Origin of the sequence: Pseudomonas sp. Ps21-P2 (genome assembly GCF_039672565.1) — a bacterium.
GTDB lineage: Bacteria > Pseudomonadota > Gammaproteobacteria > Pseudomonadales > Pseudomonadaceae > Aquipseudomonas.
Window position 1 is genome coordinate 229,564 of record NZ_JBDFPL010000003.1, and the last position, 57,671, is coordinate 287,234.

General features: G+C 63.4%; 30 protein-coding genes (2 of these 30 only partly in view). 18 read left to right on the forward strand and 12 right to left on the reverse strand.

All coding sequences use genetic code 11. The features are described from left to right. Positions 1–502, forward strand: partial view of a tRNA dihydrouridine(20/20a) synthase DusA gene (gene dusA / locus ABEH28_RS08670; RefSeq protein WP_346629672.1) — the end only. Its footprint begins 509 nt before the window's first position; only the last 502 of its 1,011 coding nucleotides appear in the window; its start codon lies beyond the left edge, outside the window; the stop codon is at positions 500–502. Positions 503–1,089: 587 nt separating this feature from the next. Here the strand turns inward: dusA and ABEH28_RS08675 are convergent. The 4 genes from ABEH28_RS08675 to xylA all read right to left on the reverse strand — a co-directional run bounded on the left by ABEH28_RS08675 (position 1,090) and on the right by xylA (position 6,679). Then, positions 1,090–2,226, reverse strand: a complete 1,137-nt coding sequence (locus ABEH28_RS08675) for a sugar ABC transporter permease (RefSeq protein ID WP_192174285.1) — start codon at positions 2,224–2,226, stop codon at positions 1,090–1,092. Then, a complete protein-coding gene (gene xylG, locus ABEH28_RS08680; protein ID WP_346629673.1) occupies positions 2,223–3,809 on the reverse strand; it encodes a D-xylose ABC transporter ATP-binding protein in 1,587 nt (528 codons plus the stop codon). The genes ABEH28_RS08675 and xylG overlap by 4 nt, the downstream gene beginning before the upstream one ends. Positions 3,810–4,033: 224 nt before the next feature. Then, complete coding sequence (gene xylF / locus ABEH28_RS08685) at positions 4,034–5,035, reverse strand: D-xylose ABC transporter substrate-binding protein (RefSeq protein WP_346629674.1); 1,002 nt, start codon at positions 5,033–5,035, stop codon at positions 4,034–4,036. Between the two features lie 327 nt (positions 5,036–5,362). Continuing rightward, positions 5,363–6,679, reverse strand: a complete 1,317-nt coding sequence (xylA, locus tag ABEH28_RS08690; RefSeq protein WP_346629929.1) for a xylose isomerase — start codon at positions 6,677–6,679, stop codon at positions 5,363–5,365. 190 nt (positions 6,680–6,869) lie between these two features. On the opposite strand from xylA, the gene ABEH28_RS08695 reads away from it, so the two are divergent. The 16 genes from ABEH28_RS08695 to ABEH28_RS08770 all read left to right on the forward strand — a co-directional run bounded on the left by ABEH28_RS08695 (position 6,870) and on the right by ABEH28_RS08770 (position 48,785). Further along, positions 6,870–8,057: a XylR family transcriptional regulator gene (locus ABEH28_RS08695; protein WP_346629675.1), complete on the forward strand. Its 1,188-nt coding sequence runs from the start codon at positions 6,870–6,872 to the stop codon at positions 8,055–8,057. Positions 8,058–8,123: 66 nt separating this feature from the next. Then, positions 8,124–9,050: a Gfo/Idh/MocA family oxidoreductase gene (locus tag ABEH28_RS08700; RefSeq protein WP_346629676.1), complete on the forward strand. Its 927-nt coding sequence runs from the start codon at positions 8,124–8,126 to the stop codon at positions 9,048–9,050. 592 nt (positions 9,051–9,642) lie between these two features. Continuing rightward, positions 9,643–10,221: a GDP-mannose pyrophosphatase NudK gene (gene nudK / locus ABEH28_RS08705; RefSeq protein WP_346629677.1), complete on the forward strand. Its 579-nt coding sequence runs from the start codon at positions 9,643–9,645 to the stop codon at positions 10,219–10,221. A 225-nt stretch (positions 10,222–10,446) separates the two neighbouring features. Beyond that, the gene (locus ABEH28_RS08710) at positions 10,447–10,920 is read left to right on the forward strand and encodes a sigma-70 family RNA polymerase sigma factor (RefSeq protein WP_282371862.1); all 474 of its coding nucleotides are present in this window, start codon (positions 10,447–10,449) and stop codon (positions 10,918–10,920) included. 45 nt (positions 10,921–10,965) lie between these two features. Then, positions 10,966–12,660 (forward strand): multidrug ABC transporter permease/ATP-binding protein, encoded by a 1,695-nt coding sequence (locus ABEH28_RS08715; protein ID WP_346629678.1) that lies wholly within the window; start codon positions 10,966–10,968, stop codon positions 12,658–12,660. Positions 12,661–12,823: 163 nt separating this feature from the next. Continuing rightward, entirely contained in the window at positions 12,824–14,164 is a 1,341-nt protein-coding gene (locus tag ABEH28_RS08720; protein WP_346629679.1) for a lysine N(6)-hydroxylase/L-ornithine N(5)-oxygenase family protein, read from the forward strand. 128 nt (positions 14,165–14,292) lie between these two features. After that, the gene (locus ABEH28_RS08725) at positions 14,293–24,027 is read left to right on the forward strand and encodes an amino acid adenylation domain-containing protein (RefSeq protein WP_346629680.1); all 9,735 of its coding nucleotides are present in this window, start codon (positions 14,293–14,295) and stop codon (positions 24,025–24,027) included. Beyond that, positions 24,027–40,190 (forward strand): non-ribosomal peptide synthase/polyketide synthase, encoded by a 16,164-nt coding sequence (locus ABEH28_RS08730; RefSeq protein ID WP_346629681.1) that lies wholly within the window; start codon positions 24,027–24,029, stop codon positions 40,188–40,190. The genes ABEH28_RS08725 and ABEH28_RS08730 overlap by 1 nt, the downstream gene beginning before the upstream one ends. After that, positions 40,183–41,613: an aspartate aminotransferase family protein gene (locus ABEH28_RS08735; RefSeq protein ID WP_346629682.1), complete on the forward strand. Its 1,431-nt coding sequence runs from the start codon at positions 40,183–40,185 to the stop codon at positions 41,611–41,613. Before ABEH28_RS08730 ends, ABEH28_RS08735 begins: the two co-directional genes overlap by 8 nt. 176 nt (positions 41,614–41,789) lie before the next feature. Beyond that, entirely contained in the window at positions 41,790–43,988 is a 2,199-nt protein-coding gene (locus ABEH28_RS08740) for a TonB-dependent siderophore receptor (protein WP_346629683.1), read from the forward strand. 827 nt (positions 43,989–44,815) lie between these two features. After that, a complete protein-coding gene (locus tag ABEH28_RS08745; RefSeq protein ID WP_296313839.1) occupies positions 44,816–45,016 on the forward strand; it encodes an MbtH family NRPS accessory protein in 201 nt (66 codons plus the stop codon). A gap of 34 nt (positions 45,017–45,050) precedes the next feature. Then, positions 45,051–46,043: a TauD/TfdA family dioxygenase gene (locus tag ABEH28_RS08750; protein WP_346629684.1), complete on the forward strand. Its 993-nt coding sequence runs from the start codon at positions 45,051–45,053 to the stop codon at positions 46,041–46,043. Positions 46,044–46,054: 11 nt separating this feature from the next. Beyond that, complete coding sequence (locus tag ABEH28_RS08755; RefSeq protein WP_346629685.1) at positions 46,055–46,888, forward strand: N(5)-hydroxyornithine transformylase PvdF; 834 nt, start codon at positions 46,055–46,057, stop codon at positions 46,886–46,888. A gap of 42 nt (positions 46,889–46,930) precedes the next feature. Then, positions 46,931–47,644 carry a siderophore-iron reductase FhuF gene (gene fhuF, locus ABEH28_RS08760; RefSeq protein ID WP_346629686.1) on the forward strand — a complete coding sequence of 238 codons (714 nt, stop codon included), beginning with the start codon at positions 46,931–46,933 and terminating at the stop codon, positions 47,642–47,644. 696 nt (positions 47,645–48,340) lie between these two features. Beyond that, positions 48,341–48,496, forward strand: coding sequence for a hypothetical protein (locus ABEH28_RS08765; protein WP_282373564.1), 156 nt, complete (start codon positions 48,341–48,343; stop codon positions 48,494–48,496). Next, entirely contained in the window at positions 48,489–48,785 is a 297-nt protein-coding gene (locus ABEH28_RS08770; protein ID WP_282373563.1) for a hypothetical protein, read from the forward strand. The genes ABEH28_RS08765 and ABEH28_RS08770 overlap by 8 nt, the downstream gene beginning before the upstream one ends. A gap of 209 nt (positions 48,786–48,994) precedes the next feature. On the opposite strand, the gene ABEH28_RS08775 is transcribed toward ABEH28_RS08770, so the two are convergent. From ABEH28_RS08775 to ABEH28_RS08805, 7 genes are all read right to left on the reverse strand, one after another. Continuing rightward, positions 48,995–50,227 (reverse strand): sugar MFS transporter, encoded by a 1,233-nt coding sequence (locus ABEH28_RS08775; protein ID WP_346629687.1) that lies wholly within the window; start codon positions 50,225–50,227, stop codon positions 48,995–48,997. A 192-nt stretch (positions 50,228–50,419) separates the two neighbouring features. Then, on the reverse strand, positions 50,420–50,782 hold the full coding sequence (locus ABEH28_RS08780) for an L-rhamnose mutarotase (RefSeq protein ID WP_346629688.1): 363 nt from the start codon (positions 50,780–50,782) through the stop codon (positions 50,420–50,422). Between the two features lie 10 nt (positions 50,783–50,792). Next, complete coding sequence (locus ABEH28_RS08785; protein ID WP_346629689.1) at positions 50,793–51,569, reverse strand: SDR family oxidoreductase; 777 nt, start codon at positions 51,567–51,569, stop codon at positions 50,793–50,795. Then, on the reverse strand, positions 51,566–52,447 hold the full coding sequence (locus tag ABEH28_RS08790) for an amidohydrolase family protein (RefSeq protein WP_346629690.1): 882 nt from the start codon (positions 52,445–52,447) through the stop codon (positions 51,566–51,568). Before ABEH28_RS08790 ends, ABEH28_RS08785 begins: the two co-directional genes overlap by 4 nt. Before the next feature lie 164 nt (positions 52,448–52,611). Continuing rightward, a complete protein-coding gene (locus tag ABEH28_RS08795; RefSeq protein ID WP_346626416.1) occupies positions 52,612–53,889 on the reverse strand; it encodes an L-fuconate dehydratase in 1,278 nt (425 codons plus the stop codon). 191 nt (positions 53,890–54,080) lie between these two features. Continuing rightward, positions 54,081–54,926, reverse strand: coding sequence for a fumarylacetoacetate hydrolase family protein (locus ABEH28_RS08800; RefSeq protein ID WP_346629691.1), 846 nt, complete (start codon positions 54,924–54,926; stop codon positions 54,081–54,083). Between the two features lie 65 nt (positions 54,927–54,991). Then, complete coding sequence (locus tag ABEH28_RS08805) at positions 54,992–55,732, reverse strand: SDR family oxidoreductase (protein WP_346629692.1); 741 nt, start codon at positions 55,730–55,732, stop codon at positions 54,992–54,994. Between the two features lie 244 nt (positions 55,733–55,976). On the opposite strand from ABEH28_RS08805, the gene ABEH28_RS08810 reads away from it, so the two are divergent. Continuing rightward, positions 55,977–56,738 (forward strand): FadR/GntR family transcriptional regulator, encoded by a 762-nt coding sequence (locus ABEH28_RS08810; protein ID WP_282373675.1) that lies wholly within the window; start codon positions 55,977–55,979, stop codon positions 56,736–56,738. A 438-nt stretch (positions 56,739–57,176) separates the two neighbouring features. Here ABEH28_RS08810 and ABEH28_RS08815 read toward each other — a convergent pair whose 3' ends face one another. Continuing rightward, positions 57,177–57,671, reverse strand: partial view of an oxidoreductase gene (locus tag ABEH28_RS08815; protein WP_346629693.1) — the 3' portion only. The gene runs 339 nt beyond the window's last position; 495 of the gene's 834 nt are visible here — the last part of the coding sequence; the start codon falls outside the window, past its right edge — the gene reads right to left on this strand; it ends in the stop codon at positions 57,177–57,179.

Sequence of the window (57,671 nt, forward strand, 5' to 3'; positions counted from 1 at the left end):
CGGCTGCACCAGCTTCACCGTGCATGCCCGCATCGCCATTCTTGAAGGCCTGTCGCCGAAGGAAAACCGTGACATCCCGCCTCTGCGCTATGACATCGCCGCGCAGCTTAAGCAGGACTTTCCCGAGCTGGAGATCATCCTCAACGGCGGCATCAAAACCCTGGAGCAGTGCCAGGAACACCTGAACACCTTCGACGGCGTGATGCTCGGTCGCGAGGCGTATCACAACCCGTACCTGCTGGCAGGCGTGGACCGCGAACTGTTTGGCAGCGATGCCCCGCAGATCACTCGCGCCGAAGCTTTGGCGCTGATGAGGCCCTATGTGGAAGCGCACCTTCGCGACGGCGGCTCGATGCACCACATCACCCGCCACGTGCTGGGCCTGGGCACCGGCTTCCCCGGGGCGCGCAAGTTTCGGCAGATGCTCTCGGTGGACATTCACAAGACGGACGACCCGCTGGGGTTGCTGGATCGGGCGGGGGAGTTGCTGGAGGGGCGGTGAGTGGGCTACTGCTTCCAGCGCCGGGCTCGCATATTGGCTTGACGGGGAATCCTTGTGTGGGAGCGACCGGGGTGGCGCTCCACTTTGCTCGCGAATGCTGTATTTCAGACGCTGAAAATGCGGCGGCTGTACCGACCTCTTCGCGAGCAAGCTCACTCCCACAGGTTTTGCAACAACCGAAAAATCCCTAGCCGAATCACCACTCTGTGGGAGCGACCGGGGTGGCGCTCCACCTTGCTCGCGAATGCTGTATTTCAGACGCTGAAAATGCGGCGGCTGTTCCGGCCTCTTCGCGAGCAAGCTCACTCCTACAGGTTTTGCAACAACCGGAAAATCCCTAGCCGAATCACCACTCTGTGGGAGCGACCGGGGTGGCGGTCCACCTTGCTCGCGAATGCGGTATTTCAAGCACTGAAAATGCGGCGGCTGTACCGGCCTCTTCGCGAGCAAGCTCACTCCTACAGGTTTTGTAACAACCGGAAATCCCTAGGCGAATCAACATCCTGCGACCGGGGTGGCGCTTCACCTTGCTCGCGAAGGCGGTTTGCCAAGCGCCGAAAATGCAGCGGCTTGACCTGATCCACCCCTCACCGCCGTCCCGCCCGCGTACTCACATCCACCCACACCGCCAGCACCAGAATGCTGCCCTTGACGATCATCTGCCAGTAACTGTCGACGTCGAGCATGGACATGCCGTTGTCGAGGCTGGTGATGACGAGGGCACCGAGCAGGGCGCCGTAGACGGTGCCCGAGCCGCCGCGCATGGAGGTGCCGCCGATGAAGCAGGCGGCGATGGCGTCGAGTTCACCCATGTTGCCCGCCGACGGCGAACCGGCGGCCAGGCGGGCGGTGTTGACCAGGCCGGCGAGGGCGCACATGACGCCCATGATGCCGAAGATCCACAACTTCACCGCCTGCACGTTGATCCCGGAGAGGCGCGTGGCTTCCATGTTGCTGCCCACCGAGTAGATCCGCCGGCCGAACACGGTCTGGCTGGTGATGTAGCTGAACACCCCAAGCAGGACCAACAGCAGCAACACGGGCACCGGAATCCCGTCATAGCTGTTCAGCGTGTAGACGAAGCCCGCCAGCACGGCACCGATCGCCACGACCCGCACCACATCCCGTGCCAGCGAATGGGCGGCCAGCCCGTGCAACGCGCGGTTGCTGCGCTGGCGCCAGGTCAGGAACAGCGTCAGCGCAAAGAGCAGCACGCCGAGCACGATCCCCACCAGCGGCGGCAGATAACCCTGGCCGATGTAGACCAGTTCCGGCGACACCGGCGCGATGGTGGTGCCGCCGGTGATCCCCAGCAGAATCCCGCGAAACGCCAGCATGCCGCCCAGGCCGACGATGAATGAAGGGATGCGCAGGTACGCGGTCATGCAGCCGTTGGCGAGGCCGATCAACAGTCCGCATCCGGCGACGATGCACAGGTTCAGCGGCAGCGGGACGTGGTAGACCACGTCGAGAATGGCCGCCACGCCGCCGAGCAAGCCGAGCAGCGAACCCACCGACAGATCGATCTCGCCGCTGATGATCACCAGTACCATGCCGCAGGCGAGAATCCCGGTGATCGACATCTGCCGCAGCAGATTGGACAGGTTACGCGGCGTCAGAAAACCCCCGTCGGTTTGCCAACTGAAGAACAGCCAGATCACCGCGATGGCGATCACCAGCGCGAGCATTTTGTAGCGGGTGAACAGTTGCTTGAGCTGATTCATTGACGCGCTTCTCCCACAGCATCGGGCCGGTCGTTATTGTTTTTGTTGTACGCAGTGTCGCCGGATTGGCTGAGCGCGGCCGCGAGCACCTGTTCCTGGGTCAGGCCCTGATTGATGAAGTCCCCGCGCAACTGGCCGTCGCCGATCACCAGCACCCGGTCTGAGACGCCCAGCACCTCGGCCAGCTCCGACGACACCATGATGATCGACACGCCGCTGGCCGCCAGCGCGCCCATCAGTTTGTAGATCTCGTATTTGGCGCCAACGTCCACGCCGCGGGTGGGCTCGTCGAGAATCAACACCCGTGGCTTCGTCAGCAGCATCTTCGCCAGCACGGCCTTTTGCTGATTGCCGCCGGACAGGCTGGTGATCGGCAGGAACGGGCTCGCAGTCTTCAGGTGCATGCGCGCGATTTCCTTGTCGATGCTGCCCAGCTCGGCTTCGGCGTCGATGCGGGTCAGGTGGGCGAAGCTGTCGAGCACGGCGAGGGTGATGTTCTGGCCCACGCCCAGGTCCGGGATGATGCCCTGGCGCTTGCGGTCCTCCGGGACCATGCACAGGCCCGCGCGGATTGATTTGAGCGGCGTGCGCGTGTCGATGGGTTTGCCGTCCAGCCACACCTCGGTGCTGTAGCGGCCCGGGTAGGCGCCGAATAGCGCCGACACCAGTTCGGTGCGCCCGGCGCCGACCAGCCCGGCGATGCCGAGGATTTCCCCGCGCTTGAGCACGAACGAGATGTCGTCCACGCGTTTGCGCTTCGGGTTGTCGACGTCGTAGCAGGTGACATGGCGCGCCTCGAAAATCACCTCGCCGACGCTGTGGGGTTCGGTGGGGTAGAGGTTACTCATCTCGCGGCCGACCATTTGCGTGATGATCTTCGGGATGTCCATGTCGGCCATGGCCGTGGTCGCGATGTGCTTGCCGTCGCGGATCACCGAAATGGTGTCGCAGACGGCGGCGACTTCATCGAGCTTGTGGGAGATGTAAACGCAGGCGACGCCCTTGGCTTTGAGCTCGCGAATGATGTCGAGCAGGACCTCGATTTCTGAGCGGGTCAGTGCCGACGAGGGTTCGTCGAGAATCAGCAGGCGCGCCTGTTTGTTCAGCGCCTTGGCGATCTCGACCAGTTGCTGATAGCCGCCGCCGTATTGCGAGACCGGCAAGGCGACGTTCATGTCCGGCACTTTCAGTTCGCGCATCAAGGCTTCGGCGCGGTGGATCATCGCCGGGTAATTCATGCGCCCGCCCGGCAGGGTCAGTTCGTGGCCCATGAAGATGTTTTCCGCCACCGACAGGTCAGGGACGAGGGTGAGTTCCTGGTGAATGATGACGATCCCGGCGGCCTCGGTTTCGCTGATGGATTGCGCCTTCAGCGGCTGGCCGTCCCAGAAGATTTCACCCTCCCAGGTGCCGTGGGGATAGACCGCCGAGAGGACCTTCATCAGCGTCGATTTGCCGGCGCCGTTCTCGCCGCACAGGCCGACGCATTCGCCGGCCCGCACCTTGATGTCGATGCCGTTGAGCGCCTTGACGCCGCCGAAGGATTTGACGATGCCGTTCATTTGCAGCAGGTAATCGGACATTGCGGGATCTCGTGCAGAAGCAGCCAGTAAGGGATCGAGCTCCGCCCGCACTGGTTTTCACACAGCAGCTCTCACGGCAGATGAGCGTTGGTGGGAGCGAGCTTGCTCGCGAAGAGGTCAGACAGCCCTGACAAACTTTTTGGCTGTAACACCGCATTCGCGAGCAAGCTCGCTCCCACATGGCCCCCGTACTTGCTGAGAAAGCGGGCGAAATGACAAGAAGGCTACTTACCCGCGATCTGATCCTTGGTGTAGAACCCGTCCTTCTCCAGCAGATCGATGTTGTCTTTGGTCAGCGGCGTCGGGGTCAGGAGGATGGTGTCGACCTTCTTCGCGCCGTTGTCGTACTGCGAGCTGTACGTAGGCTTCTCGTTGCGTGCCAGTTGCACCGACAGTTTCGCCGCTTCCGAGGCGATCAGTTTCAGCGGTTTGTAGACGGTCATGGTCTGGGTGCCGTCGATCACGCGCTTGACCGCTGCCAGGTCGGCGTCCTGGCCGGAGATCGGCACTTTGCCGGCCAGTTTCTGCGCGGCGAGGGCCTGAATGGCGCCGCCGGCGGTGGCGTCGTTGGAAGCGACGATGCCGTCGATCTTGTTGCTGTTTTTGGTCAGGGCGTTTTCGACGATGCTCAGGGCTTCGGTCGGGTTCCACTCCTTGACCCACTGCTGACCGACAATCTTGATGTCGCCCTTGTCGATGGCCGGCTGCAGCACTTTCATCTGGCCTTCGCGCAGGACCTTGGCGTTGTTGTCGGTGGGCGCGCCGCCGAGCAGGAAGTAATTGCCTTTCGGGGCCGCCTTGAGCACACCAGCCGCCTGCATTTCGCCGACTTTTTCGTTATCGAAGGAGATGTAGGCGTCGATGTCGGCATTGAGGATCAGCCGGTCGTAGGACACCACCTTGATGCCGGCCTTCTTGGCTTCGGCGACGGCGTTGGTCAGCACGGTGGCGTTGAACGGCACGATGACGATGACATCGACGCCGCGGGAAATCAGGTTTTCGATCTGGGAGATCTGTTTGCCTTCGTTGGCATCGGCGGACTGGACGTACACCTTGGCGTCCATTTTTTCTGCCGCTGCGACGAAGTAGTCGCGGTCCCGGGCCCAGCGTTCGAGGCGCAGGTCATCGATGGAAAAGCCGATTTTCGGATGGGCCGAATCGGCCATGACGGGCAGGCTGAGCAGGGCCAGGGCACTGGCGAGCAGGGTGGTCTTGAAACTCTTCATGGGGGTGCGTCCTGTTATTTTTGTTTAGAGACACTGTCCGAGCGTGTACGGGTTTTCCGGTGAAACTGTAGATACTGGTTGTGCGCCGCGAGCGGGGAATTGTCGTGAGAATGTAACCAACGTAATTCCCCTCTGATGCCGGTCCTGCTCACCCATCGCGTCCATCCAACGGCATTGGCGATGACCTCGACTGTAGGACCGGCTTTAGCCGGGAATGCGTCAGTCGTCACACTGCAAATGTGAGGGTGCCACCACTGGCCTCTTCCCGGCTGAAGCCGGTCCTACGAAAGACATAGCATCCGTCCAGCAGATCGCGGGCGCCTGTTGTCAGGGATAAATAAACCGGTTCACCACGCCTTCGAGCATTTCCTGGCGACCGCTCACGGCCTGCGGGTTGAGTTCGTTGTCCATGGCATGCTGCGCCAGGGCATCCAGACTGAAATCCCCCGACAGCACGGCGCGCCCGAACGGTTGGTCCCAGCCGGCGTAGCGCTGGTCCTTGAACGCCTGCAGCTTATCGTCCTGAATCATCGCCGCCGCCCGTTCCAGCGACAGCGCGAGCACGTCCATGGCGGCGACGTGGCCGTAGAACAGGTCGATTTCGTCCAGGCTCTGCCGGCGCACTTTGGAATCGAAGTTATAGCCGCCGTTCTTGAAACCGCCCGCCTTGAGGATCTCGTAGGTGGCCAGGGTCAGCTCTTCGACGCTGTTGGGAAACTGGTCGGTGTCCCAACCGTTCTGCGGATCGCCACGGTTGGCGTCGATGCTGCCGAAGATGCCAAGGGACGCCGCCGTTGCGATTTCATGGTGAAAACTGTGCCCGGCGAGGGTGGCGTGGTTGGCCTCGATATTGACCTTGATCTCATTCTCCAGGCCGAACTGTTGCAGAAAGCCGAACACCGTGGCCGTGTCGTAATCGTATTGGTGCTTGGTCGGCTCCTGGGGTTTGGGTTCGATCAACAGGTCGCCGGTAAAGCCGATCTTGTGTTTGTGCTCGACCACCATGCGCATGAAGCGGCCCAGTTGCTCGCGTTCGCGCTTGAGGTCGGTGTTGAGCAGCGTCTCGTAACCCTCGCGACCGCCCCACAGCACGTAGTTCGAACCCTTGAGCCGATGGGTGGCGTTCATCGCGCTGAACACTTGAGCGGCGGCGAAGGCGAACACCTCCGGGTCCGGATTACTCGCGGCACCGGCGGCGAAGCGCGGGTTGCTGAAGCAGTTGGCGGTGCCCCACAGCAGCTGAATGCCGCTCTGCTCCTGATGGCGTTCGAGCTCGTCGACCATCTGCGCGAAGTTGTGGCTGTACTCTTTCAGACTCGCGCCTTCGGGTGCGACGTCGGTGTCGTGGAAGCTGTAATAGTCGATGCCCAGTTTTGAGAAGAATTCGAACGCCGCGTCGGCCTTCAAACGCGCCAGGTCCATGGCGTCCGCCGGCTTGACCCATGGACGCTTGAAGGTGCCGACGCCGAACATGTCAGCGCCCGGCCAGACGAAGGTGTGCCAGTAGCAGGCGGCCATACGCAGGTGTTCGCGCATGGGCTTGCCGAGGATGATCTTGTTGGCGTCGTAATGGCGGAAGGCGAGGGGCGACTCGCTGCCGGGACCTTCGTAGCGAATGGTGTCGACATCGGGGAAGCAGGGCATCGGGGTTTCCTTATTGTTTTTGTTGACGGCGGTCTTCATGTGTTTGTTCTTGGCTGATCCCGATACTAGCAACGGCCCCGTCCGCGCCGATTGCGAAAATCACCAACCCGGTGTTCGATTTTGAGTATTGAGATTCCCCCGGCGCAGGCCTAGTCTGTGCCGACTCGCTTCACAGGCCCGGGGAACAATAATGAAAACCGTCCCGCCCGCTCACCGCATCGCCCTGTTGTTCAACGGCGGCAAGATCTACGACCGCGGCATCATCACCGGCATCGGCAATTACCTGAGCAGCACCCGCGCGACCTGGGATCTGTTTCTGGAAGAGGACTTTCTCTGCCGCCTGAAGGGCATCGAGCGCTGGCAGGGCGATGGCATCATTGCTGACTTCGACGATCCGCTGATCGGCGAGGCCCTGGCCGGAAGCACGGTGCCGGTGGTGGCGGTGGGCGGTTCCTACGAGGACAAGCGGGCCTATCCGAAACACATTCCCTACGTCGCCACCGACAACTTCGCCCTGATCAAGCTGGCCTACGAACACCTGATCGAGGCTGGCCTGACGCGCTTCGCCTGTTTCAGCCTGCCGGAAGCGCAAAGCAATCGCTGGGCCCAGGAGCGTGAAAAAGCCTTCCGCCGGCTGTTGCAGCGCGACGGTTTGCACGGCGAAGTCTATCGCGGCCTGAGCACCAGCGCGCCATTGTGGGACAGCGCCGTCGAACAGCAAATCACCTGGCTGCAAAGCCTGCCCAAACCCATCGGCATCATCGCCGTCAGCGACGCCCGCGCGCGGCAGTTGCTGCAGGCGTGCCTGACGGCGGGCATTGCGGTACCCGAGCAGGTGGCGCTGATCGGCATCGACAACGACCCGCTGACCCGCACCCTGACGCGGGTGCCGCTCAGTTCGGTCACTCAGGGGACTCAACTGATGGGGCGCACGGCGGCGCAGTTGCTGCACCAAATGCTCCACGGCATGCCCTCGACCGCGAGCCAGATTCTGGTGCCGCCCGAGGCCATCAACGTTCAGGCCTCCAGCCTGCATCAGCCGCTGGGCAATCCGTACGTCATGCAGGCGCTGCACTTCATTCGCCAGTACGCCTGCCAGGGCATCAAGACCGCCCAGGTCGCGGGCTACGTCGGCATTTCCCGTTCCTCCCTGGAATCGCACTTTCGCAAGGAGCGCGGCTGCAGCGTGCATGACGAGATTTTGAGCTTCAAACTCACCGCCGCCGCGTCAGGGCTGAAACACGGTGACTCGGCCATCGCCGACATCGCGCAAAACTGTGGCTTCAAATCCGCGCAATACCTGCACACGGTGTTCCGCCGGGAGTTCGGCTGCACCCCCCGCGAATATCAGCAGGGCGAGGCAGCACCGATTCATTGATTCGCTTTAGGGCGTCCCGTTTGGGGCGCGTCTGTCATAACAACGACAACATCACAGGAGTCATCGATGCATCCGATTCGTTTAGGGCTGGTGGGTTACGGCAAGATCGCCCAGGACCAGCACGTGCCGGCGATCCACGCCAGTGACCGCTTTGAGCTGGTGGCCGTGGCGACGCTGGGTCAGCACTGTCCGGGCGTGCCCAATTTCAGCTCGCTGGCTGAGCTGCTGGCAGAAGGTCCGGCAGTGGACGCCATCGCCTTTTGCACGCCGCCTCAGGGGCGTTTTGCGCTGGTTGAAGAGGCGCTGAAGGCCGGCAAACACGTGCTGGTGGAAAAACCGCCGTGCTCGACCCTGGGCGAAGCCCTTGCCCTGATCGACGAGGTCAATGCAGCGGGCGTCAGCGGGCTGTTCGCCTGGCATTCACGCTTCGCCCCGGGCGTGAGCAATGCGGCGCAATGGCTGGAGGGCAAGACCCTCAAGCAGGTACGAATTGCCTGGAAAGAGCAGGTGCGCAAATGGCACCCGGGTCAGGCGTGGATCTGGCAGGCGGGCGGTCTAGGGGTGTTCGATCCGGGGATCAACGCGCTGTCGATCGTCACCGAATTGCTGCCCCGCGCGCTGTTCGTCGAATCGGCGAACCTCAGCGTGCCGAGCAACTGCCAGTCGCCGATTGCGGCGTCGCTGCAGATGCGTTCCGGCGAGGAGGTGCGGGTGATCGCCGAACTGGATTTCGATCACAGCGTCAACGAGCAGTGGAGCATCGAGCTGCACTGCAACGACGGCGTGATGCGCCTGGACGCCGGCGGCGCGGAGGTCAGCATCGACGGCGTGGCGCAGACCGTGTCGGAGGAGGGCGAGTACCCGGCCATGTACGGGCACTTCGCGCGGCTGATCGACGCGGGCAAGAGCGATCTGGATTTGCAGCCGCTGCGCATCGTCGCCGACAGCTTTTTTGTTGGCGGCAAGGAGACGGTGGCGGCTTTTTACGAATAAAAAAAGACGATCGATGGCCCGGTCTTGTGTGCTGGATCGGGCTTCGGCGCTGACTGCGCTTGTGCGGCCAGTGTCAGATCAGATATGCACCACGCCGGCCAGAGCGATTGAGAACGAAACGATCAGGGTCAACAGAATGGTCATGTTGATGGACATTGCGGGCAAATCCTTGTCTGGTTAATCAGTGCCGCCATCATCCGGATTTGCACGGGCAAACAGAACGGCGTTCGTGCCTATGTTGGCAATCGATGGAAATAATAGTTCGGGGTTTTTCAGAGAGATGCCCTTGCAGCTGCGCCACTTTTCGCGAGCAAGCTCGCTCCCACAGGATTTGCGGCAACTGATACATCTCTGGTGTGGTCATGATTGAGCAGAGCCCATGTTTCTGACGCGCTGCTTTCGCAAGGCAAACGCTGCCCTTGTGGGAGTGAGCTTGCTCACGAAGATGGCATTCCAGCCGCTGGAGATGTGGCGGATGTACCGGCCCCTTCGCGAGCAAGCTCGCTCCCACAAGGTTTGCGTCATTGCCTAATCCTCGGTAGCCGCCAGAGCCCAAGCCCAATCCAGCCACCCCCTACCCATAAGGACCACCATGCCTTCCACCCCCATCCGCATCACCGACGAACAACTCCTCTCCGACAACTGGTACGTGCTCAAGAAATACAGCTTCGAGCTGCAACGCCGTGACGGCAGTTGGCAGTCACAGACCCGCGAGGTCTACGACCGGGGCAATGGCGCGACGATTCTGTTGTACAACCTCGAACGCCGCACCGTGGTGCTGACCCGCCAGTTCCGCATGCCGGCCTTCGTCAATGGCCACAGCGGTTATTTGATCGAAGCCGCAGCAGGATTGCTGGACAACGCCAGCCCTGAAGAGCGCATCCGCATGGAAGCCGAAGAAGAAACCGGCTACGTCGTGCGTTCGGTGAAGAAGATATTCGACGCCTTCATGAGCCCGGGTTCGGTGACCGAGCGCATTCACTTTTTCATCGGCGAATATCAGCCCGATGATCGGGTCAGCGATGGCGGCGGGCTGGAAGAGGAGGGCGAAGACATCGAAGTGCTGGAGCTGGATTTCGAGCGGGCCATCGCCATGGTGGAAAGCGGCGAAATCAACGACGGCAAGACCATCATGCTCCTGCAATACCTGGAGCTGCGCCTGCTGAAATGAAGACGGCAGGGCCAGAACGACTCGAAGCGCGACGAAAAAGTTTCACCCATCGGTAAACTTTCTTACGTTGCAATGAGAATCGTTTGCGTTATCCTTCGCGTTCCTTTGTTACCAGGGATGTCGAACAAGATGGATTTTCGCCCTGCAATGAGCCAGCCCGCCCGGTCTGGCTCACCTTGTGTTGGCGCCACCCGTGGCGCGAGAGACCCGCGCCTCGAGGCGCTGATGGGCACCTACAACACCCACCGCGAGGCACTGTTGCGCCTCGCGGCGAAATTCCTCGGCTGTCGCGCCCGCGCCGAAGACGTGGTCCAGGACGCTTTCGTGAAGATGCTCGAAAGCGACCTCGCGTCCACGGAACCTGCGCGCTACATGTTTCGCGTCGTGCGCAATCTGTCGATTGACCGTCTTCGCCGCCAGCGTCTCGAACGCAACCACGGCGCCGAAGCCGAGCAGCAAGAGCAGATCCGTTTCGAGGTGTCTCCGGAGCGCGTGCTGGCCGGTCGCGAGTCCCTCGGTCAATTGGTCGGCGCGCTCAACGAACTGCCCAAGCGCATGCGCATCGTCTTCAACCTCAGCCAGATCGAGGGCTACACCCAGCGCGACGTGGCCAAGGTCATCGGCACCTCACCGACCATGGTCAACTTTCTCCTGCGCGACACCCTGTCTCACTGCCGCGCGCGGCTCGGCGATATCTAGGCATCGCCGCGTCATGTCTTTCGTTTTCACTGCCCGGAGTCATTCATGAAACTAGTTCGTCTGGTCTTCCAGCAATACCGCTGGCCGCTTGCGATGGTGCTGCTGCTGAGCGTCAGCAGCGGGCTGTTGAGCGTTGGCGTGATTGCCTTCGTCAACCAACGCATGATCAGCAGCCACGAAGGCCTCGGCACCGCGCTGTGGCAATTCGGCCTGATGCTCGCCGCGCTGCTGGCGCTGGCGTCCGGGGCGTCGTTGTCGCTGACGGCGTTGGGTCATCGGTTCGTCTACGGCCTGCGCCGGGTCATGGTCAAGCGCCTGCTGGACACCAACATCGAGCGCATCGAATCCATCGGCGGGGCGAAGATCTTCGCCAGCCTGTCCAGCGACATTCGCGCCGTGACCATGGCCTTCGTGCAGCTGCCGGACTTGATCTACGGCTCGGTGCTCAGCGTCGCGTCGTTCAGTTATCTGGCCTGGCTGTCGCCGTCGCTGTTCATCACTACGCTGTGCTGGATGGCGTTCACCCTGGGCGTGGGCTGGTTGCTGGTGGGCAAACTCAACGCCCACATCCGCGCGCTGCGTGAGTCCGAAGACAAGCTCTATCAGAGCTACCAGGGCGTGATCGACGGGCGCAAGGAGCTGACCCTTAATCGCGACCGCGCCCGTCGGCTGTACGAAGAAACTTTCGACGTCGCCGCCCAGCGCTACCGCGAGCATTTCACTCTGGCCGACCGGTATCACGGCCTGGCCAGCAACTGGGCCAACATCATGGTCCTCGGCACCATCGGCCTGGCGTTCTACCTGGCCAACGGCTTGGGCTGGGCGCCGACCGAAGTGGCGGCGACCTATGCGCTGACCGTGCTGTTCATGCGCACGCCGCTGGTGCTGGCGGTGGCAGCGATTCCGGCGCAGATCTCCGGGCGCGTGGCGCTGGATAAAGTCGAGTCGCTGGCCCTGGCCGAGCACCACGAAAGCTTCGACGTCGCCCCGAGCCACATCGCCGGCCACTGGCAGACCCTCGAACTGCGTGACGTCGAATACCACTACGCGCCTCAGGGCGACGAGCCCGGTTTCGATGTTGGCCCAGTGAACCTGACCCTGCGCCGGGGCGAAACCGTGTTCCTCATGGGCGGCAACGGCAGCGGCAAATCCAGCCTGGCGCGTTTGCTCAGCGGCCTGTATCGACCATCGGCGGGGGCGATCCTGATCGACGGCCAGGTCATCGGCTCGGAAGACTGGCTGGCCTACCGTCAGCTGTTCGCCAGCGTGTTCACCGACTTCCACCTGTTTGCGCAATTGCTCGGTCCCGACGGGCAGAACGCCGACATCGCTGATGTCGAGCACTGGCTGGAAAAACTGCACATGAAGCACAAGGTGCAGCTCGCCGACGGGCACTTGCTCGACACGCGTTTTTCCCAGGGACAGCGCAAGCGCCTGGCGCTGATGCTGGCGCTGCTGGAGAAGCGCGACATTCTGCTGCTGGACGAATGGGCCGCCGATCAGGACCCGTTGTTCCGCCGCTTTTTCTACCGCGAGCTGCTGCCGATGTTCAAAAAGGCTGGCGTCACGGTGTTTGCCATCAGCCACGACGACCAGTACTTCGACCTCGCCGACCGTCTGGTGAAGATGGAGTCCGGGCAGCTCAGCGAGCTGCAGGGTGATCGCCGCGAAAACGCCAGCCGCGACGCGGTGGAGGAGATCGGTGCCGCCTACCAGATAAAGGCAGCCGAGGCGTTGTAAGAAATTTCGGCGACCGGGACTAAACAGTCGTCAGCCTCAGTCGTCATGTTAATGAGAATCAGTCTTAAACATTTTTGATGCGCGTGAACGGCCATCCGGCGCCAGCGACCTTGTCGTCCGGCTGCCGGAGTCGATCGCGCATCGCGCCTTACGAGAGGGAAGCATGGAACTCGTCTACGACTTCATCGGCATCGGTTTCGGCCCGTCGAACCTGGCTTTGGCCATTGCCACCCAGGAGCATGCCCAGCGCAGCGGTCTGGCGCCCCACGTGTGTTTCCTCGAGAAAAAGCCGGCGTTCAACTGGCACGAAGGCATGCTGATCGACGGTTCCACCATGCAGATTTCCTTCCTCAAGGACCTGGTGACCCTGCGCAATCCGGCCAGCCGTTTTACCTTCGTCAACTACCTCAACGAGCGCGGCCGCCTGCAGGACTTCATCAACCTGAAGACGTTCTTCCCGACCCGCGAGGAATACACGGACTACCTGACCTGGGCCGCGTCGCACTTTAACGAACAGGCCCATTACGGTGCCGAAGTGATGTCGGTGGAACCGCATTTCGAAGACGGCCGCTTCGTCGCCATGGACGTGTTGTCCCGCGATGAGCACGGCGAAATCTCCCGTCGTCGCGCGCGCAATCTGGTGTTCGGCATCGGCGGCATTCCCCAGTCGCCGGCGGCCTTCGACGGACTTGAAGACGCGCGCGTGCTGCACTCTGCCGGCTATCGCGGCGGCATCGAAAAACTCCTCGCCAATCGCCCTGGCCCGGTGCGCGTGGCGGTGGTCGGCGGCGGCCAGAGCGCGGCGGAAATCTTCGAAGACCTGGCCTCGCGCTTCGACAATGTCGAGGCCACGCTGGTGATTCGTGGCAGTGCGCTGAAACCGTCCGATGACAGCCCCTTCGTCAATCAGATCTTCAACCCGTCGTTCACCGACACCATCTTCAACCACAGTCAGGAGCGCCGCGTCGCGCTGTTCGACGAGTTCCGCAACACCAACTATTCAGTGGTCGACACCGACCTGATCGAGACCATCTTCCAGCGCATGTACCAGCAGAAGGTGCGCGGCGAAGAGCGTCACCGCATGCTCACCAACCGCGAAGTGGTGCACGCCGAAGTCGCCGCTGACGGCATCGAACTGTTCCTGCGCGATGCGCCCCATGACCAGATGCACAGCGAGACTTTCGACGTCGTGGTGCTCGCCACTGGTTACCGCCGCGACTATCACCTGGAGCTGCTCTCGGGCATTCAGCAATACATCCAGGGGGCCAACGTTGACCGTCACTATCGCTTGCCCCTGACCCCCGGCAGCGAAGCGGGGATTTTCCTGCAGGGTTGCTGCGAAGACAGCCACGGTTTGAGCGACACGCTGTTGTCGGTGCTCGCGATCCGTTCCCAGGAGGTCGTCGAATCGATCTTCGGCGATCAGGCGCAACCGTGTTCGGCGCGCTCTGAGCATGGGTCGTTGCAGGCTGAGCCTCGCGTAGCGCTGAAGCTCGCGCGCTAAGCCCGGGCCTTCAAAAAAGCCCGTCACTGCGGTGGTCGTAAACGGCCACCCACTCTTTTCTCACAACGTTGTGGGCCGCCTTTGCGCTGCCTGCGGGTTGAGCCTTGCCGATACAAACAGGTGAAAGAATGAAATCCATACGAGATCAGGCCGCGCATTTTCCCGAACTGGTGGGCTTTTATGCGCAGACCCAGCCGGACCGGATTGCCCTTCGACACATCGTCCACGAGGACCAGCCGCCGCTGCTGACCACCTACGCCCAGCTGGATGCCAAGGCGCGTTCGATTGCCGCCTGCCTGCAGCAGAATCTCGGTGCGCAGGGCGGCGAGCGGTGCGTGCTGATCCTGCCGACCGGCGCCGATTACGCGGCGGCGTTCCTCGGCTGTTTGTACGCCAGGGTCATCGCCGTGCCGGCCTTCGCCCCCGAGTACAACCGGCAGACCCACCTCGACCGGTTGACCGGCATCCTCCACGACGCCGCGCCGCAGATGGTCCTCGGGCGGCGTGAAGATCTGGATAAATTCCAGCACCTGTTGCAGCCGTTCATGCCCGCTGGTGGGCGTTTCGCGGCAGTCGAGGAGATCAGCGACGGCCATGCAGGGTTTCAGGCGCCGCTGATCGACACCGCGTCGCTGGCCTTCCTGCAATACACCTCGGGCTCCACCAGCGCACCGAAAGGCGTGATGGTCTCCCACGACAACCTCATGGCCAACGAAGTCGCCATGGCCCGGCACTTTGTCTCCGATTCGGGGTTGGAGAGCTGGGTCAGCTGGCTGCCGCTTTACCACGACATGGGCCTGATGTGCGGTCTGCTGTTGCCGCTGTACTACGGCGGCACGCTGACGCTGATGTCGCCGAACTACTTCCTCGGCCGCCCGGCGCGCTGGCTGGAAGCGATGAGTCAGTACGGCGGGACCTTCTCCGGCGGCCCGGATTTCGCCTATCGCCTGTGCTTCGAGCGCATCAAACCCAGCGCCGTGAAAAACCTGACACTGGACAACTGGAGCCTGGCGTTTTCCGGCTCCGAGCCGATCCGCATCGCCACCCTGGATGCCTTCAGCGAGCATTTTGCGCCGGCCGGTTTCAATCGCCGCGCCCTGACCCCGAGCTATGGTCTGGCCGAAGCGACGCTGTACGTGAGTGCCGCCGAGCGCGACAGGCCGTTCGGCATCAAGCATTTCGACGGCAGCCAGCTCGCCGCCGGGGATGCCGCCGAGGCGGTGTTCGCCAATCAGAATGCCAAAAGCCGTCTGCCGGGGTGCGGCTGGTGCCGGCCCGATCACGATCTGCGGATTGTCGATCCGGCCACGCTGCAGCCCCTCGCGTCCGGCCACGTCGGCGAGATCTGGATAGCCGGGCCAAGCGTCGCCCAGGGCTATTGGCAGAACGCCGAAGCCACCGCGCAGACCTTCGTCGAGGAAGACGGCAAGCGCTGGTTGCGCAGCGGCGATCTGGGCATTGCCAGCGACAACGAGCTGTTCATCACCGGTCGCTTGAAGGATCTGATCATCCTCAACGGCCAGAACCTGTACCCCCAGGACATCGAGCAGGCGCTGGAGAAAAGCGTCGAGCTGCTGCGTCGCGGGCGCATCGCCGCCTTCCCGGTGACGGACGAGCAGGGCGTCGAAGGCGTTGGCCTGGCCCTGGAAATCAGCCGGAACGTGCGCCGTCTGATGAAGCCGCCGATGATTTGTGAAGCGGTGCGCGACGCGGTGTCGGAGCTGTTTCTGGTGGCGCCGAAAGTCATTGTGCTGCTGGAGCCGGGCGCACTGCCGCGCACCACCAGCGGCAAGCTGCAACGCTCCGCCTGCCGCAGCGGCTGGCAGAACGGCAGCCTCGACAGCTTCGCGATCTGGCAGGACGGCCGCTTGCTCGATACGGACAGCGCAGACGTTCCCGCTGATGCATCGCCGTTGCTGCCGGAAGTCCTGGCCGCGTGGCAGGAGGTCCTCGGTAAAAGCGACCTGAATGCCGCCGACCACTTCTTCGCCCGTGGCGGCGATTCGGTCGGCGTGGTGCAAGTGCTGTCGCGACTGAACAGTGAGCTGGGCCTGACACTTGAGCCCGCGCACCTGTTCGAACACCCGACCCTTGGCGCTTTTAACGCCCACGTCGCTGTCCACGTCTCCACCCAGCCCCGCAGCGCCGAACGCCCTGCTGGCGTACCGCTGATCTCCCGCGACAGCGACCCCGAGCAGTCTTTTGCCCAGCAGCGCCTGTGGTTTCTCGCGCAGCTGGAGCCGGACAGCAGCGCCTATCACCTCTGCGGCCAGTTGAGCCTCAACGGCGCACTGGATGACGCCGCGCTGCAACGCAGTTTCGACGACCTGGCCGCCCGCCATGAAAGCCTGCGCACCACCTTCGCCATCGACGCCAACGAAAAGCTGGTGCAGCGCATTCACGCGTCGGGCCCCGTGCTGATCGAACGCCATTACCTGAGCGAGGACACCGACCCGCAGGAGGCGTTGAGCGAATTGGCCAGAGCAGCCGTCGAGCAACCGATGGATTTGCAGAACGGTCCTCTGTGGCGCGTGCTCAATGTGCGGTTGGCGGCGGATCGGCAGCAACTGGTGCTGGTGCTGCATCACATCATCGCCGACGGCTGGTCGGTGCAGGTCATGCTCAAGGAATTCGCCGCGCTGTACAGCGCCCATGTAAAGGGCGCGGAGCCGGCGTTGCCGCCGCTGCCGATTCAATACGCCGACTTTGCCGCCTGGCAGCGCGCGCGTCTGGCCGGTGGCGAAGGGCAGCGCCAACTGGCGTACTGGCGTGAGCAACTGGGTGATGCCCAGACCGTTTTGAACCTGCCAGCCGACCGCCCGCGTCCGGCGCAACAGAGCCATCGCGGCGCCCGTTACGCCATTGCCCTCGACCGCGACTTGAGCCAGGGCCTGCGCGACCTCGCCAGCCGCCACGGCGCGACCCTGTTCATGGTCATGCTCGCCGCCTACAAAACCCTGTTGCAGCGTTACAGCAGCCAGACCGATTTGCGCGTCGGCGTCCCGGTGGCGGGGCGGACCTGCACCGAGTCCGAAGGCCTGATCGGCCTGTTCGTCAACACCCTGGTGCTGCGCAGCGAGGTGTCGCCGCAGCAGTCGTTCAGCACGCTGATTGAGGCCGTGCGCCACACCGCGCTGGGCGCGCAACACCATCAGGATCTGCCATTCGAGCAACTGGTCGAAGCCCTCGGCGTGTCGCGCAACCTCAGCCACAACCCGCTGTGCCAGGTGAAATTCACCCAACAGTTCCCGCTGCCGCAGAACGTTGAAATGGCCGGCGTGCGTATGGACGTCAACCAGCTCGACGACTACTCGGCGCACTTCGATTTAGGTCTGGACATCACCGACGACGCCGACGGCATTCAGGCGGTGTTCACCTACGCTTGCGACCTGTTCGACGAGCCGCGCATCGCCGGTCTTGCGGGTGATCTGCTGTGGATCTGCGCGCAAGTGGTGGCGCAACCTCAGGTGCGTCTGGCTGATCTGCGGATCGGTGCCGAGCCTTCTTGTGTCGCTGCCGACACCCTGGCGTTCCCGGCCACCGATGTCCTGAGCCTGTGGAATGCCAGTGTCAGCGCACAACCGAATCGCCTGGCCCTGCAAGACGAACAGCGCAGCGCCCGCTTTGCCGAGGTCGACGCCCAGGCCAACCAGCTGGCGCAGCACCTGCGTCAGGCCGGTGTGGGCGTGGAAAGTCGTGTGGGCATTCTGCTGGAGCGCTCGCAGGAGTTCGTCGTCGGCCTGCTGGCGGTGCTCAAGAGCGGCGCCGCGTTTGTGCCGATGGACCCGAAATGGCCGGCCGAACGTCAGGCGTTTGTCCTGGCCGACAGTGGCGCAAGCGGGTTGATCAGCGATGTGGCTGCACCGGCTGACTTCCACGGCGACGTCATCAGCGTAGCGCTCGATGCCCCTTGGCGCTTGTTGCCGACGCAAGCCCTGGAGCTGCAACCCCACGCCGATCAGGCCGCGTACCTGATCTACACCTCCGGCACCAGCGGCACGCCGAAAGGGGTGGTCATCAGCCATGGCGCCCTGGCCGATTACGTCCAGGGCCTGCTAGCGCGTCTTGATCTGGCGCCCGAGGCGAGCATGGCGATGGTCTCCACCGTCGGCGCCGACCTGGGCCACACCGTGCTGTTCGGCGCCCTGTGCTCGGCGCGTTCGCTGCACCTGATCAGCCCCGACCGCACCAACGACGCCGACCGCTTTGCCGCCTACATGGCCGAGCACAAGGTGGGTGTGCTGAAGATCGTGCCGACTCATTTAAACGGCCTGTTGCAGGCGACGAATGCGGCCGATGTGCTGCCGGAACACGCGCTGATCCTTGGCGGCGATACGCTGCCGTGGGAGCTGGTCGCGCAGGTGAAGCGCTTAAAGCCCGGCTGCCGGGTGATCAACCACTACGGCCCGACCGAAACCACCGTCGGCGTGCTGAGCAATCAGGCGTTTGAAGAGTCGATGGGCGACAGCGTGCCCGTCGGCCGCCCGCTGCCGAACGCCGTGGCGCTGATTCTCAACGACCAACTGCAGCCGGTGGTGCAGGGCGACGTCGGTGAGCTGTACATCGGCGGGCCGGGTCTGGCGCGGGGGTATCACCAGCGTCCGGCCATGACCGCTGCGGCGTTTATTCCTGATCCGAGCGGCAACGGCACGCGGTTGTACCGCAGCGGTGACCGCGCGCGCTTGCTGGCCAACGGGCAGATTCAGTTCCTCGGCCGTGCCGACGATCAGGTCAAGGTGCGCGGCTACCGCGTAGCCCTGGGTGAAATCGCCCAGCGCCTGCGCCAGCTGGACGGCCTGCGTGACGCCCACGTGCGCGTCGATGATCGCGGCCAATTGATCGCTTATGCGCTGGTGGCGAGTGGTGCAACGGTGGACGGCGAGGCGCTTCGCACACAGCTGGCCCAGAGCCTGCCGGACTACATGGTGCCGAGCCACATCCTGACCCTCGATGCCTTCCCGCTGACCGCCAACGGCAAGCTCGACGCCAACGCGCTGCCGACGCCGGCCCTGGCGTCCGACGATTTCGAAGCGCCCCGTGAAGGGGTCGAAGCCGCACTCGCCGCGCTGTGGCAAGCGGCGCTGAACGTCGAGGCGGTGGGCCGTCACGACAACTTTTTCACCCTCGGCGGCGACTCGATTCTCAGCTTGCAAATCATCGCCCGTGCCCGGCGTCAGGGCATTCGCCTGACGCCCAAGCAGCTGTTCGAAAAACAGACGATCGCCGAACTCGCCCAGGTCGCCACGGTGGCCGAAGCCAAACCTGTAGCCGCGCCTGTTACGGCAGCCGTTGCACCCCGCGAGTTTGCCCTGACGCCGATTCAGGCGCGCTTCTTCAGCCTGCCCATCGCCCAGCGTCAACACTGGAACCAGTCGTTGCTGCTCGACGTGCCCGAGGCGCTGGACACCGCGCGTCTGCAACAGGCCCTCGCGACCGTGCTGGCCCATCACGACAGCCTGCGCCTGAGCTTCCATCGGAACGATGCAGGCCAGTGGCAGCAGCGTTATCGCGACAGCGAAAGTGCCGAGCGCGTGCTGTGGACCTGTGAACTGAGCCGTGAAGATGACCTCGATTCACTGAACGATGAAGCGCAGCGCAGCCTGAACATCGACACCGGTCCGCTGCTGCGGGTGGTCCATGCGCGCCTGCCATCGGGCGAGGCGCGGTTGCTGCTGGCGATCCATCACCTGGCCGTGGACGGCGTCTCGTGGCGGGTGCTGCTGGAAGATCTGCGACTGGCTTACAGCCAACTGGCGGCTGGAAAGCGCGTGGCATTGGCCGATAAAACCGCCAGCTTCCAGGCCTGGTCCCAGTCGCTGAGTACCCTGGCGCACAGCCCTGAGCTGCAACAACAACTGCCGTACTGGCAAGGGCTGAACGCCGCCGATGCCATCCTGCCCGGCGATGCGTCCGTGGAAAGCCTTGTCGGCGACGGCGAAACCCTGCACCTGACCCTCGACGCGACCGCCACCCGCCGCCTGCTCAGCGAAGCCCCGGCCGCCTACCGCACACGCATCGATGACCTGCTGCTGGCGGCGCTGTCCCAGGCGCTGTGGCAGTGGAGCGGCCGCCGTCGCCACGTCATCAGCCTCGAAGGTCATGGCCGCGAGGACGTCACCGGCGAGTTGGACCTGAGCCGCAGCGTCGGCTGGTTCACCAGCCTGTACCCGCTGGCGCTGAACGCCGAGGATGACGCGATCGCTACCCTCAAGGTAGTCAAGGAAACCGTGCGCGCCGTGCCGGAAAAGGGCCTCGCCTATGGCGTACTGAAATACCTCGCCGGTGCAGAGTTGCCGGATTTGACCGGCCAGGGCGTGACCTTTAACTACCTCGGCCGTTTCGACGACAGCGAGGGCGCGCTCTTCGCATTGTCGAGCCGCACGCCGAACACTCTGCGTGACCCCCAAGGGCCGCTGGCCAATGCCCTGGCGGTGGACGGGCAGGTCCGCGACGGCCAGTTGCAGCTGGACTGGACCTTCAGCCGCGAACGCTTCAGCCGCGACAGCATCGAGCAACTGGTGGCGCTGTATGAAGCGCAGTTGCTGCAGCTGATCGCCCATTGCGGCGATGAATCCAACGCCGGCCTGACGCCTTCGGATTTCCCGCTGGCGGGCTTGAATCAGGCCCAGCTCGACGGGCTGGGCATTCCTGCGCGGGAGATCGAAGACATTCTGCCGCTGGCGCCGATGCAGCAGGGCATTTTGCTGCACAGCCTGCTGGAGCAGGGCAACGGCATCTACCTGATGCAGGACCAGTACGACGTCGGCGCCCACGTGGATTTCGACGCGTTCAAATTCGCCTGGCAGCAAGTGGTGCAGCGTCACCCGGCGTTGCGCACGGCGTTTCACGGCCTGGAGAGCGGCGTGCAGCGTCAGATTGTCATGCGTCGCGTGCCGTCGCCGGTGCAACTGATCGAGCTCAGCCATCTGTCCCGCGCCGCCGCCGAAGCCGAGCTTGATGAACTGCTGAAAAGCGAGCGCGAGCAGGGCTTCGATTTCGCCCGCGCGCCGTTGCTGCGCCTGCGCCTGATCAAGTTCGGCGAGGCCGATTTCCGCATCGTTCAGAGCCACCACCACGCGCTGATCGACGCCTGGTGCCGGGGCCTGATGCTCACCGAGTTCTTCGCCCATTACCGCGCGTTCCTTGAGGGCCGTCAGGTCAGCCTGCCGCCGGCGCGGCCGTATCGCGACTTCCTCGCCTGGCTCGCCGAGCAGGACGAAGCGGTCAGCCGCGATTACTGGCGCAACGCGCTGGCGGGCTTCACCGACGTCACGCCGCTGCCGTACCGCCATAGCCCTCAGGGAGATTCGCAAATGCGCGACGTCACCCTGGCGCTGGGCGTCGAGCAGACCGCAAAACTCGCCGAACAAGCGCGTCAGCATCGTCTGACCGCCAACACCTTCGTTCAGGCCGCCTGGGCCTTGTTGCTGATGCGCCATGCCGACCGCGACGAAGTGCTGTTCGGCGTCACCGTGGCCGGTCGCCCGACCGAGCTGGAAGGCATCGAAGGAGCACTGGGGCTGTTCATCAACACCTTGCCGCTGCGCATCCGCCGGCCGGGCATCGGCGCCTCGGCGCTGGAGCTGCTCAACGCCTTGCAGGGGCAGAACGCCGACATGCGCCAGCACGAACATTTGTCCCTGGCCGACATTCAGCTGCTCGCCGACACCCCGCGCGGCCAGCCGCTGTTCGACAGCCTGTTTGTTTTCGAGAACGTTCCGTTGGGCGCCGAGGTGCAGCAGGCCGTGAACGAATACCGCATCAACCCGCTGGCCAACCGCACCCACACCAACTACCCGTTGACCGTGGTGTTGCTGCCGGGCGAATCCCTGCAACTGCAGCTGACCTACGACACCCGGCACTTCGACGACGCCGACATGGGCACGCTGGTCAGCCACTTCCGTCGTCTGCTCACGCAGTTGATCGACAACCCGCAGCAGACGCTGAGCCAGTTGCAGATCCTTGAGCAAACGGAGCGCGAGCAGTTGCTGGCCCAAGGGCTCGGCCCGGTGCAAAAACACTGGTACGACATCAGCTACCTGGAGCGTTTCGAGGCGCGGGTGCTGGCCCATCCGGCCCAGGAAGTGGCGCGCTGTCAGGGTCACAGCCTGACCTACCGCGAACTCAATCGCCAGGCCAACCGCATCGGTCACGGACTGATCGCAGCGGGCGTGCAGGGCGATGATGTAGTGGCGCTGTTTGCACCGCGCGGCCTGCCGTTGTTGAGCATGATCGTCGGCGCGTTCAAGGCCGGTGCGGCCTATCTGGCCCTGGATGATCGTCACCCGGCCGGGCGCAGCGCGCGCATGCTGGTGAGCAGCGCCGCGCCGGTATTGCTGACGCCCCGCGAATGTCTGCCCCAGGTCGAGGCGATTGTTGCGCTGGCTGAACGCAAGCCCCGTGTGCTGGTGCTTGAGGACGTGCTGGCCGGAAGCGATTCTCTTGCTGACCAGAACCCCGGCCGCTACGCGACGGCCGAGCAACTGGCTTACGTCATCTACACCTCCGGCTCCACCGGTGAGCCGAAAGGGGTGATGGTCAACCAGCGCGGCATGCTCAACAACCAGATGTCCAAGCTGCCGTATCTGCGCCTGGGCGAGGGCGATGTCATTGCCCAGACCGCCGCCACCGGGTTCGACATTTCCGTATGGCAATTCCTGACCGCGCCGCTGTTCGGCGGGCGCGTGGAAATCCTGCCGGACGCCGTGGTGCAGGACCCGCAACGCCTGCTGGAAGAAGTGGCGGCCAATCAGGTCAGCGTCCTAGAGTGCGTGCCGGCGGTGATCGACGCCATGCTCGCGGTCGCGCCCCAGCGCCTCGATGCCTTGCGCTGGCTGCTGCCGACGGGTGAAGCATTGACCACGGACCTCGCCGCGCGCTGGTTCGCGCGCTACCCCGAGGTGCCGCTGGTCAACGCCTATGGCCCCGCCGAGTGCGCCGACGATGTCGCGCTGCACACCCTGATCGCCGCGCCGGCGCTCAACGCCAACATGCCGATTGGCCGACCCACCGACAACAACTGCCTTTACGTGCTGGATTCCCACCTGCAACTGGCAGCGCCCGGTGTGGTGGGCGAGCTGTACATCGGCGGCGTCGGTGTGGGCCGTGGCTACGCTGCGCGGCCAGGCCTGACCGCCGAGCGCTTCCTGCCCGATCCGTTTGGCGAGGCGGGTGCGCGGCTGTATCGCAGCGGCGACCTGGCCCGCTGGAACGCCGACGGCGCGCTGGAATACGTCGGCCGTGCGGACTTCCAAGTGAAGATCCGCGGCCAGCGCATCGAGCTGGGCGAAATCGAAAACCTGCTGTTGGCGCAACCCTCGGTGCACGACGCCGTGGTCAGCGCGCAACCGACGGCCCACGGCCCGCAACTGGTGGCCTACGTGGTCGCCGAGGCGCAGCAGGCGTTGTCCAGTGACGTGCTGAAAACCGCGCTGGCGCAAACACTGCCGGCGTTCATGGTGCCGGCGCACATCGTCGTGCTGGCGCAGATGCCGCGCAACGCCAACGGCAAGCTCGACCGCAAGGCGCTGCCGGCGCCGAGCCTGGAAGAACGCGAGTTCGAAGCGCCACAGGGCGAGCGCGAGGAAGTCCTCGCCGAACTCTGGCAGAGCCTGCTGAAGATCGAGCAGGTCGGTCGTCACGACAACTTCTTTGAACTGGGTGGCCATTCGTTGCTGGCGACGCGCCTGCTGTCGCGGATTCGCGAGCGCCTCGGCGTGAGCATCCCGCTGGCCCAGGCCTTCGAAGCCACCACCGTCGCCGCCCAGGCGGCGCTGATCGACACCTTGCAGGGGCAGACCCTGACACTCGACCGGCTCGATGCCCTGGACGAGTTAATGAATGAGCTGGAGGAAAGCAACTGATGTCGCAACCGAGCATGACTTCCCGGAGCAAGCTGCTGGCCCTGGCCACGCGTTTCCTCAGCCTTGGCAGCGCTCAGCGTCGGGTGTTTCTGAACAAGCTGCGCGAGCAGGGCCTGGACGCGTCGTCGTTGCCGGTGCCACCGGGCGTGGCGGGCGAGCGCAGCCCGGCGTCGTTTTCCCAGCAGCGGCTGTGGTTCCTCGAACAACTGGAACCGGGCAACAGCACCTATCACCTGCCGGGTGCCTTGCGCCTGAAGGGCGAGCTGAATGTTGCAGCCGTACGAACGGCGTTCGAGCGCGTGGCCGAGCGTCATGCCAGCCTGCGCACGGTGTTTGCCATCGCTGAAGACGGCACGCCGGAGCAGGTGATTCTCGGCGATCAGTCGTTGCCATTCGAACGTCTGCACGCAGCTGACGAGGGCGAGGTGCAGGCGCTGGCCGACGCCTTCGCCCGACGTCCGTATGATCTAGCCCAGGGCCCGCTGTGGCGCGTGGCGTTGATCGAACGCGGCCCGGATGAGCATGTGTTGCTGGTGTGTCTGCACCACATCATCGCCGACGGTTGGTCGATTCAAGTGCTGCTGCTGGATTTCGTCGAAGCCTATCGCGCTGCCCTTCAAAACGACACTGACTCACTGCCACCGCTGCCTCTGAGCTACGCCGACGTCGCCCTGTGGCAGCGTGCCTGTCTGGACGTGGGCGAGGGTGATCGGCAACTCGCCTACTGGCAGCAGCAACTGGGCGACGAGCCGCCGGTGCTGGAACTGCCAGCGGACCGTCCACGCCCGGCGCGCCAGAGTTTCCGCGGCGCGCGCCTGCCGTTCAGCTTCGACGCGGCGCTGTCCGGCCGCATGCGTGAACTGGCCCGCCAGCGCGGCGTGACACTCTTCACCGTCCTGCTCGCGGCCTATCAAGTGCTGTTGCAACGGCTGAGCGGGCAGACCGATCTGCGCATCGGCGTACCCATTGCCGGGCGTCAGCGCGCCGAAACCGAGGGTCTGATCGGCTTCTTCGTCAACACCCAGATTCTGCGCGGCGATGTCCAGGCCGACGCCAGTTTCAAGCAGATCATCGACAGCGTTCGCCTGGCGTCCCAGGGCGCCCAAGCCCATCAGGACCTGCCGTTCGAGCAACTGGTCGACGCCCTGGCGCCCGAGCGCAGCCTCAGCCACAACCCGCTGTTCCAGGTGCTCTACAACCATCAGCAACGCCAGGACGAAGCGCTGCAATTGATGCCCGGCCTCAACGCCACGCTGATGCCGCTGGACAACGGCAGCGCGCAGTTCGACCTGGCGCTGCACACCTGGGAAAACGCGGCGGGGGAACTGGCGGGTAACTGGAATTACGCCACGGATCTGTTTGATCACGGCAGCATCGAGCGCCTGCATGGGCGTTTTGAGCAGCTGTTTGCCGAGTTGCTGGAGCGGCCGGACATTGCGATTGGCGATTTCGAATTGCTGGATGTTGAGGACCGCGCGCAGTTGTTGTCGGTGAACGACACGGCGCGGGAGTGGGGGGCCGAGCCGTTTGTTCATCGCCACTTTGAGCATCTGGCGCAGGTGCATCCCGAGCGGGAGGCGGTGCGCTTTGGCGATAAGGTGCTGAGTTATCAGGCGCTGGATCAGCGCGGGAATCAACTGGCGCATTACCTTCGGGAGCAGGGCGTCGGCCGGGAGTCGCTGGTCGGCGTCGCGGCGTTGCGTTCGGTGGAAATGGTGGTTGCGCTGTATGCGGTGCTGAAAGCCGGTGCCGCTTATGTGCCGCTGGACCCTGAATATCCCGCTGATCGTCTGCGCTACATGCTGGAAGATGCCGGAATTGGTCTGCTGCTGAGCCACGATGGGGTCATCAATGACCTGCCGATTGTTGAAGAGCTGCGGGTGCTGAATCTGGATCATCTGGCGTTGGCGGCTTATCCCGTTACGGCCCCGATGGTTGATCTGCACCCCGAACAACTGGCCTACATGATTTACACCTCCGGTTCGACGGGGAAACCGAAAGGCGCGGGCAACACTCACGCGGCGCTGTTCAACCGTTTGGCCTGGATGCAGGACGCTTATTCCCTCGACACCACCGACGCGGTACTGCAAAAAACGCCCTTCAGTTTTGACGTGTCGGTCTGGGAGTTCTTCTGGCCGTTGATGGTTGGCGCGCGTCTGGTGGTCGCTCAGCCAGGTGATCATCGCGATCCGCTGCTGTTGAAATCCTTGATCGAACAACAGCACATCACCACGCTGCACTTCGTCCCGTCGATGCTCGGTGCCTTCATGGCTCAGGACGATCTGAGCGGCTGCGCTTCGCTGAAACGCATCGTGTGCAGTGGCGAAGCCTTGCCTGCCGATCTGGCCCGGGAAACCCTGCAGCGCCTGCCAAATGCAGGCCTTTTTAACCTGTACGGCCCGACCGAAGCGGCCATCGACGTCACCCACTGGACCTGCGTGGATGAACCGGGCGTTTCCGTCCCGATCGGCGCCCCAATCAGCAATCTGCAGATCCACATCCTCGACAGCCGCCTCAATCCGCAGCCCATCGGCGTTCCCGGCGAACTGTACATCGGCGGCGACGGTCTGGCTCGCGGCTATCACCTGCGTCCGGGACTGACTGCCGAGCGCTTCGGTGCCAGCCCGTTTGGTAAAGGCGAGCGGCTGTATCGCACCGGTGACCTGGCCCGCTGGCGTGCCGACGGCGTGGTGGAATACCTCGGCCGTCTCGATCACCAGATCAAACTGCGCGGCTTGCGCGTAGAAATCGGCGAAATCGAAGCGGCGCTGCTGGACCACCCAGCGGTCAGCGAAGCCGTCGTCATCGCCCGTGAACTCAGCACGGGTATGCAACTGGTTGCCTATCTGGTGGCCGACGATTTCGACGAAGAACACCTGCGCACCCAGCTGAAACAGCGCCTGCCGGACTACATGGTCCCGGCGCACTTCGTCACCCTGGACAGCCTGCCGCTGTCGGCCAACGGCAAGCTCGACCGCAAGGCACTGCCAGACCCGCAGATCCAGCAGCGCGCCTTCGAAGCACCGCTGGCCGGGGTCGAAACCCAACTGGCGGCGTTGTGGCAAGACCTGCTCGGCGTCGCCCAGGTCGGTCGTCAGGACAACTTCTTTGCCCTCGGCGGCGACTCGATCCTCAGCCTGCAGATCATCTCCCGCGCCCGCAAGGCCGGCATCGTGCTGTCGCCCCGGCAGATGTTCGAACGCCAGACCATCGCCGAGCTGGCCCAGGTCGCGCAGGTGGTCACTCAGGACGCGCCCGCAGTTGAGCGCATCGAGCTGAACCGCGACATCCCGCTGACGCCGATTCAGCACTGGTTCTTCCAGCAACCGATGAAGAACCGCAGTCACTGGAATCAGTCGCTGCTGTTGAACCCGAGCGAAGCCCTGGACCTTCCGGCGCTGACCCAGGCCCTTCACGCCATACTTAACCATCACGATGCCCTGCGCATGAGGTTTGTGCAGCAGGACAACGGCCAGTGGCAGCAACGCTATCGTGCAGAGCTTTCTACTGACGAGCAGTCCCGAAACGGCCTGATCTGGCAGCGTGAAATCCCCCTGAACGAGCTGACCGCGGCCTGCGACGAAGCCCAAACCAGCCTCGATCTGAGAGACGGCCCGCTGCTTCGCGCCGTGCATTTCACCCTGGCCGAAGGCGGCGAGCGTCTGTTGCTGGTGGTTCATCACCTGGTGGTGGATGGCGTGTCGTGGCGCATCCTGCTGGAGGACCTGCAAAACGCCTACACCCAGGCGCAAGCAGGACTCACTATCGACCTCGGCGACAAGACCGCGTCGTTCCAGCGCTGGGCCAACCGCTTGCTGGATTTCGCCTACAGCGACGCCGTGCTCGCCGAAGCCGATTACTGGCGCAACCTTCCGTCAGCCCCCGCATTGCCGTGCGCCAATCTCCAGGGCGAAGCGCGCCAAAACCACGTGCGTCAACTGCACCTGCAACTGGACGTTGCTCGCACTGACCGGCTGATCAGCGAGGCCCCGGCGGCGTATCGCACGCAGATCAACGACCTGCTGCTGACCGCGCTGGTCCGGGCGATGAAGCGCTGGAGCGGCGTATCCCAGGCGATGATCGCCCTGGAAGGCCATGGCCGCGAAGACCTGTTCGACGGCGTTGATCCGGCGCGCACCGTCGGCTGGTTCACCAGCCTGTACCCGGTCAGCCTGCATGCCGACGACGACCTCGACGCCGCCCTCAAACACACCAAGGAAACCCTGCGCGCCGTGCCCAATGGCGGCCTGGGTTATGGCCTGTTGCGCCATCTGCGCGGCGAAGCCTTGCCGGCGCTGGACGGCTGCGTGCTGTTCAATTACATGGGCCGGCTGCAACACAGCAGCGGGCTTTTCAGTCTGGCCGAGGAGGGCAGCGGTGCCCAGCGCGCCGCCGATGCGCCGCTCAATGGCGAGCTGTCCATCGACGCGCAGATCCGTGACGGCCAATTCGGCCTGACCTGCAGCTTCAGCGGCGAACGCCACGAGTCCGCGTCGATTCAACGCCTGCTCGACGCTTACGGCGAAGCGCTGGATGAGGTGATCGAACACTGCCGTCGCCACTCTGCGGTCACCCCGTCGGACTTCCCGGCACTTGCTCTGACTCAGGCGCAACTCGACGCACTGCCGGTCGCGGCCTGGGACATCGAACAGCTGCACCCACTGACCCCGATGCAGCAAGGCCTGCTGTTCCACACCGAGCTGAGCGGCAGCGAGAACGTCGATCAGGGCAGCGCGCGGGATCTTTACATCAATCAGGTGGCGCTGGACATCGAACACCTGCCGGTCGCCCGCTTCAAATCGGCATGGGCGGCGGCGGTTCAGCGCCATCCGATCCTGCGCGCGGCGTTCCTGCGCGTGCCTGGCAGCGAACAGCCAGTGCAGTTGATCCGTCGCGATGCCGCGCTGGTCGTGCGCGAACTTGACCTGCGCGCTGGCGATCAATCCCTCGCGGACGTGCTGGTGGCCGAGCGGGAAACCCCGTTCGACTTGCACGCCGCGCCGCTGATGCGGGTGCTGCTGGTCCGCCAGAGCGAGACGCTGTGGAAACTGGTCTGGACCTTCCACCACATTCTGCTGGACGGCTGGAGCAGCGCGGCGGTGCTGGGCGAAGTGATTCAGGCGGCGATGTCCGACGCCACGCCGCAGCCGGCCGGGCATTACGCCGATTACGTCGAGTGGCTGCTGAGCCGCGATGCCGAGGGCAGCAAGACCTTCTGGCAGACCCACCTGGCCGGTTTCGACCAGCCCACCATGATGGCAGCAGCCCTGACCGCGCCGACGTCCGCCACTGGCGAACCGTTGCCGAATCAGGTGCGGGTCACTTCCATGGACCTGAACAGCGAACTGCTGAACAGCGCCGCGCGCCGTCAGCGCGTGACCGTCAACACGCTGATTCAAGCGGTCTGGGTCCTGCTGTTGCAGCGCTACACCGGGCAACAACGCGTGGCGTTCGGCGCCACGGTGTCCGGCCGTTCCGCGCAGGTGCCGGGCATCGAGCGCATGCTCGGGCTGTTCATCAACACCCTGCCGCTGGTGCAGGCGCCGCAAGCACAGCAGAAGGTCGGCGACTGGCTGAACGACCTGCAAGCCCACAACCTGGAACTGCGCGAGCACGAACACACGCCGCTGTTCGAGGCCCAGCGTTACGCGGGCCACGCCGGTCGCGACCTGTTCGACAGCCTGCTGGTGTTCGAAAACTACCCGGTGGACGCGGTGCTGCGGGACAAGCAGTCCAACGGTGTCAACCTGGGTTCCGTCGAACTCAGCGACAAGACCCACTACCCGCTGAGCCTGGCGGTGGTGGCGGGCGAGCAGGCCCACGTTCACGTCAACTACCACAGCAACGTGTTCAGCGCCGCGCAGATCGAGCGTTTGTGCGGGCATTTTCAGGCGCTGTTGGACGGGATCTGCCGCTTCCCCGAGGCGCGCATCGGCGAGCTGTCGATGCTCACCGAGGGCGACATCCAACAGATGCACGCCTGGAATACGCCGCCGTTTTCGCCTTACGTGGATCGGCCGATTCATGAGCTGATCGCCGACCACGCGCGCATTCGTCCTGACGCCATCGCGCTGGTCCATGGCCAGCAGCGCCTGACCTTCGCCGAGTTCGACCGTCGTGCCAATCAACTGGCCCACGCCTTGCGCGCCCGGGGCATCGGCACCGAAGTGCGCGTGGCGATTGCCATGGAGCGTGGGATTGATCTGTGGCTGGCGTTCTATGCCGTGCTGAAAGCCGGTGGCGCCTACATCCCGCTCGATCCGGATTACCCGACCGAGCGCCTGCGCTACATGCTCGAAGACGGCGGCGTGAAGCTGCTGGTCAGCCACGATGCGGCGCTGGATCGTGTGCCAGTGGGTGACGTGCTGCTGCTGAACATCGATCAGCTCGATTGCTCGTCCGAGCCGGTGACAGCGCCCGATGTGGTGATTCACCCGCAGCAACTGGCCTACCTGATTTACACCTCGGGTTCGACCGGCAAGCCAAAGGGTGCGGCTATCGCCCACGCCGACATCTCGATGCACATCCAGACCATCGGCGAGCGCTACCGCTTCACGCCGGAGGATCGCAAATTCCATTTCCTGTCGATCAGCTTCGACGGCGCCCACGAAGGCTGGATGATGCCGCTGTGCTACGGCGCCCGCGTGGTGCTGCGCGATCAGGAACTGTGGAGCGTCGAGCAGACCTACGACACGCTGATTCGCGAAGGCATCACCGTGGCGTCGTTCCCGCCGAGCTACCTGCGTCAGCTGTCGGACTGGGCCGGCGTGAAGGGCAAGGGGCCTGGCGTGAAAACCTACTGCTTTGCCGGTGAAGCCTTCAGCCGCGAGATGCTGCATGACGTGATCCGAAATTTGCAGCCGCTGTGGATCATCAACGGCTACGGCCCGACGGAAACCGTGGTCACGCCGACTTTGTGGCTGGCGTCTGCTGAAACTGCCGACTTCACCACGGCCTACGCGCCGATCGGTGATCTGGTGGGGGATCGTCAGGGCTACGTGATGGACGCGGATTTGAACCCGCTGCCCCAAGGCATTGCCGGTGAGCTGTACCTCGGCGGTGCCGTGGCGCGGGGTTATCTGGACCGTCCGGGCGCAACGGCAGAGCGTTTCCTGCCGCATCCATTCCGTGCAGGCGAACGCATTTACCGCAGTGGCGACCGCGTGCGCCTGAACAGCGAAGGGCTGCTGGAGTATCTGGGCCGTATCGACCATCAGATCAAGATCCGTGGCTTCCGCATCGAGGCCGGCGAGATCGAAGCGGCGCTGAAAACCTGCAAGGGCGTTCGCGAGGCCTTGGTCGTTGTCCGTGACGGCGCGAACGGAAAAGTCTTGCTCGGTTATGTCGGCGGCAACGGTCTGGCCGAGGACAGCCTCAAGCAGCAGCTGAAAAACACCCTGCCGGAATACATGGTTCCGGCGCACATCGTGGTCATGGAACGCCTGCCGCAGTTGCCCAACGGCAAGCTCGACCGCAACGCGCTGCCCGATCCACAGGTGATCTCCAGCGACTACCAAGCGCCGCAAACGCGCCTTGAACAGCAATTGGCGGCGCTGTGGCAGCCACTGCTGGGCATCGACGCCGTCGGCCGCAACGATCACTTTTTCGAGCTCGGCGGCCACTCGCTGCTGGCGATGCAGCTGATTTCCCGGCTGCGCCATGAGCATCAACTGAGCGTGCCGTTGCGCGCGCTGTTCGACGCGCCGCGCCTCAGTGATTTCGCCCAGCGCATTGCCGGGTTGGCACCCACCGATGCCAAGCAGCTTGAGCTGACCGCACGTTCGCAAGACCGGGCCGTGCAGTCGTTCTCCCAACAGCGCCTGTGGTTCCTCGATCAGCTGCAACCCGGCGGCCATGCCTACAACCTGCCGGGCGCCGTGCGCTTGTGCGGCGAGTTGAACGAGGTTGCGTTGCAAGCGGCATTCGACGGCCTCACCGCGCGCCATGAGGTGCTGCGCACGCGGTTCCTGGCGGTCGAGGGCGTGCCGATGCAACAAATCGAGCCTGCCCGGTCCGTGCAGATTGAACGGATAGACATCACCGCCGAAGCAGACATCGAAACCGCCTTCAACGCCCTGGCTCAAGACTTCGTCAAGCGTCCGTTCGACCTGTCGCGCAGCCCCGTCTGGCGACTGGCGCTGGTGCGGGTTGCGGTCGATGAACAGCGTTTGCTGCTGTGCCTGCACCACATGATCTCGGACGGTTGGTCGGTGCGCGTGCTGCTGCAGGAATTCTGCGAGCTGTACCGCGCGGCCGTGGAAAACCGCGCGCCGCAACTCGCGCCATTGCCGGTGCAATACGCCGACTTTGCCGCATGGCAGCGCGAGTGGCTGGCGGCGGGTGAGGGCGAGCGGCAGTTGAACTACTGGCGCGAGCAACTGGGTGACGAGCATCCCGTGCTGGAACTGCCGACCGACCGACCGCGTCCGCCCCAGCAAAGCTATCGCGGTGATCGCGTGCTGTTCGCCTTCGATATCGCGTTTAGTCAGCGCGTGCGCGAGTTCGCCAGACAGCAGGGCGTGACGCCGTTCATGGCGATTCTGTCGGCCTATCAAGTGTTGCTGCACCGCCTGAGCGGCCAGAACGACCTGCGCATCGGCGTGCCGATTGCCGGCCGTTCGCGGCTGGAAGTCGAAGGGCTGATCGGCTTCTTCGTCAGCACCCAGGTGCTGCGCGCCGAAGTGTCCGCCGAGCTGACCTATCGTCAGGTGCTGGCGCAGGCCAAGACGCGGACCCTCGGTGCCCAGGCCCATCAGGACCTGCCGTTCGAGCAACTGGTCGAGGCGCTGCAACCTGCGCGCAGCCTGAGCCATAACCCTCTGTTCCAGGTGGCCTACGACCATCAGCAGCAGAACTTTGAATCCCTCGCTGGATTGCCCGGCCTGCGCGCCGAGGTGCTGCCGCTGGACGACGGCAGCAGCCAGTTCGACCTGGCGCTGAACACCTTTGAGGACGCCGACGGCGGGCTGGGTGGGTCGTGGACTTACGCCACGGATCTGTTTGATCACGGCAGTATTGAGCGTTTGCATGGGCGCTTTGAGCAGCTGTTTATCGAGTTGATCGAGCAGCCGGACGCGGCAATTGGCGACTTCGAGTTGCTGGATGCTGAAGACCGCGCGCAGTTGGCGCTGGTCAATGACACGGCGCGGGATTGGGACTCGGAGCCGTTTGTGCATCAGCATTTTGAGCGGCTGGCGCAGCTGTATCCCGAGCGGGAAGCGTTGCGCGTTGGCGAGGAGGTGTTGAGTTATCGCGACCTGGATCAGCGCGCGAACCAACTGGCCCATTACCTTCGCGAGCAGGGCGTCGGGCGCGAATCCCTGGTGGGCGTGGCGGCGTTGCGCTCGGTGGAAATGGTGGTTGCGTTGTACGCAGTGCTGAAAGCCGGTGCTGCGTACGTGCCGCTGGATCCCGAGTATCCCGCTGATCGTCTGCGTTACATGCTGGAAGATGCCGGGATTGGTTTGTTGCTGAGCCACGATGGGGTCATCAATGACCTGTCGATTGTTGAAGAACTGCGGGTGCTGAATCTGGATCATCTGGCGTTGGCGGCTTATCCCGTTACGGCCCCGATGGTTGATCTGCACCCCGAGCAACTGGCCTACATGATTTACACCTCCGGTTCGACGGGGAAACCGAAAGGCGCGGGCAACACTCACGCGGCGCTGTTCAACCGTCTGGCCTGGATGCAAGAGGCCTACGCCCTCGATGCAACCGACGCCGTGCTGCAAAAAACGCCCTTCAGTTTCGACGTGTCGGTCTGGGAGTTCTTCTGGCCGTTGATGGTCGGTGCGCGTCTGGTGGTCGCTCAGCCGGGTGATCACCGCGATCCTGTTGCGCTCACCAAGCTGATCGAAAAACAGCAGATCACCACGCTGCACTTCGTCCCGTCGATGCTCGGCGCCTTCATGGCCCAGGACGATCTCACCGGCTGCGCTTCGCTGAAACGCATCGTGTGCAGCGGCGAAGCCTTGCCTGCCGATCTGGCCCGGGAAACCCTGCAGCGCCTGCCGAATGCCGGCCTGTTCAACCTGTATGGCCCGACGGAAGCGGCCATCGATGTCACCCACTGGACCTGCGTTGAAGAGCCGGGCATTTCCGTGCCTATCGGCCGCCCGATCAACAACCTGCAGATCCACATCCTCGACAGCCGCCTCAACCCGCAACCCGTCGGCGTACCGGGCGAGCTGTACATCGGCGGTGACGGTCTGGCGCGCGGTTATCACCTGCGTCCCGGCCTGACTGCCGAGCGTTTCGTTGCCAGCCCATTCGGCGACGGCGAGCGTCTGTACCGCACCGGCGACCTGGCGCGCTGGCGTGCGGACGGCGTGGTGGAATACCTCGGCCGTCTCGATCACCAGATCAAACTGCGCGGTTTGCGCGTAGAAATCGGCGAGATCGAAGCGGCTCTGCTGGATCACCCGTCGGTCAGCGAAGCGGTGGTCATTGCCCGCGAGCTCGCCACAGGCATGCAACTTGTGGGCTATCTGGTCGCCGACGATTTCGACGAAGAACACCTGCGCACCCAGCTGAAACAGCGCCTGCCGGATTACATGGTCCCGGCCCACTTCGTCGCACTGGCAAAGCTGCCGCTGTCCGCCAACGGCAAGCTCGATCGCAAGGCGCTGCCCGATCCACAGATCCAGCAGCGCACTTTCGAAGCGCCATTGGCCGGGGTCGAAACCCAGCTAGCCGCCCTGTGGCAAGACCTGCTCGGCGTGGTGCAAATCGGTCGTCAGGACAACTTCTTCGCCCTCGGCGGGCATTCGTTGCTGGGCATTCAACTGGTGGCGCAGATCCGCCGCGACCTGAAGCTTGAGCTGCCCCTGCGTGCGCTGTTCGAGTCGCCGGTCCTCGCCGATCTGGCCCACTACCTGAACACCCAGGCGCTCGACACGGCGATGCCGGTTCTGCAGCCGCGCACCGACCGTGAGTTCGCGCCGCAGTCCTTCGCCCAGCAACGCTTGTGGTTCCTCGCGCAACTGGAGCCCGAGAGCGTCGCGTACAACCTGCCGTGCGTGCTCAACCTCAGCGGCGCGCTGAAGCTCGATGCCCTGCAGCAGACCTTCGACGCCCTCGCGGCCCGTCACGAAACCCTGCGCACCTGCTTCCGCCCATCGCCGATGCAAAACGGGGAGGCGGTGCCGCAGCAGCGGATTCTGCCGATCAGCAGCGTGCACATCGCCCGTCATGACCTCCGCGATAACGCTGCGCCGGAAGCGGCATTCGACGCGCTGGCCGAGGCGTTCATGAACCAGCCCTTCGACCTCGACGCCGAGCGCGCGCCGTGGCGGGTGGCCCTGGCGCGGGTGGCCGACGATCAATGGCGCCTGCTGCTGTGCATGCACCACATCATCTCCGACGGCTGGTCGGTGCAGGTCATGCTCGAAGACTTCGCCGCGCTCTATCGCCGGTTTGCCCAGGGCAGCGACGCCCAACTGGCTGAGCTGAGCGTCCACTACGCCGACTACGCCAGTTGGCAGCGCGAACACCTGAGCGGTGCCGAGCGCGAGCGTCAGTTGAACTGGTGGCGCGAGGCGCTGGGTGACGAGCAACCGGTACTGGAACTGCCGGCGGACCGTTCGCGTCCCGCCGAACGCGACGGCAAAGGCGGGCGCCATGCCTTCGTGCTGCCGCAAGACCTGGCCGACACGCTGCGCCATACCGCGAAAGCCCACGACGCCACGCTGTTCATGCTGTTCCTGGCCTCGTTCGACACGCTGCTCTATCGCCTCAGCGGCCAGCGCGATTTGCGCATCGGTGTGCCGGTGGCAGGCCGCGCCGAGGTGCAGACCCAGGGCCTGATCGGCTTCTTCGTCAACACCCTGGTGCTGCGCGCCCAGGTCAGCGGCGACCAGCCGTTCACCGCGCTGCTGGCCCAGGTCAAGGACAACCTGCTCGGCGCCCACGCCCATCAGGACCTGCCGTTCGAGCAACTGGTGGAAGCGCTGCAACCGGCGCGCAGCCTGAGCGTCAACCCGCTGTTCCAGGTCAGCTACAACCACCAGCAACAGCCGGATCTGTCGCTGCTGCAATTCGACGGCCTGAGCTGCGAAGCGCGCCAGTGGGACATCAAGGGCGCGCAATTCGATCTGGTGCTGGGCACCTTCGAACACCGCGACGGCCGCATCAGTGGTTACCTCGATTACGCCACCGACCTGTTCGACGCCTCGACCGTGTCGCGTTTGTTCGAGCAACTGGTCACGCTGTTGCGGGCGATCTGCGCGCAACCCAATGCCGCCATCGGCGACCTGCCGTTGCTCGGCGAAACCGACCTGGCCGCGCTGGATCAATGGAACACGCCGCCGTTCTCGCCTTACGTCGATCGCCCGATTCACGAGCTGATCGCCGACCACGCGCGCATTCGGCCCGACGCCATCGCGCTGGTCCATGGTGATGAACGCCTGACCTTCGCCGAGTTCGACCGTCGTGGCAATCAACTGGCCCACGCCTTGCGCGCCCGGGGCATCGGCACCGAAGTGCGCGTGGCAATCGCGATGGAGCGCGGGATTGATTTGTGGCTGGCGTTTTATGCCGTACTCAAGGCGGGTGGCGCGTACATTCCGCTGGACCCGGATTACCCGACCGAACGCCTGCGCTACATGCTCGAAGACGGCGGCGTGAAGCTGTTGATCAGCCACGATGCGGCACTGGATCGCGTGCCGGTCGGCGATGTTCCGATGCTGAACATCGATCAGCTCGATTGCTCGTCCGAACCGGAAACGGCGCCGGATGTGGTCATTCACCCGCAGCAACTGGCCTACCTGATTTACACCTCGGGTTCGACCGGCAAGCCAAAGGGTGCAGCCATCGCCCACGCCGATATCTCCATGCACATCCAGACCATTGGCGAGCGTTATCGCTTTACCCCGGAAGACCGCAAGTTCCACTTCCTCTCGATCAGCTTCGACGGCGCCCACGAAGGCTGGATGATGCCGCTGTGTTACGGCGCCCGAGTCGTGCTGCGGGATCAGGAACTGTGGAGCGTTGAGCAGACCTACGACACCCTGATTCGCGAAGGCATCACCGTGGCGTCGTTCCCGCCGAGCTACCTGCGTCAACTGTCGGACTGGGCCGGGGTGCAGGGCAAGGGTCCTGGCGTGAAGACTTACTGCTTTGCCGGTGAAGCCTTCAGCCGCGAGATGCTCCACGACGTGATCCGCAATTTGCAGCCGCTGTGGATCATCAACGGCTACGGCCCGACCGAAACGGTAGTGACGCCGACCTTGTGGCTGGCCTCCGCCGAGACCGCCGACTTCACCACGGCCTACGCGCCGATCGGTGATCTGGTGGGGGATCGTCAGGGTTACGTGATGGACGCAGACCTCAATCCGCTGCCCCAAGGGATTGCCGGCGAACTCTATCTGGGTGGCGCCGTGGCGCGTGGTTATCTGGACCGTCCCGGCGCAACGGCTGAACGCTTCCTGCCGCACCCGTTCCGCGCCGGTGAACGCATTTACCGCAGCGGCGACCGCGTGCGCCTGAACAGCGAAGGGCTGCTGGAATACCTCGGCCGTATCGACCACCAAATCAAGATCCGTGGCTTCCGCATCGAAGCCGGTGAAATCGAAGCGGCACTCAAGGCCTGCGACGGTGTGCGTGAAGCGCTGGTGATCGTGCGCGACAAAGGCAACGGCAAGCAGTTGCTGGGCTACGTCGGCGGCAACGACTTGTCTGAAGACAGCCTGAAGGATCAGCTGAAAAACACTCTGCCGGAATACATGGTGCCGGCGCACATCGTGGTCATGGCGCGCTTGCCGCAGTTGCCCAACGGCAAGCTGGACCGCAACGCGCTGCCTGATCCGCAGTTCGGCAGTCAGGCCTTCGAAGCGCCGGAAGGTGAGCGCGAAGTCGAGCTGGCGCGGGTCTGGCAGCAGTTGCTGGGGGTTGAAAGCATCAGCCGTCAGGACAGCTTCTTCGAGCTGGGCGGCGATTCGATCCAGTCGCTGGCGGTCATCACCCGTCTGCGTCAGGTCGGTTTCAAGCTTCTGCCGAAGGACGTGTTCAGCCATCCCCGGCTCAAGGACCTGGCCCTGCGCCTCACGGTGATCGAAGCCAGTGCAGCGCTGTTGGTCGAAGACACGCCGAAGGGCGAGCTGCCGTTGACGCCGATTCAGGCGCACTTCTTCGAGCAACCGATGGCCAACCGCGCGCACTTCAACCAGGCGTTGTTGCTGGACGTGCAGCGTCCGCTGGAAGCGCCATTGTTGAGCCAGGCGCTGGCCGCGCTGCTGGGTCATCACGATGGCCTGAACCTGAGTTTCCAGCAGCACGCCGACGGGTGCTGGCAGCAACAGTATCGAGACGCTTCGGCTGCCGACAATCTCTGGCTGCGTGACGTGGCCGACGAGCGGGCCATGACCGCGCTGTGCGAACAGGCCCAGCGCAGCCTCGATCTGCATGACGGTCCGCTGCTGCGCGTGGTGCTGGCGCAGATGCCGGAAGGGCAAAAGCTGTTGCTGGTCGCCCATCACCTGGTGGTGGATGGCGTGTCGTGGCGGGTGTTGCTCGAAGATCTGGCGCGGGCTTACGCGCAGATCGCTTCGGGCAGCGCGGTCGATCTCGGGCCGAAATCCAGCAGCTTCCAACGTTGGGCGAAGCATCTGCTTCATGCGGCTCAGGCGCCTGAGCGTCAGGCAGAAGTCGGCCAATGGCTGGAGCAGGTCGGCACTGCCGAGCCGGTCTGGCCGGTGGACCACCCTGAAGGACGGGCCACGCAACAGGATCTTGAACAGTGCGAACTGCTGCTGGACGCCGAACTGACCCGTCGTCTGCTGCGCGAAGCCCCGGCAGCACTGGCGGCGCGCACCGATGAAATTTTGTTGGCGGTGCTCGCCGACGCGCTGAAGGGCTGGACTGGCCAGTCCGACACCCTCATTGCGCTGGAAGGCCATGGCCGAGAAGCCTTGGCCGATGGCCTGGACGTCGGGCGCACGGTGGGTTGGTTCACCAGTCTGTTCCCGCTGCGGGTGCGTGCTGCTGACGACATCCGCCAGACCCTCATTGGCGTGCGCGACAGCCTGCGGGGCTTGCCGGACAAAGGCGTCGGCTTCGGTCTGCTGCGCTATCTGGGCGACGATTCGGCGCGGCAGTCACTGGCCGCGCTGCCGGAACCCAAGGTGGTGTTCAACTACCTCGGCCAGTTCGATCAGGACCTGGGCGATGGCCGCTTCTCGCCGTCGAAGGTGTCGGCCGGCGCGCTGGTCGACCCGTCCACGCCGCTCAATCGCGAGCTGGAAATCAATGGTCAGGTGTTCGCCGGGCAACTGGGGCTGACCTTCCGTTTCAGCGGTCAGCGCTATCAGCATCAGACCATTGAACGCCTGCAAACGGCCTATCGCGACGGGTTGGTGGCGTTGCTGGAGAGCCTGCCTTCATCAACACCTGCCGCGCCGCAAAGCGTGGTCGTCAGCCGCGACGGTGCGCCAAATCCGTTGATTCGCCTGAGCAGCGGCGCCAGCGACAAGCCGCCGGTGTTCTGCGTGCACCCGGTCAGCGGCACGGTGGTCGGCTACTACGCACTGGCCCGTCGACTGTCTGCGCAGTGGGACGTGTGGGGCATTCAGAACCGCCAGGTGCTGGACGGCCAGTGGCGCGACAGTTCCATCGAGCAAATGGCCCGCGACTACGTCAAGGCCCTGCTCGAACAGCAGCCGTCCGGCCCCTACCGGCTGATCGGCTGGTCCATGGGCGGGACGATGGTGCTGGAAATGGCGCGGCTGCTGACCCGACTCGGCAAGCGCGTCGAGTTCGTCGGCCTGATCGACGGTTACGTGCCGGGCGCCGGTCAGCCGCGTCCTGCCGTGCCGGAAACCCCGGTTCTCGACGCCGATGACGAGGGTCTGGAAGCCGACGCGCACTGGCAACAGCTGCTCGGCGTCGAGCGGCACATGCGCCAGTTGGCCAATCAATGCCGTCAGATCCACGCCCTCAGCGTGCCGGTCTACGCCTGGTGGGCCGAGCGCTCGCCGGAAAATAACGATAACGCACCGGCTCTTCTGGAGCAGGGCATGGGTGTTCGCTTGCAGGTTTCGGCCTGGATCGACGCCGACCACCTTTCGATCGTCCGTGATCAGCTGTTCATCACTCAACTTGCCGAGGCCCTCGCGCAGGTCAACGAACGCCCCCATTCCCACGATTTCCAGGAGCACGAACATGCATAGCCAACACAACGTGACGCCGATTGCCGCCCGCCACAGCGAGGCGCTGTCGAGCAGCCCGGACGCCGCCGTCGCCAACGCCGACTACCGCTTTGCGCCGACCCCGCGACTGGAGCGGCAGGCCGCCGTGGAATCCAACGCGCGCAGCTACCCGCGGCGCATCCCCCTGGAACTCAAGCGCGCCCAGGGCATTCACGTGCAGGACAGCGAAGGGCGCTGGTTCATCGATTGCCTGGCCGGCGCCGGCACCCTGGCGCTGGGGCACAACCACCCCGAGGTGATCCAGGCCATGCGCGCCACCCTCGACGGCCAGCGCCCGCTGCACACCCTGGACCTGATGACCGAAGCCAAGGACGATTTCATCAACGAGCTGTTCGCGTTGCTGCCGAAGGAATTCGCCAAGGACGCGCGCATCCAGTTCTGCGGCCCGGCCGGCACCGATGCGGTGGAAGCGGCGCTGAAACTGGTGCGCACCGCCACCGGCCGCAGCAACCTGATGGCCTACCACGGCGCCTACCACGGCATGACCCAGGGCGCGCTGGCGTTGATGGGCAATCTCGGGCCGAAGACCTATCTGGACGGCATGGCCGGTGGCGCGCAGTTCCTGCCGTTTCCCTACGACTACCGCTGCCCGTTCGGCGTCGGTGGCGAGGCCGGCGAGCGCATCGGCCTGCACTACATCGAGAACCAGCTGACTGACCCGGAAAGCGGCGTGTTGCCCCCCGCCGGGATGATTCTGGAAACCCTGCAGGGGGAGGGCGGTGTGGTGCCGACCTCGGCGAACTGGCTGCGGGAAATCCGCCGCATCACCCGCGACGCCGGCGTGCCGCTGATTCTCGACGAAATCCAGTGTGGCGTGGGCCGCACCGGCAAGCCTTTTGCTTTCGAGCACGCGGGCATCGTCCCGGACGTGCTGGTGCTGTCCAAAGCCATCGGCGGCAGCCAGCCCATGGCGGTGGTGGTCTACAACAAGTCCCTGGACGTGTGGAAACCGGGCTCCCACGCCGGCACTTTCCGGGGCAATCAACTGGCGATGGTGGCCGGGTCGACAACGCTCCGCATCGTCCGCGAACAGCAACTGGACCTGCACGCCGCCGCCATGGGCGAGCGTCTGGTCGGACACCTGCGCGCGTTGCAGAAAGACTTTCCGCAGATGGGTGATGTGCGCGGCATGGGCTTGATGCTCGGGGTGGAAATGGTCGATCTCGATGGCCGCCCCGACGCCCTCGGCCACTTCCCCCACAGCGGCGCGCTGGCCTCGGCCATCCAGCGTGAATGTTTGCAGCGGGGCCTGATCATCGAAGTGGGCGGGCGACACTCGTCGGTCATCCGCTTCCTGCCGCCGCTGATTGTCACTGCCGCGCAGATTGACCAGATCGCCGACATCTTTGCCGCCGCCGTTTCAGCGGCCGTCAAACAGCGTTAAACCCTTGTTGTAACAGCGTTGAAACAGGGCGTAGGACCAGCGATGGCCCTTCGCCCTTTTTTTATGATAAGAATGGTAATGAGAAACGTTCTTTGTTACATTTTCACGCTTTTTTGACGTTGGTGGTCAATTTTGGGGCTTTGCCCCGTGTGATTTTAAAGGGAGGGGGAGTTCGGATGGCGAGCAATAACAAGGGTCAATTCAAGGTCAATGCCTTGGCAGCGCTGGTCGCAACGGTCGCCTGTCACGGCGCGGCATGGGCGGCGGATGCCCCGGCCAAGGCCGAGCAGGGCGCCACTATCGAACTGCAGAATTCGGTGGTCAGCGGTGAAGCGCCCGAAGGGCAGGAAACCGTTGGCTATCAGGTGAAAAACAGCACGGCGGGCACCAAGACCAGCACACCGCTGTCGGAAACCCCGCGCTCGGTGTCAGTGGTGACACGCCAGCGCATTCAGGATCAGGGCTCGCAAAGCCTGACCGACATCCTCGGTTACGTCCCCGGCATCTTCGCCCCGCCCTTTGCCGTCGGCGACGGCCTCGCGGGCGACCTGTTCTCCATTCGCGGCTACAACGCCACCGACTACGGTTACGGCCTGCTCAAGGACGGCCTTCGTCTGCAGGGCAACCGCTACGACACCACCACTGAACCCTATGGCCTGGAACGCACCGAAGTGTTCCGTGGCCCGAGCTCGATCCTCTACGGCGAAAACGCGCCGGGCGGGCTGGTCAACCTGGTCAGCAAACGCCCGACGGAAACCGCCCAGGGCGAAGCCAAATTCACCTACGGCAGCAACAACCGCCGGCAACTGTCCCTCGACGTCTCCGGCCCGCTGACCGACGACAACCGCATCCTCGGCCGCGTGGTCATGCTCGGTCGCAACGCCGACACCCAGGTCGATTCGGTACCGGACGACCGCATTTACATCGCGCCGTCGATGACCTTCAACTTCGACGAAGACACCGCGCTGACCCTGCTGTCGTCCTACCAGCGCGACCGCACCAAGCTGCTGCTCGGCTACCCCGCTGCGGGCACCTTGCTGAACAACGTCAACGGCAAGATCAGCAAGGACCAGTTCAACGGCAACCCGAACTGGGACGACTTCGAGCGCGAAACCTGGACCCTGGGTTACGAGTTCAAGCACCAGCTCAACGACACCTGGCAGTTCCGCCAGAACTCGCGCTTCATGGAATCGCGTCTGGACCGTCACGAGACGTGGCCGAACGACCTTAGCAATTCTGGCTTTGGCAGTACGCTTACCAGCAGGGCCTACGACCGCGACAACAAATCGATCACCTACTCGCTGGACAACCAGTTCGAAGGCCACTTCACCTCCGGCGCCCTGGAAAACACTGTGTTGCTGGGCGCGAGCTACGACCGCACCTCATACAATCAGGACTGGGCGACCAGTAACCTCATTACGTACAACGCCTTCAATCCGGTGTTCCCGTCGGGCGATCCGCGGATGCTCGCGACGGTCCAGAACTCGCAGCTGGATCAGCAGATGTACGGCGTTTACGGCCAGTTGCAGAGCAAGTACGACAACTGGATCTACCTGTTGGGCGGGCGTCAGGACTTCGTCAACAGCCAGTACCGCAACCGTGCCGGCACTACCAGCGGCGCTGCGGATCTGGACGGCTGGGACCATCGTTTCAGCTGGCAGACGGGTTTGATGTACCAGTTCGAGAACGGCATTTCGCCGTACGTGAGTTACTCGACGGCGTTCACGCCGGTGCAGCAGTCGTCGCAACCGAACGGCGAGTTGCTCGATCCGATTCTCAGCGAACAGTACGAGATGGGCCTGAAGTACGAGCCGGCTGGCTGGAACACGACGTTCAGCGCGGCGGTGTTTGACCTGACCAAGACCCACGACGTGATTTCCGGTTCGAACGGGTACAGCCGTCAGATTGGCAAGAGCGAGTCGAAGGGCGTGGAGCTTGAGGTCAACAGTGATGTGACGAAGAACCTGAGCCTGACGGCGTCGTATACCTACACCGATGCGCGGGTGACGAAGGACAGTCCGGGTTCGTTGTACGAGGATCATCAATTGACCGGCATACCGCGTAATCAGGCGAGTACGTGGGCGACGTATCGCTTCCTTGACGGTCCGATGAGCGGTTTCCGTGTGGGTGGCGGGGTGCGTTATTTCGATAATACGTTCGCGTATACCGCGCCGACGCTGTACGGGAAGTTGAAGACGGGTGATGTGACGCTGGTGGATGCGTTGGTGGGGTATGACATCGATAAGCATTGGTCGGTGGATGTGAATGCGAAGAATCTGTTCGACAAGGAGTATGTGAGCGGCTGCAATAACGCGGGTCGGTGTTATTGGGGCGAAGAGCGGACCGTGCTCGGGACTGTGGCGTTTCGCTGGTAACTCGCCAGGCTTGAGAAGATCAAGAGCGTCTGCCTAGGGGCAGACGTTTCGCCTTCGGCGAGTTACTTGGAGAAGCACCCCAAGTAACCAAAGGTGCTTGCTCCTGGTTTGGCCCTTCCTTCGTCAGGGTTCCTTCACTCCGGTCTCGCTCCGTGGGCCCGCTGCCATCCGCCATCCATGGCGGGGGGCAGCTCTCGCCGCATCCATGCGGCTCGGCCCACTCCGCGAAACCTCCATTCAGCCTGCACCCAAGTCGCGATGGGTGTCGTCTGGACTTCCTGTGTACGAAGATCAAAAGCAACGGCAACGGCAACGGCAACGGCTTCCCGGCTGAAGCCAGTCCTACAGGCGCGCGCGGTCTGATGAGTGGGACCGGCTTCAGCCGGGAAGAGGCCAGCCCAAGCGCCAGCAATTTTTGCTGATCGCACCCCCTCCCTGTATTGATGGAAAGGCTTCCCGGCTGAAGCCGGTCCTACAGTCGATGTCACTGCCGATCCCACTGGACGCATGCGATGCCTTGGTAGGACCGGCTTCAGCCGGGAAGAGGCCAGCCCAGGCGCCAGCAATTTTTACTGATTGCACCCCATCCTGTGGGAGCGAGCTTGCTCGCGAATGCTGCATTCCAAACACCGGATATTCGGTGGATGTACCGACCCCTTCGTGAGCAAGCTCACTCCCACAGGTCCTCAGCATTTGCTCTGCCCTCGATCTGCCCTTGATCCGCTTTTACATTTTTCACCAAAAAAGACTAACCACTTCGCCGCCTCGTTCGTCTTTCAGGTAAGGCGCGCTTACCTGCGTCGTTCCAACACCACGAGGGATTACACATGAGCTTCGACAGCGAAAACACACAGTTCCGGGTCGTCATCAACCACGAAGAGCAGTACTCCATCTGGCCCGACTACAAAGCCATCCCGGACGGCTGGAAAAGCGTCGGCGTCGAAGGCGACAAACAGACCTGCCTCAACCACATCGAAAACGTCTGGACCGACATGCGCCCCCTCAGCCTGCGCAAGGCCATGGCCTGAACCCACCCCCTTCAGCCCCAGGAGCGTAACGCCCATGAACATGCGCATGCTCACCCCTGAACGCCTGCGCCTCGAAGCCGGCTTTCCCCTGCGCGTCCAGCCCGGCCAGACCGGCGTCTCCCTGGCCGCCGAATTCGAGGCCCTGCGCAGCGTCGTCGACCACTCCCTGGAACGCGACGGCGCCATCCTCTTCAGCGGATTCACCAGCGAAGGCGTCGAAGGCTTCCAGCAGTTCGCCGCCTCCTTCGGCCACCCGCTGCTCAACTACGAATTCGGCTCCACCCCGCGCAGCCAGGTTGATGGCAAAGGCGTCTATACCTCCACCGAATACCCGGCGCACCGCTCGATTCCGCTGCACAACGAACAGGCCTACACCACCGAATGGCCCATGCGCATCTTTTTCTACTGCGCCAAAGCCGCGGTCAGCGGCGGCGAGACGCCGATTGCCGACAGTCGCCGGGTGTTCCAGCGCATCAGTCCGGCGCTGCGCAAACGCTTTGAAGAAAAGCGCCTGATGTACGTGCGCAACTACGGCAACGGCCTAGACCTGACTTGGCAACAGGTTTTCAACACCGAGCGCCACAGCGACGTCGAAGATTACTGTCGCCCCCGTGGCATCCAGTGCGACTGGAACGAGGACGGCGACCTGCGCACACGACAATTGGTGCAAGGTGTCGCCCAGCATCCGCGCACCAAGGATTGGGTCTGGTTCAATCAGGCGCACCTGTTCCACTTGTCGAACCTGGACGAGGAGATGCAGGAAATCCTGCTCGACACCGTCGGCGAAGAAGGCCTGCCGCGCAACGTCTACTACGGCGACGGCAGCCCGCTGGAGGCCGATGCGCTGGCGGAAATTCGCGGCGTGCTGAGCGAGTGCGAAGTGGTCTTCCCGTGGCAGACCGGCGACGTGCTGATGCTCGACAACATGCTCACGGCGCACTCGCGCAAGCCGTTCAGCGGCGAACGAAAAGTCGTGGTCGCCATGGCTGAAGGCGTCAGCGGCAACACCCTGCACACCCTTTCCTGAGTCCGATATTCATGCAGAAAACCAAGCTTGTTTACGTCTGGTCGCTGCGTAACGCCGCGGCGGACAAGGCCGGTCAATACGTCGACTATCACGGCGAGCAGCGTTACATGACCTCGCCGCTGGAGTACCTCGTCAAGGCGCTCAACGACACCGCTCTCGGCGATCACTACTCCCTGGAAGCGATCATCTACGACGAAAACCCCGAGTCCGCACGGGACCGCGAGAGCATCAAGGACTACGGCTTCACGCCGGGGCAGGGCGCCCACTGGTTCTACCCGGCGGGCCTGACAGTGCAGGGGCGCAAGGTCGATGACCTGCTGGAAAACGTGCCGTCGAGCTACCGCGCCTTGCCCTTGGGCGACAGCGCGCGGCCGGCCGGCAAGTCGGATTTCGAGCGACGTCTCGGCGAGCGGCTGCACGCGCTGGGCGCCGACGTTGTTGTGCTCGACGGGCTGCTGGTGATCCTTGATGAACTGGTGCGCGAAGGGGCTGATTTCCATCGGCGTATCTTCAACGTGCACCCGGGCATCACGCGTCTGGAATCGCCTTACGAGCGGCGCGGCGCATACGCCACCCTCGACGCGCTGTACGGCGCCCGGGGCAAGAAAGTGGTCGACTGGACCACACGGGAGATGGTCGACACGCCGGTGGTGAACATGACCGGCGCGTCGTTCCATTACGTCGACACCGGCATCGATTCCGGTGAAGTGGTGTTCGACGTGCTCGACACCCCCATCGCGCCGGACGACACCATCCTCGAACTGCGCTGGAACAACTTCAACAACAGCCTGTTTCCCGCGCTGGAGCAGGGGTTGTGGGTGCTGGCGCGGCAGCGGTCTCATTGACCGCGCTCCGTTGAACGGGCGGTCAGCGCAGCGAGTCAGCACATGATTCCTGCGCTGGCGCCGCTGTTCATCGCCGATTTCGAGCATTACCGCGACGCGCTCGTGCTGCCGGACGCTCCCCGCGTCGGCGTGCCTATGCGCACCTTTCTCACCGGCGACTACCTGAACGATGTGCTGACGCGTTTCGGCAGCGCCTACCCCGACAGCGACCCTCGCGGCCTGGCGTCGATCTGGAGCAAGTATTACTTCATCAAACTGATTCCGCCGGTGGTCGCGGCGTCGTTGATCCTCGACCAGCAATTGCCGCTGCACCTCGATCAAGTACAACTGATCCTCAACGACGATGGCCTGCCTGCCGCGTTCAAGCTGCCTCACTCGGGACAGCGCTGGACGCCAACCCCGGCCGATGCTTTCGAGCGTTTCGATGACTTGCTGGAGCAGCACCTCAGACCGTTCATTGATGCCCTCGCGCGGCATTTTCGACTTTCGCCAAAAGTGCTGTGGAGCAACGCCGGCAACTATTTCGAGTGGCTGTTGGGTGTGCTCGAAAACGCGATGCCCCACGTGGATCTGACCCATGGTCACCAGTTGCTCAACGTGCAACTTCTCCCCGACGAACGCCGCAATCCGCTCTACCAGCCCGTGCGCTACATCAAGGTCGAAGGGCAAGACGAACTGAAGCGCCAACGCCGCGTGTGCTGCATCCGCTATCGAGTAAACGGCCTCGACTACTGCGGCAACTGCCCGCTGTCCTGACTGACCGCGCCCATAGGAGGAAACTGATCGTTCCCACGCTCTGCGTGGGAAAGCCGGGTCGGGCGCTCTGCGCCCCTGAGACGACGCACAATCCGGCTTTCGCGCAAGGCGACGCAGAGCGTCACAAGATGCATGCCCACGCAGAGCGTGGGAACGATCATCAATAGCTAGATGCCTGATTGGTAGGACCGGCTTCAGCCGGGAAAGCGTCAATCCTCACGCCGCAAAAATGAGAGCGCTGCCACCGGCCTCTTCCCGGCTAAAGCCGGTCCTACTAAGGCATCGCATGCCTCCAGCGGGACTGGCTGGAACGCCGACTCGTGGGACCGGCTTCAGCCGGGAAGGCTGCACGCCTCATCTTCCACGCCCTGAGAATCAATCCGTCAACGTAAGTGGGGCGGGAGCCATATTTGGTAGTTCCGCGCGGACGAATCTGTGCGGCGGCGGCCAGTAAATGCCTTCCCTCTACCACCAAGTTTTATGCGCTCGTTCAGAAATGGAAAAGTGAAGATAGGTGGCCGCCGTTTCTGGTTGTGTATTTGTGAACCGCCGGGCAATGCTGCGCCTCACGGTTATGGAATGTGGCAAACCGATAAGGCAGGATTGGCGCCCGCTATTGTCGACCTTAGCCATCACCAGTGAGCATCAGGGTCGCTTACGCGAATACATGGACAGACTCTTTCCAAGGATTGTGAGATGAAAGCGGACCTCTTGGCCCTTGTGCCCAATTGGGGCGACATCGAGCGAAACCTGGACCAGAAATACAGCGACCTCAACCAAAGCGTCAGCAATGGTTTGCAGAGCGCCAACGACGCCTGGGACGGTTTCACTCGGAGGTGCAACTATGAATAACTCAATGCTTGTAAGTATGCTTTTAGAACTTAAGCATATATACCACGGGGAGGGGTGCAGAGATTTTGACAGAGGAATTGACGCGATTGTCAGCATATTGTCGGAGAGCGCTCTGGCAGGAACGCCTGCATGGGATGAGGCTGGTTCTATCTACAGAACTATGGCCGGTTCCAAATCTGGATTTTCAGATATCTACATAGACCGCGACACCGTCGAGGAGCGGATCGCGGCTAACGCGCGACTTGATGCTATTCGGCAAACTCTCTGGGATACCTTTGCCAGGACTTGATGCGGCGCGAGATCGTCGATGACGAGGGACCAACGCTCTTATCAACACCGGTGTTACAGCTTTGTGCTGAACCTGATGCGCTTATGGAAAAACCCGGCTGAGGCCGATCCCACGACATAATCCCGCGCCTCTAGTGGGACTGGCCGAAACCGGATAGTAGGACCGGCTTCAGCCGGGAAGGCGTCACTCGCCACGCCGCAAAAACGAGATCACGCCTCCCGCCCGCGCAACCCGCTGCGCCCATAAAACGCCACCACCACAAAGCACCCCAGCGGCAGCAGGTATGCCAGCGCGGTGGAGAAGTGGTCCGCCACCAGTCCCATGAAATACGGCATCAGCGCGCCGCCGACGATGGCCATGATCAGGAACGAGCTGCCGCGTTTGGTGTGGGGGCCGAGGTTTTTCACGCCCATGGCGAAGATGGTCGGGAACATGATTGACATGAAGAAGAACACCGCCACCAGCGCCACCACCGACACGCTTTCCACGCCGCTGACAACCACCGCGCACAGCGCGACGTTGATCCACGCGTAGACCATCAGCAGCCGCTGCGCCGGGATACGCCCCATCAACCAGGTGCTGACGAAACGTCCGCACATGAAGCAGATCATCGCCACCGACAGCAGGTACGCGGCGCTCTGGCTGGTCATGTTCGCCCAGTGTTCGGTCACGTAATTGATGAAGAACGCGCCCACGCCCACCTGCGCCGCCACGTAGAAAAACTGCGTGACCACGCCGCCGACGAATTCCCGGTGCTGCCAGAGGGTCTTGTTGTCATGGCGCTGGATGCTCGACTCCTGCTCGCGCAGATCCGGCATTGGCGTGCGGGCGAACAGCGCCGCCACCAGTAGAACGATCACCGCGATGACCACGTAGGTGGTTTGCAGCGAGCTGTTGTCACTGCCGGCGTTGCTGCCGCCGAAGAACAACGCGCCCCCCAGCAGCGGCCCGACGAACTGGCCGAGGCCGTTGAACGACTGCGCCAGGTTGAGCCGACGCTCCGCACCGTTCGGATCGCCCAGCACGGTCGCGTAAGGATTCGCCGCCGTCTCCAGACAACCCAGCCCCAGAGCGATGACGAACAGCGCAAACAGGAAGAACGGGAAGCTCGCCGCATTGGCCGCTGGCATGAACAGCAACGCGCCGGCGGCGTACAGGCACAGGCCCAGCAGAATCCCGGCCTTGTAGCCGAAGCGGTCCATCAACAAGCCGGCGGGCAGGGCGATGATGAAATACGCGCCGAAGTACGCCGCCTGCAGCAAACCCGACTGGGCCTTGCTGACGTGCAGCGTCTCCTGAAAGTGCTTGTTCAGCACATCGAGCAGCCCGTACGACAGGCCCCAGAGGAAAAACAGGCTGGTCACCAGCATCAACGCCACCCGCACCGACGGCGCTGCGTGCCGGTAGACCGGGGTCTGGACTTTGCTGTGTTTGGTCAACATAACGCTCTCCTTTTTTGTTGTTGTTCAAGCGTGAAGCGTGACGAAGCGGATGTTCGGTTGTGCAGGGATCGACGCCTTGCACTCGTACCTGTGGGAGTGAGCTTGCTCACGAAGACGGCGTTTCAGGCGCTAAAGATGTAGGGGGTGTTTCGGCCCCTTCGCGAGCAAGCTCGCTCCCACCATTGAAGGGCTTCAAGGCGGCTGATCCGACAGGCTAAAAATCTGCGCCATGGGCTGCCATTTATTCCCCGGCTCGGTCCACGGCGTCGGCGTCTGAAACCGCCACATCAACGCCTCCCATTCCAGCACCTTGGGGTTGGCCGCCGACGCCTGGTCCATCGCGTCGGCGCTGAAGCCCGGGGCGGTGTCCATGACCATGAACAGCCGCGTGCCCAGTCGCCAGATCTGCATGTCCAAGATGCCCTGACTGCGCAGGTGTTCGGCAATCTCCGGCCAGATGCGCCGGTGCAGTTGCTCATACTCGGCGATCAACGCCTCGTCATCAGCCATGTCCAGGGCCAGACAAAAACGCTGCGCAACCCTCCCGGTATTCATGTCAGCGCGCTCATGTCAGTGCCCGATCCAGATGCGTATAGCCGCCGTCCACCACCAGCCACTGCCCGGTGGTGTGGGACGCCCGCGGGGACAGCAGAAACAGCACGCTGTCGGCAATCTCCGTCGGCGTGGTCATGCGCTGGCCGAGGGGGATTTTCTCGACGATCTTCGCCAGCTTCGCGTCAGGGTCGTCGAAGCTGGCAATCCAGCGCTCGTACAGCGGCGTCATCACTTCGGCCGGGATCACCGCGTTCACCCTCACGCCATCGCTCAGCAACGACGCCGCCCATTCCCGGGTCAGCGACAGTTGCGCGCCTTTCGAGGCGGTGTAACCACTTGTGCCGCCCTGGCCGGTGAGTGCAGTCTTCGAACCGATGTTGACGATGGCGCCCTTGCTCGCCTTCAGCGCGTCGACGCACAGATGGGCCATCACGTAGTAGTGAATGAGGTTCTTCTCCAGTGACTCGATGAACGCGCTGCGACCGGCCTCCAGTCCGACGTTGTCATTGACCCCGGCGTTGTTGACCAGCCCGTCGATGCGCCCGAAGCGCTCCAGCACCTTGCTCACCGCCGCTGCACATTCGCCCTCGTCACGCAGCTCGACCTGGACGAACAGGGTCTGCGGCTGGCGTCTGTCCAGCTCGGCGGCCAATTCAGCAGGCAGCGGCTGATTGGCGAAGATCACCGGGATCGCGCCTTCTTCGGCCAGCCCCAGTGAGATCGCGGCGCCAATCCCCGAGCCGCCGCCGGTGACGATGATGACCTTGTCTTGCAGGTGCAGATTCATGGGCAGTTTCCTTGCAGGCCGTACAGGCGAATGGCGGTGCCGCCGCGCAGCGCGTTTTGCTCATCGACGGAGAGCGAGCTGATGGCGGTTTCGAACAACTGGTGAACGTCGCGGTAGCTGCCGGCGACCTGACAGACCGGCCAGTCGGAGCCGAACATCAGTCGTTGCGGCCCGAACAATTCCAGCGCCAGATAGAAATACGGCAGCAGTTCCACCGGTCGCCAGCGTTGCCAGTCGGCTTCGGTAATCAGCCCCGACAGTTTGCAGGCCACGTGGGGCAGGGCGGCCAGCGGGGCAAGGCGATCGGCCCAGGCGATGGGGTCTTCCAGGGACAGATCCGGTTTGCCGAGGTGATCAAGGATCAGGTGATGCCGGTCGTGGCGTTGGCAGAAGTCGGTGGCGGCGTGGAGGTCTTTGTCTTTTATCAGCACGTCGTAAGTCAGCCCGAGGGTTTGCAGCTGCCGCATACCCCGGGCGAAGGCCGGGTCCTGGAGGAACAGCGACGGCGCCGGTTCGTCCTGGATCAGGTGACGCAGGCCGACCAGTTTTTCCGCGTCCGCCCAGCGTGCCAATTGCTCGTCGACACCATCCGCCCGCAGGTCCGCCCAGCCGACGACGCCGAAGATCCACGGATGCTCGGCCGCATGGGTCAGAAGTGCGTCCGTCTCGTCGACACTGTGCCGCGCCTGCACCGCGACGCAGCCATCGATGCCATGCCGATCGAGCAGAGGTTTTAAATCGCCCGGCAGAAAATCCCGTTGCAACGCAGCATGGCGCTGGTCAATCCACGGGTAATCCCTGGCGTCATAAGTCCAGAAATGCTGATGGGCATCCACCCGCAAGGGCGGTGCCGGAACGCTTGAGTGTCGGGACGACATTGTTGTTGTACTCCGTCCGTTTCATGGCCTCACGCAATTACTGTAGGAGTGAGCTTGCTCGCAAAGGCTTAGGTACAAACGAGACACCTGCATCGGGTGTCCCGGCCATTTCGTCCGGTTGCCGCCCAGACCAAGCGCGCTCCTACAAGGGTTCGGCAGTGTGCTCAGCCCTTGTATGCGTACCGCGCCCGCGAGGCGGCTTTCATCTGAATCGAAAACCCCGGGGCGGCCGGCGGCAAATACGCCGCATCACGAATCACACAAGGGTCTTCAAAGTGCTCATGCAGGTGATCAACGTATTCCACCACCCGACCCTCATGGGTGCCGGCGATGCACAGGAAGTCGATCATCGACAGGTGCTGCACGTACTCGCACAACCCGACGCCGCCGGCATGGGGGCAGACCGGCAGCCGGTATTTGGCGGCCATGAGCATCACCGCCAGCACCTCGTTGACCCCGCCGAGGCGGCAGGCGTCGATCTGCACCACGTCGATGGCGCCACGCATGATCAGTTGCTTGAAGACGATGCGGTTCTGGCACATCTCGCCGGTCGCCACCTTCACCGGGTGCACGCCAAGACGAATCGTGCGATGGCCTTCGACGTCGTCCGGGCTGGTCGGTTCTTCAATGAACCACGGTTTGGCGAACGCCAGCTCGCGGATCCAGTCGATGGCCTCGCAGACCTCCCAGACCTGATTGGCGTCGATCATCAGATGACGATCCGGCCCCAGCACTTCCCGGGCGATGCGCACCCGGCGGATGTCGTCCTGCAGGTCGCGGCCAACCTTGAGTTTGATGTGGGAAAAACCGCCGTCGACCGCTTCCTGACACAGCCGGCGTAGCTTGTCGTCGGGGTAGCCGAGCCAGCCCGCCGAGGTGGTGTAGCAGGGGTAACCGTCGGCAAGCAGCGTCCGCAACCGTTGTGCTTTGCCCTCGGCGCGCTCGGTCAGCAGGGTCAGGGCTTCGTCCGGGGTGAGGCAGTCGGTGATGTAGCGAAAATCGATGCAGCGCACCAGTTGCGCCGGGGTCATTTCCGCCACCAGTTGCCACACCGGCTTGCCCTCGGACTTGGCCCACAAATCCCACGTCGCATTGACCACGGCGCCAGTCGCCAGGTGAATCGCGCCCTTGTCCGGGCCGATCCAGCGCAACTGGCTGTCGCTGGTGACGTGGCGCCAGAAACGGCCCATGTCTTCGGCGATCCATTCCAGCTTCAGCCCGACCATCACGCCCGCCAGCGCCTTGATCGCGGCGCAACAGATCTCGTTGCCGCGGCCGATGGTGAACGTCAGGCCGTGGCCCTGCAGGGTGGGGTGATCGGTTTCGAGAATGACGTAGGCCGCCGAGTAGTCGGGGTCCGGGTTCATCGCGTCCGAGCCGTCGAGGAATTGCGACGTGGGGAAACGGATGTCTTCAACGCGCAAGGCGGTGATGGTGGTCATGGCGGGTCCCTTTGGCATTGTTATGGGCAGCGCGGCGTATTGGAAAAACTGAGGAAAACACTGATCTCAAGTGCATGCAGAACCTGTGGGAGCGAGCTTGCTCGCGAAGCCTTTACTCCTGATGAATATGCAGGGAATGCACTGGCCTCTTCGCGAGCAAGCTCGCTCCCACAGAGACGGTGTTTGCTGCTTCAGGCGTCGACCGTCAGCTGCTGCTGTTCACCCAGCCCTTCAATACCCAAACGCATGGTCTGGCCGGCGCGCAGGAACACCGGCTCCGGCTTGATACCCAGGCCCACGCCCGGCGGTGTACCGGTGGAAATCACGTCGCCCGGTTGCAGGCTCATGAACTGGCTCAGGTAGCTCACCAGCTTGGGGATCTGGAAAATCATCGTGCGCGTGTTGCCGTTCTGATAGCGCTTCCCGTCGACTTCCAGCCACAGGTTGAGCTGGTGCGGGTCGGCGATTTCATCGCGGGTCACCAGCCACGGGCCGATCGGGCCGAAGGTGTCGCAGCCCTTGCCCTTGTCCCAGGTGCCGCCGCGCTCGATCTGAAATTCACGCTCGGAGACGTCGTTGATCACGCAATAACCCGCCACATGCTCCAGGGCATCGGCTTCGTCGATGTAGCGACCGCCCTTGCCGATGACCACGCCCAGCTCGACTTCCCAGTCGGTCTTCTTCGAGTTGCGCGGGATTTCCACGTTGTCGTTGGGGCCGACGATGGCGCTGGTCCACTTGTTGAAGATGATCGGCTCTTTCGGAATGTCGGCACCGGTTTCAGCGGCGTGGTCGGCGTAGTTCAGGCCGATGCAGATGAATTTGCCGATCTTGCCCACGCATGGGCCGACGCGCGGATTGCCCTCAACCAGCGGCAGGCTGTTGACGTCCTGGGACTGCAAATGGGCAATGCTTTCCGGGCTCAGGGCGGTGCCCGACAGGTCACCGATGAGATCGGTCAGATCGCGAATGCGGCCGTCGCTGTCCAGCAGGCCAGGGCGTTCTTGACCGGGTTCGCCGTAACGCAGCAATTTCATGGGGTGTCCTCTAATGGTGAGTGATCAGAATTCGGTGTGGGTATTGGTGAAGGTCGTGAACAGGCTCAGTTGCTCCAGCCGCCATCGATGATCTGTGCGGTGCCGGTGGTGAAGCCGCTGGCCGACGAGCCGAGGTACAGCGCCAGTTGGGCGATTTCCTCGGGGGTGCCCAGGCGTCCCATGGGTTGGCGCGCTTCAAATGCCGCGTACACCTCGGCCTCTTCGCGTCCCTCGCGCGCCGCCTGATCAGCCACCCGCTGACGCAGGGAAGGGGATTCCACGGTGCCGGGGCAAATGCAGTTGCAGCGGATGTTCTGCCCGACGAAGTCGGCAGCGACCGAACGGGTGATGCCGATCACGGCGGCCTTGCTGGCGCAGTAGGCGAAGCGGTTGGGCACGCCCTTGATGGCCGAGGCCACCGACGACATATTGATGATCGAGCCGCCACCGTTGGCCAGCATGGCCGGCAGGAATGCGCGGATCATCTTGTACATCGCGGTGACGTTGAGATCTAAGGCGAAGCGCCAGTCGTCGTCGGAGCATTCGAGGATGTTGCCGCTGTGCACCACGCCCGCGCAGTTGAACAGCACGTCCAGCGCGCCCACTTCGGCGGCCAGTCGTTCGATGGCGGCGTGATCGGTGACGTCGAGCACACGCTTGTGCACGCCCTGCAGGTGGTCCAGCGCTACGCCGTTTATGTCCACGGCGAAGACTTCCGCGCCGGCCTTCAGATAAGCCTCCACGCTGGCTTGACCGATGCCCTGGGCGGCGGCCGTGATGAGCACTCGCTTACCGGTGAGGTCCATGTTGATCCCTTGTTTTTATTGTTGAGACGACCTGACTGGCCATGCTGCCGTCGAGGTCTGCTGATCGAACCGGGCAGCGCGTCATGAGATTTGAAGCACGCCGAACCCCGACGGGTTTTGCTATGCTCCGCTCACTGCAGCGCTCCAATGGTCAGGCCATTGGTCCTGTTTTTAGCACTAGTCATGGACTGCAACAAGGCCATTTTTCGATCCAGTGCGCTGTAAAATTCCGAGCCGATTCCCGATGCCAATCCAAGTAATTGATAACCAGAGACTTTATCGCCAGATCGCCGATCAGCTCCGCGCGCTGATCGACAGCGGCGAATTTCCACCGGGCAGCCGCCTGCCGGCCGAACGTGAATTGGCGAAGATGCTGGGGGTGAGCAGGGCGTCGGTGCGCGAGGCGATGATTGCCCTTGAGGTGATCGGGCTGGTGGATGTGCGCGTAGGCAATGGCGTGCTGGTCTGTGAGCCGCCCGTGCAGAAGCTGTCCGATGAACCGGTGATGACCCAGGTCACCCGCGATCAGTGGAAGGACGTCGATCCGGAGCTGGGCATCGAGGTGGATTTCAGCGCGGAGATCCCGCCGTTTGCCTTGCTCCAGGCGCGGCGGTTGATCGAACCGGAAGCGGCGGCGCTGGCGGCACAAAACGCTAGCGATGAAGAGCTTGAAGCCATCCGCGAGGCCTTCGAACGCAACGCCCGCGACAACCGCGAGCATTCCCACACACACCCCGGCGATCGCCTGTTCCACATTCGCATCGCCCAAGCCTCCGGCAATCCGGCCTATGGGCTGATGATCAAACACCTGCTCGGGCATCAGTACGGCAGCATGTTCCAGCGTTTGCAGGCGCACTACACCTCCGACGACATGCCGTTCCGCTCCGAACACGAACACCGCCTGATCCTCGACGCGCTGCAAAATCGAGATGCAGACGCTGCGAGGCAGGCGATGGCGGGGCATCTGGATGAAGTCATCCGCATCTTTAGCCGCGGCGGGGTTTAGCTCGTAAAGCGGGAACACAGCAGATGTCGCTGTTAACGGAGAACTTGTGGGAGCGAGCTTGCTCGCGAATGCTGGCTTCCAGCCGATAAAGATGCAGTGGCTGGACCGGCGCTTTCGTGAGCAAGCTCACTCCCACAGGTCCTCTGTATGACTCGAAATCTCAAGTCAGCCGCGGTCTCGTGGGAGCGAGCTTGCTCGCGAATGCTGACTTCCAGCCGATAAAGATGCAGTGGCTGGACCTGCGCTTTCGTGAGCAAGCTCACTCCCACAGGTCCTCGGCATGGCTCGAAATCTCAAGTCAGCCGCGGTCTCGTGGGAGCGAGCTTGCTCGCGAAGACTTAATGTCTGACACCAGAGAAATTGGCTGACTGCCCCGGCCTCTTCGTGAGCAAGCTCACTCCCACAGGTCCTCGGCATGGCCCACCTTTCCATGACGTCTCACCCATCCGTCGAACGCGACACCTCTTCCCATTCCGCAAACTCGGCTTCCAGCTGGGCCAGCTTTTCCCGCACCAGCTTCAACGCATCGCTGCCCAGCAGCATATGCGCCGGCGGGTTGGGGCTATCAATCAACTTGAGCATCGCATCGGCAGCCTTGACCGGATCGCCTGGCTGCTTGCCGCTGCGTTCTTCGCGGGCCTTGCGGATCGGGTCGAAGCTGGCGTCGTAGTCGGCAATCTGCCGCGCGGTACGCTGCATCGAACGGCCGGCCCAATCCGTGCGGAACGAACCCGGTGCCACCGCGGTGACGAACACATTGAACGGCTTCAGCTCCTTGCCCAGGGATTCAGAAATGCCTTCCAGGGCGAATTTGCTGCCGTGGTAGTAGGAAATCCCCGGCATCGTGATGAAGCCGCCCATGGAGGTGACGTTGAGGATGTGCCCGCTGCGGCGCTGACGGAACAGCGGCACGAAAGCCTTGATGATCGCCAC

Excerpts from the sequence above, each read along its gene's own strand:
- ABEH28_RS08675 (WP_192174285.1), bottom strand. The coding sequence starts at position 2,226 with ATGAATCAGCTCAAGCAACTGTTCACCCGCTACAAAATGCTCGCGCTG.
- xylG (WP_346629673.1), bottom strand. The coding sequence starts at position 3,809 with ATGTCCGATTACCTGCTGCAAATGAACGGCATCGTCAAATCCTTCGGC.
- xylF (WP_346629674.1), bottom strand. The coding sequence starts at position 5,035 with ATGAAGAGTTTCAAGACCACCCTGCTCGCCAGTGCCCTGGCCCTGCTC.
- xylA (WP_346629929.1), bottom strand. The coding sequence starts at position 6,679 with ATGCCCTGCTTCCCCGATGTCGACACCATTCGCTACGAAGGTCCCGGC.
- ABEH28_RS08695 (WP_346629675.1), top strand. The coding sequence starts at position 6,870 with ATGAAAACCGTCCCGCCCGCTCACCGCATCGCCCTGTTGTTCAACGGC.
- ABEH28_RS08700 (WP_346629676.1), top strand. The coding sequence starts at position 8,124 with ATGCATCCGATTCGTTTAGGGCTGGTGGGTTACGGCAAGATCGCCCAG.
- nudK (WP_346629677.1), top strand. The coding sequence starts at position 9,643 with ATGCCTTCCACCCCCATCCGCATCACCGACGAACAACTCCTCTCCGAC.
- ABEH28_RS08710 (WP_282371862.1), top strand. The coding sequence starts at position 10,447 with ATGGGCACCTACAACACCCACCGCGAGGCACTGTTGCGCCTCGCGGCG.
- ABEH28_RS08715 (WP_346629678.1), top strand. The coding sequence starts at position 10,966 with ATGAAACTAGTTCGTCTGGTCTTCCAGCAATACCGCTGGCCGCTTGCG.
- ABEH28_RS08720 (WP_346629679.1), top strand. The coding sequence starts at position 12,824 with ATGGAACTCGTCTACGACTTCATCGGCATCGGTTTCGGCCCGTCGAAC.
- ABEH28_RS08725 (WP_346629680.1), top strand. The coding sequence starts at position 14,293 with ATGAAATCCATACGAGATCAGGCCGCGCATTTTCCCGAACTGGTGGGC.
- ABEH28_RS08730 (WP_346629681.1), top strand. The coding sequence starts at position 24,027 with ATGTCGCAACCGAGCATGACTTCCCGGAGCAAGCTGCTGGCCCTGGCC.
- ABEH28_RS08735 (WP_346629682.1), top strand. The coding sequence starts at position 40,183 with ATGCATAGCCAACACAACGTGACGCCGATTGCCGCCCGCCACAGCGAG.
- ABEH28_RS08740 (WP_346629683.1), top strand. The coding sequence starts at position 41,790 with ATGGCGAGCAATAACAAGGGTCAATTCAAGGTCAATGCCTTGGCAGCG.
- ABEH28_RS08745 (WP_296313839.1), top strand. The coding sequence starts at position 44,816 with ATGAGCTTCGACAGCGAAAACACACAGTTCCGGGTCGTCATCAACCAC.
- ABEH28_RS08750 (WP_346629684.1), top strand. The coding sequence starts at position 45,051 with ATGAACATGCGCATGCTCACCCCTGAACGCCTGCGCCTCGAAGCCGGC.
- ABEH28_RS08755 (WP_346629685.1), top strand. The coding sequence starts at position 46,055 with ATGCAGAAAACCAAGCTTGTTTACGTCTGGTCGCTGCGTAACGCCGCG.
- fhuF (WP_346629686.1), top strand. The coding sequence starts at position 46,931 with ATGATTCCTGCGCTGGCGCCGCTGTTCATCGCCGATTTCGAGCATTAC.
- ABEH28_RS08765 (WP_282373564.1), top strand. The coding sequence starts at position 48,341 with ATGAAAGCGGACCTCTTGGCCCTTGTGCCCAATTGGGGCGACATCGAG.
- ABEH28_RS08770 (WP_282373563.1), top strand. The coding sequence starts at position 48,489 with ATGAATAACTCAATGCTTGTAAGTATGCTTTTAGAACTTAAGCATATA.
- ABEH28_RS08775 (WP_346629687.1), bottom strand. The coding sequence starts at position 50,227 with ATGTTGACCAAACACAGCAAAGTCCAGACCCCGGTCTACCGGCACGCA.
- ABEH28_RS08780 (WP_346629688.1), bottom strand. The coding sequence starts at position 50,782 with ATGAATACCGGGAGGGTTGCGCAGCGTTTTTGTCTGGCCCTGGACATG.
- ABEH28_RS08785 (WP_346629689.1), bottom strand. The coding sequence starts at position 51,569 with ATGAATCTGCACCTGCAAGACAAGGTCATCATCGTCACCGGCGGCGGC.
- ABEH28_RS08790 (WP_346629690.1), bottom strand. The coding sequence starts at position 52,447 with ATGTCGTCCCGACACTCAAGCGTTCCGGCACCGCCCTTGCGGGTGGAT.
- ABEH28_RS08795 (WP_346626416.1), bottom strand. The coding sequence starts at position 53,889 with ATGACCACCATCACCGCCTTGCGCGTTGAAGACATCCGTTTCCCCACG.
- ABEH28_RS08800 (WP_346629691.1), bottom strand. The coding sequence starts at position 54,926 with ATGAAATTGCTGCGTTACGGCGAACCCGGTCAAGAACGCCCTGGCCTG.
- ABEH28_RS08805 (WP_346629692.1), bottom strand. The coding sequence starts at position 55,732 with ATGGACCTCACCGGTAAGCGAGTGCTCATCACGGCCGCCGCCCAGGGC.
- ABEH28_RS08810 (WP_282373675.1), top strand. The coding sequence starts at position 55,977 with ATGCCAATCCAAGTAATTGATAACCAGAGACTTTATCGCCAGATCGCC.